The 56,007-nt window shown below is 71.3% G+C and carries 52 protein-coding genes and 7 tRNA genes (1 of these 59 only partly in view); 41 read left to right on the plus strand and 18 right to left on the minus strand.

The window, feature by feature from the left end:
• The first annotated feature begins 249 nt into the window (after positions 1 to 249).
• The 5 genes from cobA to ACFYY7_RS36170 all read left to right on the plus strand — a co-directional run bounded on the left by cobA (position 250) and on the right by ACFYY7_RS36170 (position 5,745).
• Positions 250 to 1,506, plus strand: a complete 1,257-nt coding sequence (cobA, locus tag ACFYY7_RS36150; RefSeq protein WP_388667996.1) for a uroporphyrinogen-III C-methyltransferase — start codon at positions 250 to 252, stop codon at positions 1,504 to 1,506.
• Between the two features lie 100 nt (positions 1,507 to 1,606).
• Positions 1,607 to 2,443, plus strand: coding sequence for a TrmH family RNA methyltransferase (locus ACFYY7_RS36155; protein ID WP_388667997.1), 837 nt, complete (start codon positions 1,607 to 1,609; stop codon positions 2,441 to 2,443).
• A 260-nt stretch (positions 2,444 to 2,703) separates the two neighbouring features.
• The gene (locus ACFYY7_RS36160) at positions 2,704 to 3,258 is read left to right on the plus strand and encodes a heme-binding protein (protein ID WP_388667998.1); all 555 of its coding nucleotides are present in this window, start codon (positions 2,704 to 2,706) and stop codon (positions 3,256 to 3,258) included.
• A gap of 334 nt (positions 3,259 to 3,592) precedes the next feature.
• A complete protein-coding gene (locus tag ACFYY7_RS36165; RefSeq protein ID WP_388667999.1) occupies positions 3,593 to 5,074 on the plus strand; it encodes an MFS transporter in 1,482 nt (493 codons plus the stop codon).
• On the plus strand, positions 5,071 to 5,745 hold the full coding sequence (locus ACFYY7_RS36170; RefSeq protein ID WP_388668000.1) for an aspartate/glutamate racemase family protein: 675 nt from the start codon (positions 5,071 to 5,073) through the stop codon (positions 5,743 to 5,745). Before ACFYY7_RS36165 ends, ACFYY7_RS36170 begins: the two co-directional genes overlap by 4 nt.
• Before the next feature lie 140 nt (positions 5,746 to 5,885).
• Here ACFYY7_RS36170 and ACFYY7_RS36175 read toward each other — a convergent pair whose 3' ends face one another.
• Complete coding sequence (locus ACFYY7_RS36175) at positions 5,886 to 7,205, minus strand: serine/threonine-protein kinase (RefSeq protein ID WP_388668001.1); 1,320 nt, start codon at positions 7,203 to 7,205, stop codon at positions 5,886 to 5,888.
• A 617-nt stretch (positions 7,206 to 7,822) separates the two neighbouring features.
• Here ACFYY7_RS36175 and ACFYY7_RS36180 point away from each other — a divergent pair.
• From ACFYY7_RS36180 to ACFYY7_RS36190, 3 genes are all read left to right on the plus strand, one after another.
• The gene (locus ACFYY7_RS36180; protein WP_266735954.1) at positions 7,823 to 8,029 is read left to right on the plus strand and encodes a hypothetical protein; all 207 of its coding nucleotides are present in this window, start codon (positions 7,823 to 7,825) and stop codon (positions 8,027 to 8,029) included.
• A gap of 254 nt (positions 8,030 to 8,283) precedes the next feature.
• Positions 8,284 to 9,255 carry a phosphotransferase family protein gene (locus ACFYY7_RS36185; protein WP_388668002.1) on the plus strand — a complete coding sequence of 324 codons (972 nt, stop codon included), beginning with the start codon at positions 8,284 to 8,286 and terminating at the stop codon, positions 9,253 to 9,255.
• A gap of 68 nt (positions 9,256 to 9,323) precedes the next feature.
• The gene (locus ACFYY7_RS36190; protein ID WP_388668003.1) at positions 9,324 to 9,596 is read left to right on the plus strand and encodes a zf-TFIIB domain-containing protein; all 273 of its coding nucleotides are present in this window, start codon (positions 9,324 to 9,326) and stop codon (positions 9,594 to 9,596) included.
• Positions 9,597 to 9,727: 131 nt separating this feature from the next.
• On the opposite strand, the gene ACFYY7_RS36195 is transcribed toward ACFYY7_RS36190, so the two are convergent.
• The 5 genes from ACFYY7_RS36195 to ACFYY7_RS36215 all read right to left on the minus strand — a co-directional run bounded on the left by ACFYY7_RS36195 (position 9,728) and on the right by ACFYY7_RS36215 (position 10,173).
• A tRNA-Val gene (locus ACFYY7_RS36195) sits at positions 9,728 to 9,802 on the minus strand.
• Positions 9,803 to 9,825: 23 nt separating this feature from the next.
• Positions 9,826 to 9,897: transfer RNA gene (locus ACFYY7_RS36200), tRNA-Val, on the minus strand.
• Positions 9,898 to 9,916: 19 nt separating this feature from the next.
• Positions 9,917 to 9,988, minus strand: a tRNA-Val gene (locus ACFYY7_RS36205).
• A gap of 1 nt (position 9,989) precedes the next feature.
• Positions 9,990 to 10,063, minus strand: a tRNA-Cys gene (locus ACFYY7_RS36210).
• Between the two features lie 37 nt (positions 10,064 to 10,100).
• Positions 10,101 to 10,173 (minus strand) — tRNA-Gly (locus ACFYY7_RS36215).
• Positions 10,174 to 10,318: 145 nt separating this feature from the next.
• On the opposite strand from ACFYY7_RS36215, the gene ACFYY7_RS36220 reads away from it, so the two are divergent.
• The 3 genes from ACFYY7_RS36220 to ACFYY7_RS36230 all read left to right on the plus strand — a co-directional run bounded on the left by ACFYY7_RS36220 (position 10,319) and on the right by ACFYY7_RS36230 (position 13,094).
• Positions 10,319 to 11,371, plus strand: coding sequence for a chorismate-binding protein (locus ACFYY7_RS36220; RefSeq protein WP_388668004.1), 1,053 nt, complete (start codon positions 10,319 to 10,321; stop codon positions 11,369 to 11,371).
• Positions 11,371 to 12,192, plus strand: a complete 822-nt coding sequence (locus tag ACFYY7_RS36225; protein WP_388668005.1) for an aminotransferase class IV — start codon at positions 11,371 to 11,373, stop codon at positions 12,190 to 12,192. Before ACFYY7_RS36220 ends, ACFYY7_RS36225 begins: the two co-directional genes overlap by 1 nt.
• A gap of 65 nt (positions 12,193 to 12,257) precedes the next feature.
• Positions 12,258 to 13,094, plus strand: coding sequence for a GNAT family N-acetyltransferase (locus ACFYY7_RS36230; protein WP_388668006.1), 837 nt, complete (start codon positions 12,258 to 12,260; stop codon positions 13,092 to 13,094).
• 21 nt (positions 13,095 to 13,115) lie between these two features.
• Here the strand turns inward: ACFYY7_RS36230 and ACFYY7_RS36235 are convergent, their stop codons facing one another.
• Positions 13,116 to 13,631, minus strand: coding sequence for a DsbA family protein (locus ACFYY7_RS36235; RefSeq protein ID WP_388668007.1), 516 nt, complete (start codon positions 13,629 to 13,631; stop codon positions 13,116 to 13,118).
• A 203-nt stretch (positions 13,632 to 13,834) separates the two neighbouring features.
• On the opposite strand from ACFYY7_RS36235, the gene ACFYY7_RS36240 reads away from it, so the two are divergent.
• From ACFYY7_RS36240 to ACFYY7_RS36250, 3 genes are all read left to right on the plus strand, one after another.
• On the plus strand, positions 13,835 to 14,290 hold the full coding sequence (locus ACFYY7_RS36240) for a hypothetical protein (protein ID WP_388668008.1): 456 nt from the start codon (positions 13,835 to 13,837) through the stop codon (positions 14,288 to 14,290).
• Between the two features lie 106 nt (positions 14,291 to 14,396).
• Positions 14,397 to 15,416 carry a LacI family DNA-binding transcriptional regulator gene (locus ACFYY7_RS36245; protein ID WP_388668009.1) on the plus strand — a complete coding sequence of 340 codons (1,020 nt, stop codon included), beginning with the start codon at positions 14,397 to 14,399 and terminating at the stop codon, positions 15,414 to 15,416.
• A gap of 276 nt (positions 15,417 to 15,692) precedes the next feature.
• Positions 15,693 to 15,848, plus strand: coding sequence for a hypothetical protein (locus ACFYY7_RS36250; protein WP_266735940.1), 156 nt, complete (start codon positions 15,693 to 15,695; stop codon positions 15,846 to 15,848).
• A 4-nt stretch (positions 15,849 to 15,852) separates the two neighbouring features.
• Here ACFYY7_RS36250 and ACFYY7_RS36255 read toward each other — a convergent pair whose 3' ends face one another.
• A complete protein-coding gene (locus ACFYY7_RS36255; protein WP_388668010.1) occupies positions 15,853 to 16,440 on the minus strand; it encodes a CGNR zinc finger domain-containing protein in 588 nt (195 codons plus the stop codon).
• Between the two features lie 312 nt (positions 16,441 to 16,752).
• On the minus strand, positions 16,753 to 17,166 hold the full coding sequence (locus tag ACFYY7_RS36260) for an SsgA family sporulation/cell division regulator (RefSeq protein ID WP_003959770.1): 414 nt from the start codon (positions 17,164 to 17,166) through the stop codon (positions 16,753 to 16,755).
• Positions 17,167 to 17,356: 190 nt separating this feature from the next.
• Between ACFYY7_RS36260 and ACFYY7_RS36265 the strand changes: the two genes are divergently transcribed.
• Entirely contained in the window at positions 17,357 to 17,845 is a 489-nt protein-coding gene (locus ACFYY7_RS36265; RefSeq protein ID WP_388668011.1) for a TIGR02611 family protein, read from the plus strand.
• A 54-nt stretch (positions 17,846 to 17,899) separates the two neighbouring features.
• A tRNA-Val gene (locus tag ACFYY7_RS36270) sits at positions 17,900 to 17,971 on the plus strand.
• A 365-nt stretch (positions 17,972 to 18,336) separates the two neighbouring features.
• Here ACFYY7_RS36270 and ACFYY7_RS36275 read toward each other — a convergent pair.
• Positions 18,337 to 20,892 carry an SCO7613 C-terminal domain-containing membrane protein gene (locus ACFYY7_RS36275; RefSeq protein WP_388668012.1) on the minus strand — a complete coding sequence of 852 codons (2,556 nt, stop codon included), beginning with the start codon at positions 20,890 to 20,892 and terminating at the stop codon, positions 18,337 to 18,339.
• 83 nt (positions 20,893 to 20,975) lie between these two features.
• Here ACFYY7_RS36275 and ACFYY7_RS36280 point away from each other — a divergent pair, with 83 nt between their 5' ends.
• Together ACFYY7_RS36280 and ACFYY7_RS36285 are read left to right on the plus strand one after the other, a co-directional pair.
• A complete protein-coding gene (locus tag ACFYY7_RS36280) occupies positions 20,976 to 21,422 on the plus strand; it encodes an SRPBCC family protein (protein WP_383713974.1) in 447 nt (148 codons plus the stop codon).
• Positions 21,423 to 21,461: 39 nt separating this feature from the next.
• A tRNA-Val gene (locus tag ACFYY7_RS36285) sits at positions 21,462 to 21,533 on the plus strand.
• Between the two features lie 76 nt (positions 21,534 to 21,609).
• Here the strand turns inward: ACFYY7_RS36285 and ACFYY7_RS36290 are convergent.
• Positions 21,610 to 22,335 carry a 3'-5' exonuclease gene (locus tag ACFYY7_RS36290; protein WP_356081278.1) on the minus strand — a complete coding sequence of 242 codons (726 nt, stop codon included), beginning with the start codon at positions 22,333 to 22,335 and terminating at the stop codon, positions 21,610 to 21,612.
• 190 nt (positions 22,336 to 22,525) lie between these two features.
• Here ACFYY7_RS36290 and ACFYY7_RS36295 point away from each other — a divergent pair, with 190 nt between their 5' ends.
• The 3 genes from ACFYY7_RS36295 (at position 22,526) to thrS (ending at position 26,491) form a co-directional block, all read left to right on the plus strand.
• The gene (locus ACFYY7_RS36295; RefSeq protein WP_266735933.1) at positions 22,526 to 23,092 is read left to right on the plus strand and encodes a DUF4365 domain-containing protein; all 567 of its coding nucleotides are present in this window, start codon (positions 22,526 to 22,528) and stop codon (positions 23,090 to 23,092) included.
• The gene (locus tag ACFYY7_RS36300) at positions 23,092 to 24,375 is read left to right on the plus strand and encodes a hypothetical protein (protein WP_388668013.1); all 1,284 of its coding nucleotides are present in this window, start codon (positions 23,092 to 23,094) and stop codon (positions 24,373 to 24,375) included. The genes ACFYY7_RS36295 and ACFYY7_RS36300 overlap by 1 nt, the downstream gene beginning before the upstream one ends.
• A 139-nt stretch (positions 24,376 to 24,514) precedes the next feature.
• On the plus strand, positions 24,515 to 26,491 hold the full coding sequence (gene thrS / locus ACFYY7_RS36305; protein WP_266735929.1) for a threonine--tRNA ligase: 1,977 nt from the start codon (positions 24,515 to 24,517) through the stop codon (positions 26,489 to 26,491).
• A gap of 33 nt (positions 26,492 to 26,524) precedes the next feature.
• Here the strand turns inward: thrS and ACFYY7_RS36310 are convergent, their stop codons facing one another.
• The gene (locus ACFYY7_RS36310; protein ID WP_388668014.1) at positions 26,525 to 27,202 is read right to left on the minus strand and encodes a potassium channel family protein; all 678 of its coding nucleotides are present in this window, start codon (positions 27,200 to 27,202) and stop codon (positions 26,525 to 26,527) included.
• A 66-nt stretch (positions 27,203 to 27,268) separates the two neighbouring features.
• On the opposite strand from ACFYY7_RS36310, the gene ACFYY7_RS36315 reads away from it, so the two are divergent.
• On the plus strand, positions 27,269 to 27,829 hold the full coding sequence (locus ACFYY7_RS36315) for an HIT domain-containing protein (protein WP_266735925.1): 561 nt from the start codon (positions 27,269 to 27,271) through the stop codon (positions 27,827 to 27,829).
• A gap of 150 nt (positions 27,830 to 27,979) precedes the next feature.
• Here ACFYY7_RS36315 and ACFYY7_RS36320 read toward each other — a convergent pair whose 3' ends face one another.
• Together ACFYY7_RS36320 and ACFYY7_RS36325 are read right to left on the minus strand one after the other, a co-directional pair.
• Positions 27,980 to 29,650: a hypothetical protein gene (locus ACFYY7_RS36320; RefSeq protein ID WP_388668015.1), complete on the minus strand. Its 1,671-nt coding sequence runs from the start codon at positions 29,648 to 29,650 to the stop codon at positions 27,980 to 27,982.
• Between the two features lie 147 nt (positions 29,651 to 29,797).
• Positions 29,798 to 32,023, minus strand: a complete 2,226-nt coding sequence (locus ACFYY7_RS36325; protein ID WP_388668016.1) for an elongation factor G-like protein EF-G2 — start codon at positions 32,021 to 32,023, stop codon at positions 29,798 to 29,800.
• A 273-nt stretch (positions 32,024 to 32,296) separates the two neighbouring features.
• On the opposite strand from ACFYY7_RS36325, the gene pgsA reads away from it, so the two are divergent.
• From pgsA to ACFYY7_RS36400, 15 genes are all read left to right on the plus strand, one after another.
• Positions 32,297 to 32,971: a phosphatidylinositol phosphate synthase gene (gene pgsA / locus ACFYY7_RS36330; protein ID WP_388668017.1), complete on the plus strand. Its 675-nt coding sequence runs from the start codon at positions 32,297 to 32,299 to the stop codon at positions 32,969 to 32,971.
• Positions 32,968 to 33,903, plus strand: a complete 936-nt coding sequence (locus ACFYY7_RS36335; protein ID WP_388668018.1) for a phosphatidylinositol mannoside acyltransferase — start codon at positions 32,968 to 32,970, stop codon at positions 33,901 to 33,903. The genes pgsA and ACFYY7_RS36335 overlap by 4 nt, the downstream gene beginning before the upstream one ends.
• Positions 33,900 to 35,060, plus strand: a complete 1,161-nt coding sequence (locus tag ACFYY7_RS36340; protein WP_388668019.1) for a glycosyltransferase family 4 protein — start codon at positions 33,900 to 33,902, stop codon at positions 35,058 to 35,060. The genes ACFYY7_RS36335 and ACFYY7_RS36340 overlap by 4 nt, the downstream gene beginning before the upstream one ends.
• 75 nt (positions 35,061 to 35,135) lie before the next feature.
• On the plus strand, positions 35,136 to 35,681 hold the full coding sequence (locus ACFYY7_RS36345; RefSeq protein WP_388668020.1) for a hypothetical protein: 546 nt from the start codon (positions 35,136 to 35,138) through the stop codon (positions 35,679 to 35,681).
• 169 nt (positions 35,682 to 35,850) lie between these two features.
• Entirely contained in the window at positions 35,851 to 36,771 is a 921-nt protein-coding gene (pdxS, locus tag ACFYY7_RS36350) for a pyridoxal 5'-phosphate synthase lyase subunit PdxS (protein ID WP_266735913.1), read from the plus strand.
• Positions 36,772 to 36,777: 6 nt separating this feature from the next.
• Positions 36,778 to 37,371 (plus strand): pyridoxal 5'-phosphate synthase glutaminase subunit PdxT, encoded by a 594-nt coding sequence (gene pdxT / locus ACFYY7_RS36355; protein WP_360919940.1) that lies wholly within the window; start codon positions 36,778 to 36,780, stop codon positions 37,369 to 37,371.
• A 61-nt stretch (positions 37,372 to 37,432) separates the two neighbouring features.
• Positions 37,433 to 38,185, plus strand: a complete 753-nt coding sequence (locus tag ACFYY7_RS36360) for a YebC/PmpR family DNA-binding transcriptional regulator (protein WP_072484508.1) — start codon at positions 37,433 to 37,435, stop codon at positions 38,183 to 38,185.
• A 124-nt stretch (positions 38,186 to 38,309) separates the two neighbouring features.
• Complete coding sequence (gene ruvC, locus ACFYY7_RS36365) at positions 38,310 to 38,879, plus strand: crossover junction endodeoxyribonuclease RuvC (RefSeq protein ID WP_388668021.1); 570 nt, start codon at positions 38,310 to 38,312, stop codon at positions 38,877 to 38,879.
• The gene (gene ruvA / locus ACFYY7_RS36370) at positions 38,876 to 39,502 is read left to right on the plus strand and encodes a Holliday junction branch migration protein RuvA (protein WP_388668022.1); all 627 of its coding nucleotides are present in this window, start codon (positions 38,876 to 38,878) and stop codon (positions 39,500 to 39,502) included. Before ruvC ends, ruvA begins: the two co-directional genes overlap by 4 nt.
• 84 nt (positions 39,503 to 39,586) lie before the next feature.
• Positions 39,587 to 40,660, plus strand: a complete 1,074-nt coding sequence (ruvB, locus tag ACFYY7_RS36375) for a Holliday junction branch migration DNA helicase RuvB (RefSeq protein ID WP_388668023.1) — start codon at positions 39,587 to 39,589, stop codon at positions 40,658 to 40,660.
• Between the two features lie 165 nt (positions 40,661 to 40,825).
• A complete protein-coding gene (gene yajC / locus ACFYY7_RS36380; RefSeq protein WP_388668024.1) occupies positions 40,826 to 41,305 on the plus strand; it encodes a preprotein translocase subunit YajC in 480 nt (159 codons plus the stop codon).
• A gap of 145 nt (positions 41,306 to 41,450) precedes the next feature.
• On the plus strand, positions 41,451 to 43,256 hold the full coding sequence (gene secD / locus ACFYY7_RS36385; RefSeq protein ID WP_388668025.1) for a protein translocase subunit SecD: 1,806 nt from the start codon (positions 41,451 to 41,453) through the stop codon (positions 43,254 to 43,256).
• 1 nt (position 43,257) lies between these two features.
• Positions 43,258 to 44,361 carry a protein translocase subunit SecF gene (secF, locus tag ACFYY7_RS36390; RefSeq protein WP_383713936.1) on the plus strand — a complete coding sequence of 368 codons (1,104 nt, stop codon included), beginning with the start codon at positions 43,258 to 43,260 and terminating at the stop codon, positions 44,359 to 44,361.
• Positions 44,358 to 44,909, plus strand: a complete 552-nt coding sequence (locus ACFYY7_RS36395) for an adenine phosphoribosyltransferase (RefSeq protein ID WP_388668026.1) — start codon at positions 44,358 to 44,360, stop codon at positions 44,907 to 44,909. Before secF ends, ACFYY7_RS36395 begins: the two co-directional genes overlap by 4 nt.
• Positions 44,910 to 45,078: 169 nt before the next feature.
• Positions 45,079 to 47,658, plus strand: coding sequence for a RelA/SpoT family protein (locus ACFYY7_RS36400; protein ID WP_388668027.1), 2,580 nt, complete (start codon positions 45,079 to 45,081; stop codon positions 47,656 to 47,658).
• 63 nt (positions 47,659 to 47,721) lie between these two features.
• Here the strand turns inward: ACFYY7_RS36400 and ACFYY7_RS36405 are convergent, their stop codons facing one another.
• The 3 genes from ACFYY7_RS36405 to ACFYY7_RS36415 all read right to left on the minus strand — a co-directional run bounded on the left by ACFYY7_RS36405 (position 47,722) and on the right by ACFYY7_RS36415 (position 50,822).
• Complete coding sequence (locus ACFYY7_RS36405; RefSeq protein WP_388668028.1) at positions 47,722 to 48,327, minus strand: ALF repeat-containing protein; 606 nt, start codon at positions 48,325 to 48,327, stop codon at positions 47,722 to 47,724.
• A gap of 277 nt (positions 48,328 to 48,604) precedes the next feature.
• A complete protein-coding gene (locus tag ACFYY7_RS36410; protein ID WP_266735896.1) occupies positions 48,605 to 49,834 on the minus strand; it encodes a DUF349 domain-containing protein in 1,230 nt (409 codons plus the stop codon).
• A 196-nt stretch (positions 49,835 to 50,030) separates the two neighbouring features.
• A complete protein-coding gene (locus tag ACFYY7_RS36415; protein ID WP_351252375.1) occupies positions 50,031 to 50,822 on the minus strand; it encodes a peptidylprolyl isomerase in 792 nt (263 codons plus the stop codon).
• 148 nt (positions 50,823 to 50,970) lie between these two features.
• Here ACFYY7_RS36415 and ACFYY7_RS36420 point away from each other — a divergent pair, with 148 nt between their 5' ends.
• The 4 genes from ACFYY7_RS36420 (at position 50,971) to ACFYY7_RS36435 (ending at position 55,549) form a co-directional block, all read left to right on the plus strand.
• A complete protein-coding gene (locus ACFYY7_RS36420) occupies positions 50,971 to 51,657 on the plus strand; it encodes an MBL fold metallo-hydrolase (protein WP_388668029.1) in 687 nt (228 codons plus the stop codon).
• A gap of 13 nt (positions 51,658 to 51,670) precedes the next feature.
• Positions 51,671 to 52,933: a histidine--tRNA ligase gene (gene hisS / locus ACFYY7_RS36425; RefSeq protein ID WP_388668030.1), complete on the plus strand. Its 1,263-nt coding sequence runs from the start codon at positions 51,671 to 51,673 to the stop codon at positions 52,931 to 52,933.
• A gap of 534 nt (positions 52,934 to 53,467) precedes the next feature.
• Positions 53,468 to 54,103: a vitamin K epoxide reductase family protein gene (locus tag ACFYY7_RS36430; RefSeq protein WP_388668031.1), complete on the plus strand. Its 636-nt coding sequence runs from the start codon at positions 53,468 to 53,470 to the stop codon at positions 54,101 to 54,103.
• 66 nt (positions 54,104 to 54,169) lie between these two features.
• The gene (locus tag ACFYY7_RS36435) at positions 54,170 to 55,549 is read left to right on the plus strand and encodes a replication-associated recombination protein A (protein WP_388668032.1); all 1,380 of its coding nucleotides are present in this window, start codon (positions 54,170 to 54,172) and stop codon (positions 55,547 to 55,549) included.
• A gap of 25 nt (positions 55,550 to 55,574) precedes the next feature.
• On the opposite strand, the gene ACFYY7_RS36440 is transcribed toward ACFYY7_RS36435, so the two are convergent.
• On the minus strand, positions 55,575 to 56,007 hold the 3' portion of the coding sequence (locus tag ACFYY7_RS36440) for a DUF2470 domain-containing protein (protein ID WP_388668033.1). 269 nt of this gene lie beyond the right edge of the window; the window shows 433 of its 702 coding nt (coding positions 270-702); its start codon lies beyond the right edge, outside the window — the gene reads right to left on this strand; it ends in the stop codon at positions 55,575 to 55,577.

A 56,007-nucleotide genomic window follows, 5' to 3' on the forward strand; every position in this document is an offset into this window, starting at 1 on the left:
CGCCGGCCCCGCCCCCCCCGGCGCGCCCCCCCCCCGCCCCCCGCCCCGCCGCCCCCCCCCCCCCCACCCCCCCCCCCCCCGCCCCGGGGCGCGCGCCCCCCCCCCCCCCCCACCCCCGATCCTCGATCGGCCGAGGGGCTGAGGGCCCCAACCCCGTATCGTGGACCCACCCCCACGAAACCGCACGTCACAGCCGCTCCACCGTCGCAGCGGCCCGCACCCCGCACCGCACGAGGAGTCCGCACCGCCATGGCCGAGCACGCCGATCACCCCGCGTACCCCGTCGGACTGCGCCTGAGCGGGCGCCGCGTCGTCGTCGTAGGCGGCGGCCAGGTCGCGCAGCGCCGCCTCCCCACGCTCATCGCGGCCGGCGCCGACATCACCCTCGTGTCGCCGTCCGCGACCCCGGCCGTCGAGGCGATGGCCGACGCCGGTGAGATCCGCTGGGAGCGCCGCCGGTACGAGGACGGGGACCTGGCCGACACCTGGTACGCGCTGATCGCCTCCGACGACGACGCCGCGAACGACGCCGCGTCCGCCGAGGCCGAGCGCACCCGCACCTGGTGCGTACGGAGCGACAACGCCGATGTGGCGACCGCCTGGACCCCGGCCACCGGCCGCAGCGAGGGCGTGACCGTCGCCGTCCTGTCCACCGACGCCCAGGGCCGCGACCCGCGCCACTCCGCCGCCGTCCGCGACGCCATCGTCGAGGGACTGCGCGACGGCACGCTCGCCGCCCCGCACCACCGGACCCGGCCCACCCCCGGCGTCTCCCTGGTCGGCGGCGGCCCCGGCGACCCCGACCTGATCACCGTGCGCGGCCGGCGCCTCCTCGCCGAGGCCGACGTGGTCATCGCCGACCGGCTCGGCCCGCGCGACCTGCTCGACGAACTGCCGCCGCACGTCGAGGTGATCGACGCGGCGAAGATCCCGTACGGCCGCTTCATGGCGCAGGAGGCGATCAACCAGGCGCTCATCGAGCACGCCAAGGCCGGCAAGGCCGTCGTACGGCTCAAGGGCGGCGACCCGTTCGTCTTCGGCCGGGGCATGGAGGAGGCCCAGGCGCTCGCCGCCGAAGGCATCCCGTGCACCGTCGTCCCCGGAATCTCCAGCTCGATCTCCGTACCCGGCGCGGCCGGAATCCCCGTCACCCACCGCGGGGTCGCCCATGAGTTCACCGTCGTCAGCGGCCATGTCGCCCCCGACGACGAGCGCTCGCTGGTCGACTGGGCGGCGCTCGCCCGGCTGCGCGGCACTCTCGTACTGCTGATGGCCGTCGACAAGATCGGCGCCATCGCCAAGGCCCTCGTCGCCCACGGCAAGTCCCCGGACACCCCGGTCGCCCTGGTCCAGGAGGGCACCACGGCGTCCCAGCGCCGCGTCGACGCCACCCTGGCGACCGTCGCCGAACGGGCCGCCGCCGAGGACGTACGTCCCCCCGCGGTCATCGTCATCGGCGACGTCGTCGCGGTCGGCACTGGCATCGTGCCGCTCCCCGCCGAGTAGCCTTCCCGGACACCGCCCGCACCCGCACCGAGTAACCAGCGGTAACGGATCTTCTCCCGATCCGTTGGCACCACACACCGGACAAGGCAGTATCAAACCCGTGGCTGATCTCATCACCGTCGACGACCCCGACGACCCCCGACTGCGCGACTACACCGGACTGACCGATGTCGAACTCCGGCGCAGGCGGGAGCCCGCCGAGGGCCTCTTCATCGCCGAGGGCGAGAAGGTCATCAGGCGTGCCAGACACGCCGGGTACGAGATGCGCTCGATGCTGCTCTCGGCGAAGTGGGTCGACCTGATGCGGGACGTCATCGACGAGGTCCCGGCCCCGGTGTACGCCGTGAGCCCCGAACTCGCCGAGCGCGTCACCGGCTACCACGTGCACCGGGGCGCCCTCGCCTCGATGCAGCGCAAGCCGCTGCCGACGGCCGACGAACTGCTGGCGACGACCTTCGGCGCGGCGGTCACGGGGGCACGCCGCATCGCCGTGTTCGAGGACATCGTCGACCACGCCAACCTGGGTGCCGCCTTCAGGAACGCAGCCGCCCTCGGCATCGACGCGGTCCTCCTCACCCCTCGCTGCGCCGACCCCTTCTACCGGAGGTCCGTGAAGGTCTCGATGGGGGGAGTCTTCCAGGTGCCGTGGACCCGGCTGGAGTCCTGGCCGAAGGACGTAGAGGTCCTGCGTTCCGCGGGGTTCACGCTCGCCGCCCTCTGCCTGAGCGAACGAGCGATCACCCTCGACGAACTCGCTGCGCGCAAGGACGAGAAGCTCGCGCTGGTCTTCGGTACGGAAGGAGCCGGCCTCGCCCCCGGTACCCTCGCCGCGGTCGACGAGCACGTCCGCATCCCGATGGACGCCGGTGTCGACTCCCTCAACGTGGCAGCCGCCTCGGCCGTCGCCTTCTACGCGACCCGGCCGGGAGCGGCCTGACTCCGGCGCGCCTCCCGCCCGGCTGCCCGAAGCCGCCCTTCCTCCGTCCTCCAGCCCGTCCGCCTGCCCGGGGTCAACCGATCGGATGACCCCGGTGTCAGCCTTCCCGCTCGGCACATGAAGCCGGTACGTCGACGGACCGGGCGGGCGTCCGGCCGCAACCTTGATCAGAACGGGACGGCAGCAGCCGGCGGGCCCGAACGCCGGAATTCCCCGAGCGGACGGAGCCGCATCCCGCACCCATCACAGGAGTGACCGGAATGAAGCACGCCAGGAAGACCACGAAGCGTATGCGCATCGTCATCGGCGGTACGTTGGTCGGCGCCGCCGCTCTCGGTACGTTCGCCGTGGTCTCGGCCAGTGCGGGGTCGTCCCCGAGCACCGCCCCCCGGTCGGCTGCGGGCAAGAACCTGGCCCGGTCCACGCACCTGAGCGCCGACGCGGCCGGCCGGGCCGCACAGGCCGTTCTCGACGCCGCCGCGAAGGAGAACCAGCGGGTCTCCGTCGCCGTCGTCGACCGCAACGGCAACACCATCGTCACCCTGCGCGGCGACGGAGCGGGCCCCCAGGCGTACGAGGCGGCCCAGAAGAAGGCGTTCACCGCCGTCTCCTGGAACGCCCCGACCTCCGAGCTGGTCGAGCGCCTGGAGAACGCCCCGACGCTGAAGGACATCCCCGGCACCCTCTTCCTCGGTGGCGGAGTGCCGGTCGACGCGAAGGGTGCGCCGATCGCGGGCATCGGTGTCGCAGGAGCCCCGTCCGGTGACCTGGACGAGAAGTTCGCCCGGGCCGGCGCCGCGGCCCTGGGCAAGTAGTACGGAGCAGAGCCTCCGCGATACCGGCCGAGGCCGTTGCCCCGCGTTCACGGACGCGGGGCAACGGCCTCGGTGCTTTCCGCACCGGCCCGGCCGGTCACGTACGTCGCGGGCCGCCCCGGGCGCCGACGCCCGCCGGCGTCCGGCTCCGTCGCGAGCCGTACGAGCGGTCCCGCCGCCCTGAAACCGCGCGGTCGGTATCCCAAGTGTCCCTCGCCCGCCATCCGGGATTCCGTGCCGAACCTCTTGACGCTGTGCCGATCCCCGGATGAAACTTCCGCGAGCCGAAAATGGTATTCCATTTTCGGGTCCTGCTCCGTTCGGAAGGATCCCCATGGAAGCTCCCCCGCTCAAGACCACCGCGGACGCGAGTCCGCGGCATCGTCAGTTGGAGGACACGCTCGACCGGATAGGCGTCACCGGCGCGCACCGGCAGATCGGCGCGATGGTGCTGCTCGGCGTCTTCTTCGACGCGCTGGAACAGAACGCGGTCGGCCTGGTCGGCCCCGTCCTGCAGGAGTCGTGGGGCACCACGGCCGCCGAGCTCGGATTCCTGAACACCATCACCTTCACCGCGGCAGCGCTCGGCAGGCTCACCACCGGCGTCATCGGCGACAAGATGGGCCGCCGGACCATGCTCACGGTCAATCTGCTGCTGTTCTCGCTCGGCGCGCTGATCTGCGCCTTCGCCCCCGTGTACGCGGTCGTGGCGGTCGGCAGGTTCATCGTCGGCTTCGGCCTCGGCGGCGAGATCGCCATCGCGGTCACGATGATGTCCGAGTTCTTCGCGGCCAGGCACCGAGGCACCGCCGTCGGCATCATCAACGTGACGGCCGGCGGTCTCGGCAACATGCTCGCCCCCGGCTTCGGCGTCCTGGTCTTCACCTTCTTCTCCGGGCCCGACCGCTGGCGCTGGCTGTTCGGCATGCTCGCCGTGCCCGCCCTGTTGGTCCTGTTCTACCGCCGGTACGTCCCCGAAACACCGCGCTACCTGCTCTCCCGCGGCAAGGTCGACGAGGCCAACCTCGTCCTCAACAAGCTCGCTTCCGGCCGGCTCCGCGGCCGCCCGGAGAAGCCGGAGCAGTTCATCACGGCGGTCGAGAGCGGCGAGAAGGTCGTGGCCGAACGCAACCGTCTGCGCGACGTCTTCATGGGAACCCTGCGCCGCCGCACCCTCTCCCTCGGCGTGGCCGTCTGCATGTCGTACGGCGCGCAGATATCCATCCTGTCGCTGATGCCCACCATCCTCGTGGCCCAAGGGCACAGCATCACCAAGTCGTTGCTCTTCACCCTGGTCATGCAGGCGGGCTCGCTGGTCGGCGCACTGGTCGCCTCCACCGCGGCGCGCTACGTCCCGCGCAAGGCCGTCCTCACGGTGGCCGCCGGACTCGGCTGCGCGGCGGCCTTCTGCTTCGGATTCCTGGCCAACGGCGTCGCCCTGATCCTCATCCTCGGCGCGGCCGTCAACTGCTGCATCATCACGCTGAACACCACGATCTGGATCTTCGCGCCCGAGCAGTTCCCCACCCGGGTGCGGGCGTTCGGCACGTCGATCATCCTGGCCCTCGGCTCCCTGGCGGGCGGACTGACGCCGATGCTCGCGGGTGCTGCCTTCGACGCGTACGGCATGGCAGGGATGTTCACCCTGATCGGCGTACTCTTCGTGGGCCTTGCCGTGTCCGTCCAGTTCCCGCCGGAGACCTTCGGCCGGTCCATGGAGGAGACGGCGGAGGAGTCCGCGACACAACCGGCGGAGGAGTCCGTGACGCAAGCGGCGGGGCAGCCCGCGGACGACACGACGGGGAGCACCCGATGACCTTCGTGGCCCTGATCAATCCCAACACCTCGGTGGCCACCACCGAGATGATGGCCGCCATCGCCGGCCGGACCCTGCGCCCCGACGACGGCTACCGGGTCCGCGGAGTCACCGTGGCCGAAGGCCCCACGATGCTGGTGGACGAGGACGTACTGCGGGCCGCCGGACCGCAGGTCCTGGCCGCGGCGCGGTCCACCCTCGCCGGGCCGGACGGCGCGCGCGTCAAGGCCCTGGTGGTGAGCGCGTTCGGTGATCCCGGCGTCGACGAACTGCGCGCATGGACCGATGTCCCCGTCGTGGGCATCGCCGAGGCCGCCATGGCGGAGGCCGCGGCGGACGGCCGTCGGTTCGGCATCGCCACGACCACGCCGGGCCTGGCCGCCGCCATCGCCGCGCGGGTCGACCGCCTGGGCCGGTCCTCCCAGTACACCGGCATCCGCCTCACGCCGGGCGACCCCCTGGAGCTGGCCGCCACCCCCGAGGTGATGCGGGAGCGGCTGGCCGACGCGGTCGGTGCCTGCATCGCCGAGGACGGGGCCGAGGCCGTGATCATCGGCGGAGGCCCGCTGGGGGAGGCGGCCGAAGCCCTGCAAGGGCGCTTCCCGGTGCCGGTCATCGGGCCGATCCCGGCCGCCTGCCGGGAGGTACGGCGGGTGCTCGAACGGAAGTGAGCCGGGGCCGTTCCCGACGGGGAACGCGCCCAAGGGAGTACGAGGCCGTGACGGCCGGGGACCGCCCCCGCCCGTCACGGACCGGCCGCCCGCGAGCCCGTCCGGCGGATCAGGGCCGGACAGGCCCTGACCCCGGCGGGCTACCGGCTCTGGCTCTGGCTCTGACTCTGCGTCCGGCCGTCGCCCTGATCGGCACCCAGGCCGCGGGCCGGCCCCTGGCAGCCCTGGGCCGCCGCGATGCCGAGCGCCACCAGCAGCGTCACCACGACGAAGACGACGAGCCGCTGCCGCAGCAGCCGCGGATTGGCGGGACGCAGCCCCGACGAAGTCGGACGGGCCCCGGGCCGCGTTCCCGGCCGGCCGTTCGCCCCGTTCGTACCCTGCGGGCGCCGCCCGGACCGGGTCGTGTTGCGCGGCGGCTGGTGCTGCTGGGGGCGCGAACCACCGGTCCGGGGCGAGCCGGCCCGCGACGACGAGGACGGCCGGGTGCCCTGCGGTTGCTTCTGCTTCTGCTGACGGGTCGCGGGCGGAGCCGCACGCCGCGTCTGCTGCTCGGTGTACGGACCGTCGAGACGGCCCGTCGGCCGGTCCAGTTCCTGCGCCGAACGCTGCACGGGCGGCCGGCTCTCGTGCAGCCCCTGCGCCTCCCGCGCCGCGATCTCCTTGAGCCGCATGGAGAGTTGGAGCGTGCTGGGCCGCTCCTCGGGGTCCTTCGCCAGGCATGCGCTCACCAGCGGCGCGAGCGCGTCGTGCACATCGTGCAGCTGAGCCTCCTCGTGCACCACGCGGTACAGCATCACCTCGGAACTGCCGTGCCCGAAGGGCGAGTCGGCCATGGCCGCGTACGCCAGCGTGGCACCGAGCGAGAACACATCGGTCGCAGGCGTCACGGCCGCGCCGCGCACCTGCTCGGGTGCGAGGAACCCCGGCGAGCCCACCGCCGTACCGACATGGGTGAGGGTGGAGGCTCCGGTCGCCCAGGCGATCCCGAAGTCGATGATCCGGGGACCCTTGGGGGAGAGAAGGATGTTCGACGGCTTGAGGTCGCGGTGGACGACCCCGGCCTCGTGCACCGCGACGAGGCCCTCGGAGAGCGCGGCCCCGATCGAGGCCACCTCGGCCGCCGACAGCGGGCCCTCCTCGGCCACCTTGTCGTGCAGCGAGGGCCCCGGAACGTACTGCGTGGCGAACCACGGACGGTCCGCCTCCAGATCGGCGGCCACCAGGCGGGCCGTGCAGCCGCCGCGGATCCGCCGTGCGGCGGACACCTCGCGCGCGAAGCGGGAGCGGAACTCCTGGTCCTCCGCCAGATCCGGGCGGATCACCTTCAGCGCCACCCGCTGGCCCCGCCGGTCCGAACCCAGGTAGACGACACCCATGCCGCCCGCCCCGAGCCGCCGGTGCAGTCTGAACGAGCCGACGACACGCGGGTCCTCGCGCCGGAGCCGCATCATCGCCATGTCTGCCCATCCCCGCTGCCTGGTCCGCCTGACGAGGCACAGCTTACGTACCCGGCGCCCGGGGCGCTCAGAGGCCGCGCCCTCACCGGTCGATCGATTGTCCGTGCGCGGCATGCCCCCTGACGGGGCATGGGGCCGGGGGCGCGTCTTGTACCGGACGGACCCGGGCCTCAAGACGGGGGAGGGCAAGGGCGGTTGGAGCGGTGCCGGACATCCGCGGTACGGCGCCGGCCTCGGCCCGGACGGGTGCGCGCAGCCCCCCTCCGGCGCGGGCGGACCGGCTGCCGGGAACCGGGACGGGCAAGGGTGAGTGAAGTCACGGCGGCCGTCGCCGTGCGTACCGGTGGGTCCCCGTCCAACGACTCCGGCGCCGCGCGAAGTTCGCCGCCCGCGCGGACGCCCCCTCCGGGATGTCCCCAGGGCCGGGCACACCCGGTCTCCACCCAGGGGAGTACAACGACGGTCCGGGGCTCATCCTCCGGGAGGCCCGGCAATCGGTACGCGGGCATGACGACCGCAGCGCCGCACGTCCCTAATGTTGAGGTCAAGCGGCGGGCGCAATACTCGTCCCCCGAGGTCACACGCCCGCCGCCCCACATCGAGTCAGGAGAGGAACCATGGCGGACACGGCAACGCGGACCATGATCCGCGCAGGACGCAGGGCCCATGCCTCGTTCGGCAGCCGCCCGTCCTCCGGCACGCGCCACCCACTCGTGGCGACGGCGATGGTTCTTCCCCTGGCGGCCCTGCTCGTGGTCGTCTTCGGCGGCTGGGACGCAGTGGTCACACAGGCGTCGTCCGTGGGCGTGATGCTGGGGCGCTGAGCGGCGCCCCGGGTCCGGAAGAGCGGTCCGGACCGGGACATCCGGCCAACAACCCCGTGGGGACGGGGGTGCGGCGGACGGCAGCGTTTGTCCGGTCAGCTGGGGAGCTGACCGGACATCGCGCTTTCCGGGGGCGTTCGCGGTGCGGCGGGGGTCGCCGCCCGCCCGCGACTCCTCCCGGCGCGCGTACGCTCGTCGGCGGACCCGGTGCGGACCGGGCCCACACCCGTACCAACCCGCCACCGGGGGAGACCGTGACCACCGCAGTCGTACGCGCGCTGGGCGATCTCGCCCATCGGGCCGCCCACGAACACCCCGGGGACCCCTGCGCCTGCCCGCCCCCTGCGGTGCTCGCGGACCGTGAGGACGGCACGGTGGTCCGCAGCGGGGCCGTCGTCGCCAAGGCCCACGCCGCCGGCACGGACACCTCCGGCCTGCTCACCCGCCTCACCCTCGCGAACGACCCGCGCCTCACCGGCATCCTGCTCGCCCCGCTGATCCCCGGCCCCTGTGCACCGGCCGCCACTCTCCATGACCGCCCCGTCACGCTCTGGCCCCGCGGCCGGCCCGTCGACCCCGGCGACCCCGACGCCGCCCCCTGGGAGGACGCCGCCGTTCTGCTGGCCGGGCTGCACCGGACCCCGGCCCCGCCCGCCCTGGCGCTCCCGCCCATGCGGGGCCCCGCGAAGGCCGCGCTCGCCGTCGCCCGGATGCGCGCCGCCCGGCCGGGCGACCCGGCCACCGCCCCCGTACTCGAAGCCTGGCACCGCCTGCCGGCCTGGGCCCGCGACGAGGCAGCCGCGCCCCCGCACCGCTCGCACTACCTCTGCCACGGCGATCTGCATCTCGGACAGCTCGTCCGACACCCGGCCCCGCACGGCCCCTGGCTGCTCATCGACGTCGACGACGCGGGTCTCGGTGATCCTGCCTGGGACCTTGCCCGCCCCGCCGCCTGGTACGCGGCCGGGATCCTGCCCCCCGAGGTCTGGCTCCGCTTCCTGGACGCCTACCGGGCGGCGGGCGGCCCCGCCGTCCGCGCCGAGGGCGATCCCTGGCCGGACCTGGATGTCCCGGCCCGAGCCCTGACCGTGCAGGCCGCCGCGCTGGCATTCGCCAAGTCCGCGGAGGAAGGCCGGACTCCGGATGAGGTGGAACGGACAATGATCGAAACCTGTGCCCGAATCGCATCTCTCCCGCCCGAGTTGGGCGCCGAACACTCGTCGTAGGCTGAACCGACCGTCGACGGGCAGGAATTCCGGCGACGGCGACCCGAAGGCGAGGAGTGAGCCGAACCATGCAGTGTCCCAAGTGCCACGCACAGATGAACACGTACAACCGCAACGGCATACAGATCGAGCAGTGCAGCGGCTGCCGGGGAATCTTCCTCGACTACGGCGAGCTGGAGTCCCTCACCCGCATCGAGGCTCAGTGGACGCAGCAGGCCCCGCCCGCACCGCCGGCCCCGCAGGCGTACCCGGCCGCCCCGGCGCCCGCCTGGGGCGCCCCGCAGCACCACGGCGGTCACTACCGGCACAAGAGCTTCGGCCGCATGCTCTTCTCGTCCTGAACGGACGACCGCCGCTGAGTGCCTGACCGCGGGCCCGGACGCGTTCCGTCCGGGCCCGCGGTGCGTCCGCACCAACATGCGTACGGCGGAAACGAGGAAGCCCCGGTCGTCGAGACGACCGGGGCTTCCGCTGGTGCGCGATACTGGGATTGAACCAGTGACCTCTTCCGTGTCAGGGAAGCGCTCTCCCGCTGAGCTAATCGCGCAGGGTGAACCTGCGTGTACTGCGTGCGCGATACTGGGATTGAACCAGTGACCTCTTCCGTGTCAGGGAAGCGCTCTCCCGCTGAGCTAATCGCGCGGGGATCCTAGCGGATCAGTGGACGATACTGGGATTGAACCAGTGACCTCTTCCGTGTCAGGGAAGCGCTCTCCCGCTGAGCTAATCGTCCTTGGAGGTGGAGACGGGATTTGAACCCGTGTAGACGGCTTTGCAGGCCGTTGCCTCGCCTCTCGGCCACTCCACCACGAGTGGGGGTTCGGGAAGATCCCCCACCTTGTGCGAGCGGACGACCAGGTTCGAACTGGCGACCTCAACCTTGGCAAGGTTGCGCTCTACCAACTGAGCTACGTCCGCTTGTCTTTCCCGGTCCGCTTGCGCGTCCCGGCGACGTGTTGAACTCTAGCGGATTCCCGGGCCAGTACAAAAACGCGTTTGTGCAGCGTGCTGAGGTGCGCTCGCCCCGGGGCAGGTCACCGCGCGCCGTCCTAGACTCGACGACGTGCACGACCTCGCTCCAATAGCCCGCTTCAGCGGGCTCCTCGCGTCCGATCTGCAGGACGTGACCAGTGATCCCGCAGCCCTCGAATCATCCGGCTTCTGGGCCGTATCCGCCGATTTCGAGGGCCGTCTCGTCTGCGCCCGCTTCGGCTCCGTACGTACCCGCGCGGTGCCCGCACCCGTGCCGGGCGCCTGGCACGGGCCCGCGGCCGGTGACTGGACCTCGTCCCTGGACCGCGCCGCGTACATCGCGGGCGTGCGGCGGATCCGCGAGTACATCGCGGCGGGCGAGGTGTACCAGGCCAACCTCTGCCGGGTGCTGACCGCGCCGCTGCCCGATCCGGGCGCCGCGGACGTGGACGGGCTGACCGTGCTGCTGGCCCGCGGCAATCCCGCCCCGTACGCGGGGACGATCCGGCTGCCCGCGCACGGCGTGGAGATCGCCACCGCGTCCCCCGAGCTCTTCCTGAAGCGGGACGGCCGGACCGTCGAATCGGGGCCGATCAAGGGCACCGGACGGACCGAGGACGATCTGCTGGAGAAGGACCACGCCGAGAACGTGATGATCGTCGACCTGGTCCGCAACGACCTGGGCCGGGTCTGCGCCACCGGATCGGTCACCGTTCCCGACCTCTGCGTGGTCGAGAAGCATCCCGGCCTGGTCCACCTCGTCTCGACCGTGCGCGGGGAGCTCGCCGAGGACGCCGGCTGGCCCGAGCTCCTCGCCGCCGCGTTCCCGCCCGGCTCCGTCACCGGTGCGCCCAAGTCCAGCGCCCTGCGGATCATCGAGGAGCTGGAGACCGCACCGCGCGGGCCCTACTGCGGAGGCATCGGCTGGGTCGACGCCGACCGCCGCACCGCCTCGCTGGCCGTCGGCATACGCACCTTCTGGATCGACCGGACCGGTCCCGCCCCGGTCCTCCGCTTCGGCACCGGGGCCGGCATCACCTGGGGCTCCGACCCGGAACGCGAGTGGGACGAGACCGAGCTCAAGGCGTCCCGGCTGCTCGCTGTAGCGTCGGGCGCTCACGACACAACCGGAAGGACCGCGTGATGAGGATTTGGGTCAACGGCGAACTGCGCGACGCCGAGGACGCCAGGGTGTCCGTGCTCGACCACGGGCTCACCGTGGGGGACGGCATATTCGAGACGGTCAAGACCGTCGACGGCAGGCCCTTCGCCCTCACCCGCCACCTCGACCGGCTGACCCGCTCGGCCCGTGGCCTCGGACTCCCCGACCCCGACCTCGACGAGGTACGGCGCGCCTGCGCCGAAGTGATCGACGCCAACCCGATGGCCCTCGGCAGGCTCCGCATCACCTACACCGGAGGGCTCTCCCCGCTCGGCTCCGACCGCGGCGACGCCGGACCCGGCCTCGTCGTCGCCCTCGGCGAGGCGGTCCGCCGCCCCGACACCACCGCCGTGATCACCGTCCCCTGGACCCGCAACGAGCGCGGTGCGCTCACCGGCCTCAAGACCACGTCGTACGCCGAGAACGTCGTCGCCCTCGCCCGCGCCCACGAGCACGGCGCCACGGAGGCGCTCTTCGCCAACACCGCCGGTCAGCTCTGCGAAGGCACCGGGTCCAACGTCTTCGTCGTCCTCGACGGGCAGCTGCACACCCCGCCGGTCGCCTCCGGCTGCCTGGCCGGGATCACCCGCGCGCTGGCCGTGGAGTGGACGGGCGCGCAGGAGACCGAGCTGCCGTTCGACATCCTGGAGCGGGCCGAGGAGATCTTCCTCACCTCCACCCTGCGCGATGTGCAGGCCGTGCACCGGGTGGACGGCCGGGAGCTGCCCGGCGGCCCCGGACCGGTGACCGTCAAGGCCATGCGGATCTTCGACGAGCGGGCCGGGAACGACCTCGACCCGTAGAACCGGGTCACGTCCGAACCGGAAATCGGGTGACGGGCCGGGCCGAAGTGGATAGAACATCTCCGATGACCACCACCCTCCGGCCGACCGGGCCGATCCAGCAAGGCGCCGATGGTGCGCAGTTCCGCGCGTACGACGTGTGCGACAACGGACGGCCCGTCGGCGCCGTCGAGATCGGCACCGATCCGGGATTCGGCGCGAAGGCGGGCGTGCTGCGCTCGCTGCGCATCGACGAGTCCCGCCGCAGGCGTGGCCGCGGCACCATTGCGGCGCTGGCCGCCGAAGAGGTGCTGCGCGGCTGGGGCTGCACCCGGATGGAGCTGTCGGTCCCGGCGGACGACACGGCGGGGCAGGGGCTGGCCACCGCGCTGGGCTACACCGAGCGCAGCAGGAACATGGTCAAGGAATTGGCGCCGACCCCGCCCGTCCTGCCCGGCGCCGTCACCGCCCGGCCGATGACGGACGAGGAGTTCGCGCAGTGGGAGCGCCACGCGATCACCGACTACGCGCAGACCTGGATCGAACGCGGGGTCCCCGAGGACCAGGCCATGAGGAAGGCCGAGACCAGCCACGCCCAGAACCTGCCGCACGGCCTCGCCACCGAGGGAACGCATCTGCACGTCCTCACGCACGAGGACGAAGCCGTGGGGCACGTCTGGGTGGCGCGGCACGAGATGCATCCGGGGATGCTGGTGGGCTACGTGTTCGACGTGGAGGTGCGCGCGGAGTTCCGGGGGCGGGGGTACGGCCGGGCGCTGATGCTCCAGGCGGAACGCATCGCGCTCGACGCGGGCGACGGCAGGCTGGGCCTGCATGTGCTCACGTCCAACACGCCCGCCCTGCGGCTGTACGAGTCGCTCGGGTACCGGACGACTCAGTACAACCTGGGCAAGAACCTCTGAGGGCGGGCCTGCTCAGCCCGCTCAGCCTCGCTCGGCGAGCAGCCGGTCGGCGATCTCCTCGATCCGTTCGCGCAGCCCGTCCTGGCTCTTGCCGCCGTCCAGCCGCTCGTCGCCGATCACATACGTCGGGGTGCCGGTGACCCCGATCGCCTTGCCCTCGGCCTGGTCGGCGTCGACGATCAGCATGTGGCGTCCGTCGATCAGAGCGGTGTCCATCTCCTCTGCGTCCAGGCCGAGTTCCCGTGCCACCTCGACGAGCAGTGGTTCGCCGGCACGGGCGAGATCGGCGGTACGGGCGAGCACTGCCTCGATGTACGGCCAGTCCTTGCCCTGGGCCACAGCCTCCTCGGCGGCCTGCGCGGCGGCGTAGGCGTGCTTGTGCTTCTCCAGTGGGAAGTGCCGCAGCCGTACCTCCAGCCGGTCGCCGTACTTGGCCCGCAGGGCGTGCACATCGGTGAGGGCCTGGTGACAGTCGGGGCACTGGAGCTCGCACCAGACGTCGAGGACGACGGGGGCCGCAGAGGTGGAATCGCTCATGCGGCCAGTCTCCCAGGGCTCGCGCGAGCCTCCCAACCGGCACCCGGTCCCGCCGGGGCTCCGTACGCCCGGCACGCCGCCGATCGGCACCTGGGGAGGATCCCGGCCCTGAAATGTCCCTGATGCGGTCCCGGATCGTGGCCCCCGGGCCGGTCACCGGTGCAGGATGGAAGGGACGTTTCCCCGTGCGCCTGGAGGCACCGATGCTTGCCGAGACCATCTGCTCCGCGGTGTCCGCTGCGGGCCTGGGCATCGCCGCCGTCACCGCCTGGCGAAAGCGCTTCCTCGCCGCGACCCGGATCGCCGCCTACTCCCTGGTCCCGATCGCCCTGGTCCTGACCGGGATCGTGGACTGGGTCGCCGGGATCGCCTTCAAGCCGAGCGTCTGGCTCGGTTTCGGGCTGCTCGCGGTGGCCTGGATGCTGTTCATGACGACCCGGGCGGTCGAGCGCCGCGGCGGCGGCACCCGCAAGGAGCGCCGGGCCGCCGCGCGGGCGGCGCAGGGCGAAGCGGTCGCCCCCGCGGCCTCGGCCCCGTCCCTGGGGGCGGGGCTCCAGGGGCCCCGCGCGCAGCCGAAGACGAAGTCCCGGCAGCAGTCCGCCTCGCCGGGCGAGGACTTCAGCGACATCGAGGCCATCCTGAAGAAGCACGGCATCTGACCCCGGCCCCCCGCCCCCGGCCCGGAGGGCCGTCCCCGGGCGCCGTCCGTACGATGGGGACACGCCGCGGCCCGGCGCGGCCGAAGGCATCAGTGGGGCAGGACAAGTGGCGCGTGTGGCAGGGATCAAGGATGTGGCCCGGCGGGCCGGCGTCTCCGTGGGCACCGTGTCCAACGTGATCAACCGGCCCGAGGCCGTGCTGCCGCAGACCCGTGCCCGGGTGCTCGCCGCCATCGAGGAACTCGGCTACGTACGCAGCGAGTCGGCGCGCCAGCTCAGGGCGGGCCGCAGCCGGATCATGGCTCTGCTCGTCCTCGACATGGGCAACCCGTTCTTCGTGGACGTGGCCCGCGGTGCCGAGCGCGCCGCCCGGGAGGCCGGTCTAGGCGTCATGGTGTGCAACAGCGACCAGAGCCCGGCGGAGGAGGCCGAGTACCTCGGGCTCTTCGCCGAACAGCGGGTCTGCGGCGTCCTTGTCACCCCGGCGGACGCGACCGGCCGGAACCTGGAGGCGTTCGGCCGGCACCGGATCCCCTACGTGCTGGTGGACCGGGTGGCGTCCTCCACGGGCACCTGCGCGGTCTCCGTCGACGACGTCCGCGGCGGCGCCCTCGCCGTCGGCCATCTGGTCTCGGCCGGTCACCGCTCGGTGGCGTACGTCAGCGGCCCCGGCGACCTCCATCAGATCCGGGACCGGCGCGAAGGCGCCCTCGCGGCCCTCGCGGATGCCGGGCTGCCGCCCGAGGCGCTCGTCGAGATCCCTTCCGGCCGGCTGGACGTGGCGGCGGGCCGCGACGCCGGGGCCCGGCTGCTCGGCCTGGTGCCCCGGCCGACCGCGGTGTTCTGCGCCAACGACCTGCTCGCCCTGGGGGTGCTCCAGGCGCTGTACGCGGCGCGCGTCAGGGTGCCGCAGGACATCGCCATGGTCGGCTACGACGACATCGAGTTCGCCGCCGCCGCTGCCGTACCGCTCACCTCGGTCCGCCAGCCCGCGGTCGTGATGGGCCGGATGGCAGCGGAGCTCCTGCTGGAGGAGTCGGACGACGAGGACGGCACCCACGAACACCGCAGTGTGGTGCTCCAGCCGGAGCTCGTGGTGCGGGCCTCCAGCTCGATGCCGGGCTGAGACCGCGGAACGCGGACCGCTGGGGCATGCGCGGTCGCATCACGAATTCACCGGGTACGAGGCGGTGTTGACCGGACGGGCCTGGCCGCCCGCCGGTGTCCTGGGGTTCCGTTCGGGGGAGTTGGGGAACGGGGCGCTCGGGGCGCAGCACCGAATGTGTGGCGGGGGATCGGACGCCGGAGCGAATCCATGCCGCTTCGGGGGTGGGTGAACTCCCGGTACGAAAAGGCGTGTTGATCGCCAACGGGGGCCGGTCTGAGTCATGATCGTCCTGCGATGGTCGACACCTCCCGGGGCGATGTCCCCGCAAGTCCTGCCGAAGAGCCGCGCGGCTGCCTCTTCGCGCTTTCCCAGCCCCCTTTGATGATCTTCCTCGCGGTGGTCGGCAGTCTGTTGCTGATGGCCGCGGTGCACGATCTCTTCATGCTGTGAACGGTCAGCCGGCCGCTTCCTTGCGGCGCGCCCGGTACGCGGCCACATGCAGACGGTTGCCGCAGGTGCGGCTGGAGCAGTAGCGGCGGGAACGGTTGCGGGACAGGTCGACGAAGGCGTGCCGGCAGTCCGGCGCCTCGCACCGCCGCAGCCGTTCCTGCTCGCCCGCCACCACGATGAAGGCCAGTGCCATGCCGCAGTCGGCCGCGAGATGGTCGGCGATCGACGCGTCCGGGGCGAAGTAGTGCACATGCCAGTCGTAGCCGTCGTGATTGCTGAGCTGCGGCGTGGTGCCGGCCGCGGCGACGAGCGCGTTGACGAGCGAGGCGGCGGTCTGTGCGTCGTCCGTCGCGAAGATCTCGGCGAAGCGCGCCCGTACGTCCCGTACGGCCCGCAGGTCCTTCTCGTGGAGCTCGCCCACGCCGCTGATGCGATGGCGCCGCGCGAAGTCGTAGAGCGCCGCGACGTCGGCGAGGCCGTCGCCCGGCTCGTCCTCCGGCTGCCCGCTCCCCGGCGGTTCGCTCTCCGGTGCGGTGTTCATCAGTTCGATCACCGTGTCGAGGGCGATCCGGGTGTCGTGTGGGATCAGCACGCTTTCGCTCCCTGCCTCCGGCGGGCGGGTGTCCGCCGATGCGGGCTGACTCTACTGGCTCGGCCGCGGCGCACAGCGGCCCGAGAGGGCCCGTGGGAGGTCCGGAGAGCGGATACCGGCCATGGGCGGGTATCCATGGCCGGTGTGTGTCCGTCCGGGGCGTGAGGAGGGCACCACGAGTCCTCGGGCGCGCGCACCGGCGCCGTCACCACGGTGGATTCCGTGATGACGGCGCCGGTGTCATCCGTATGAGGTTTTCCGCGCGGCGCCGTCTCCCCGAGTCGGACGGCGCCGTGCAGCTCTCGGCCTGGCTCAGCTCTCGGCCAGGATGTGTGAGAGCTCCGTATCGAGGTCGAAGTGACGATGCTCGGTGCCTGGCGGAACCGCGGCGTCGGTCCGCTTAAGGAACGACTCCAGGGCTCTCGCCGGGGCTTCGAGCAGGGCTTCGCCCTCTGGGGAGCTCAGCGCGATGCAGACGACGCCCTGGCCGTGACTACGGGATGGCCAGACGCGGACGTCTCCGGTGCCGGTGGGCCGGTGCAGCCCCTCAGCAAGGAGGTCGCGGGCGAATACCCATTCGACCGTCTCCTCCGCTCCGGTATGGAAGGTGGCGTGCACGGCATACGGATCGGCCGTGTCATACCGCAGGCCCGCGGGTACAGGCAGTGAGGACTCGCTCGACACAACGAGGCGCAGGTGCAGCTCGCAGCTGACCGTGGTGTTCATAAGCGCCAGGGCCTTTCGCTCAGTGTGCGCTCGGGGATTCGCACGTCGGCGAAATCGACATGCCACCTACGGTGGCGTTGTAAACCCCTCTGACCTTTTTGTGTTCCTTCAGGTAGCTCGTACGGCGGTGTGTAACTTTCGGTTATGCGGCCATTCCGGTGACGAGAGCCGTTCCGGTAGGTTGGCTGTCATGAATGCGGAGCGTGACGTGCGGAACGGGGACGCCGCATCGGCGACGCCGATGTCCGGCGCGGGGGACAGGGCGGACGGCGTGACGGGTGAGGTCGCCGAGGGTGTGACCAAGGAACGGGAGCTCGGTTCCCGGGCGCCCGGGTTCATCAAGGCGTCCAGGACGCTGCACCTGAGCTGGCAGGTCGGCGTCTTCATCGTCGGCTTCGCCGTGGTCGTGGCGGGCATCATCATGCTTCCGCTGCCCGGCCCCGGCTGGCTGGTGATCTTCGGCGGCATGGCGATCTGGGCGACCGAGTTCGTCTGGGCGCAGCTGGTGCTCCGCTGGACCAGGCGGAAGGTGACCGAGGCCGCCCAGCGGGCGCTCGACCCCAAGGTCCGGCGGCGCAACATCATCCTCACGTCGATCGGCCTGGTGATCATCGCGGTGCTGGTGGGGATCTACGTCTGGAAGTTCGGCATCACCATGCCGTGGAAGATCCACGAGTGACCCGGGGGTGGTCATGGGGCGCCGCTGACATGGGGTAATGTTTGGCCTGCGCCCGGGCGATTAGCTCAGTGGGAGAGCGCTTCGTTCACACCGAAGAGGTCACTGGTTCGAACCCAGTATCGCCCACCCCGGACAGAGGGCCCGTGAGACCGCAGAGTCTCACGGGCCCTCTGCGTTTTCCGTTCCCGGCCGGCCCGCCGGGTCGTTGCCGGTGCCTTCGCAACGATTCACAAGCGCTTTCGTGAACGATTCAATCCATGCGGTGGCGGACGGTCCGGGTCCGCAAATCGAGGAGTGGTATCCGGATATCGCGGTCGGCACGATCGGGCGGCCACGGGAATTCCCGGAAAGAGTTCGGTCCCCGGCGTCCGTGAGCAATGCCACGGACGATTCGAGAACTCCGCCGGGAATTCCCGCACCGGCGACGGCGGGGCGCGAACTGCTCGATTTCACGGGCGAGTTCGCGCGACCGCCTGCCATACGACGTACCGTCAGCGCATCCGGCCCACGGTCTCCTTCAGCCGCCGTGCATCGCGCAGCCGCTGCTCGTACGTCGCACCGACCACCAGCAACAGCAGCCCGGCCAGGGCGGGCGGCAGCCAGCGCGGCAGCGCGCCGACCACCTGGACCACGTACGGCGCCAGTTCGTGCACGGCGTCCAGGGCCAGCACCGCGCCACCGACCAGGAGCAGTGCCTGGAGCCGCAGCCGGGCGCCCGCCAGGGTGATCACCAGGGCCGCCACCCCGAGCAGCAGAGGCCGCAGCCAGTGCGGATCGACCCAGGCCGCGAAGAGGCTCGGGACCAGCGTCGCCGAGAGACCCGCCCCGTACGCCGTCCACGACGACGCCTCCGGGTCGCGACGCCGGCGCAGCACACCGACCGCCAGGGCGGGCACCGTCACCGGCAGCGTGTACGCCTCCGGGGCCGACACCCCCGAGGCCGTCAGCCGCACCCAGGTCGCCAGGACGAACAGCGCCACCGCCAGGTACCCGGCCACCGGCCGACGCTCGGCCCGTACGGCCGTGCCCGCCGCCAGCACCCCGCTCAGCGCCAGCACCAGAGCCAGGAACGGCCCGTCCGGCACCGCCATGATCATCGCCACCACGGCCGACAGGGCCCCGGTCAGCTCGACGGGAAGAGCCGGCGGGCGGTTCCGCAGCCGGGCCCCGAGCAGCACCGTCACCACGGGGACGGCCAGCATCAGCGGCGCCGCCCGGTATCCGGCGAGTTCCAGTGACGCCCCGGCCGCACGGGCGAGCACCATCGCGCACAGCACGGCCCCGCACGCCGGCACCGCCTGCGCGATCCGCAGCGCCCCTGCCGCACGCTCCGCCCGGGCGTCCGACAGCTCCCGCTCCGGCATCGCGGCACCGTCGAGCAGCACCGCGGCGGCCCCGAGCACCAGCAGCAGCACCGCGAACACCGCGTACGTCGCGGCCTGGGCCGCGAGCGAGAGGAGCCCCGCGCTCACCGCGCCGACCAGGCCGCACACCAGCGCGGTCGTTCCCACGGGGCCCGTCCCGCGGCGCAGAGCCCGTACCGCCACCGCGAACACCCCGGCGACCAGCACCGACTGCACCGACACGGCCGCCGCGTACGAGAGCCCCAGCACCGCGGGCAGCGCGGTGAGCCCCGCCCAGCAGAGCGCCGTCGCCGCGGCCCCCGCCGCACTCCGCCAGGCCGGACCCGGCGAGACCACCGCCCCGGCCACCCGCACCAGCCGGGGCCAGCACCGGTGCGCCAGCCCGAGCAGACCGGCCACCACCAGCAACACCACCGGGGCCGCGGCCGACCGGGACCACGCCAGGTCCTCCATGCCCAGCGCACCCCGGACACCGCCGTCGGGAGCGCCGGTCCACACGCGGGCCAGCTGCGACGCCGTACCCAGCAGCGACATGCCGACCGGCGGCACCGCGGCCAGCACCGCCGCCGCGGTCACCGCCGACGAGGCCCACACCAGACCCTGGCCGACCGGACGGGGCAGCGGTGCGCGCACGGCCGCCAACAGCACCACACCGCACAGCAGATACACCGGCACCGACCAGTCCCAGTCCACTCCGGCGCGCAGCACACCACCCACCGCCGCCACCCCGGACAGCCCGGCCAGCACACCGCCGGCCACCGCGAGACCTCGGGGCGCGCGCCACGCCCCGAACAGCGCGAGCGCCGCGCCCGCGAGCAGCAGCGCGGCCGGCGCCACCGCACCCGACGCCGCCTCGGCGGACACCGACTGCCCCAGGGCCACCAGCAGTCCCAGCAGGCCCGTCGTCCAGCAGCCGACACAGGCCGTCACCCGGACCGCGATACCCGGCCCCCACAGCGCGATCGCGCAGTCCAGCGCCGCCGTCAGCAGCAGTGCCCAGCCGAACACCGAGGCACCCGCGCCGGCCGACCAGGCCCACAGCAGCAGCGGCAGCTGAGCACTCACCACCGCCAGGGGCAGCGGCAGCCGCAGCCGGCCGAGCAGCAGCCCGTACCCGCCCCAGAGCACCGCCAGCACCGCCGAGGCGGCCGCGGCGTAACCGGGCCCGTCGGCCTCCGGCACCGCCACCCGGTGCAGCGCGTAGGCGTCGAGGATCATCAGCACGGAAGCCAGAGCACCCAGCGACTCGGCCGTCGCGGACAGCCCGCGACGCAGCAGCACGGCGGGAGCGGCGAGCGCCGCGAGCGTCACCACGGCGAGCACCGCCGAACGGCCGGCGATCCCCATGTGGCCCCAGCTGACCAGGGTGAACGCGATCGCCGCGATCGTCAGCAGCAGACCGCCCAGGGTGAGCAGCACGTTCTGCGCGCTGCGCGGTCCGGCCTGCGGGGCAGGACGCCCGAACGGAGCCGCGAACGGAGCCGCGGGCCGGGCCGTCGCGGGCGGACCGAACGGAGCGGCGAGCTGTGGGGCCGACGGCGCGCCGGGAGGCCCGGCGGGTGGCGTCAGCACGCTCAGCAGCCAGGCACGGCGAACCAGCAACTGGGACCGGCGGGCGTCCAGCCGGGCCAGTTCGCGATCGAGGAGCGCCAATTCCTCGGCGGGTGGCGGCACATGTTCCATGGACGCGAGTGTGGCGCGAGCCACAGGTTCGGACATGCGCTCGGATACTCAGTTCCCCGGCTGAGTACGCGCAGACTGGATCCATGGACTGGAGCCACTACCGATTCGTGAGTATCTGGGACCTTCCCGCCCCGCCCGACGCCGTGTACGAGATCCTCGAACGCGCCGATGACTACCCGCGCTGGTGGCCGCAGGTCCGCGAGGTCACCCCGGTCGACGGCATCACCGGCACCACCCGTATCCGCTCGCTCCTCCCGTACGACCTCGTCATGACCGTCCGCGAGCGCCGCCGCGACCCCCGGGCCGGGGTCATCGAGGCGACGCTCAGCGGCGATCTGGACGGCTGGGTCCGCTGGACGGTCACCCCGCACGGCGGTGGCAGCCGGGCCGTCTACGAGCAGGAGGTCGAGGTGCACCGGCGGCTGATGAGGCTGCTGGCGGTGCCCGGACGCCCGGTGTTCCGGGCCAATCACGCCCTGATGATGCGTGCCGGGCGGCGGGGTCTCACGGCCAGGCTGGAAGCAGTTTGAACCGGACCGCGGGAGCCCTGTATGGTTCAACCCGTTCCCGGGCGATTAGCTCAGTGGGAGAGCGCTTCGTTCACACCGAAGAGGTCACTGGTTCGAACCCAGTATCGCCCACCCGGAAGAAGCCGGTCCGTCAGCAGAATCGACGGACCGGCTTCTGCGTGTGCGGAAGCGGGGGCCGGGAACTCTCTCATGCCGCGGCAGGCAGCTCCGGGCGCAGCGGCCAGGCCGGATCCACCGCCTCCGTCGTGCCGTTCTTCGCGAACCACGCCTGCAGCCCACGCGCCTGCGCCGCATGCCACACGGCCTGCAGGGTGTGCAGCTCCGGCGGGGTCAGCCGCTCCAGCCGGGACGAGAACCGCCGCCCCACTGCACGCACCAGCTCCAGCGAGGCCGCCGCGTCGGCCGCCGCGTCATGGGCGCCGTCGAGCACCACTCCGTACAGCTCGCACAGATCGGTGAGGGTCCGCCGCCCCTTGCGGTAGCGGTCCAGATGCTTGTCGAGCACGCGCGGATCCAGCACGCACAGCGGGGAGTTCTGCAGATACGCCCCGAGCGACGAGGCGCGGTGGCGCTTCAGCTCGCGGTCCAGCAGCGTCAGGTCGAACGGCGCGTTCATCACGACCAGCGGGCGTCCGGCCGCGCACTGCTCGGCCAGCGCGCGGGCTATCTCCTCCACCACCGGCGCCGGCCAGCGGCCGTTGCGCTGAAGGTGATCGTCGGTCAGACCATGGATCTCGGTCGCCCCCACGGGCACCGGTATCCCCGGATTCACCAGCCAGCGGGTGACGCGCATCCGCCCGCCCGCCGCGTCCTGGACGACCAGGGCGGCCGAGACGATCCGGTCCCCCTCGACGTCGACTCCTGTTGTCTCGGTGTCAAAAGCGGCCAGTGGCCCCTCGTACCAGTGAGTCATCCCCGAACTCCTCGTGCCCGAACGGCAGATGTGTGATTCCTCTGCCCGGTCCGGTGATACCCGCGCCCTTTGCCTCGTACGCCGTTTGCGGGCCGTCCCGTGCGGTGACAACACAGGTGAGGGGAACGGAAGTTGTCCGCTGCCCCCGACCGGAGAACCGATCGGCACAGCCCGGAAGGCACACGCAGCCATGGCGCTCGCGAAGCCCGAACCGAGCGGGCTGCTGTCACAGCGGACCGAACCGCTGCGCGGCACACTCGCAACCACCGCCTGCATGGAGACGCTCCAGGTGGGCTATCTGCACGCGGTCGCGGCCGCGGCGGGGTGCTCCCTGTCGCAGCCCTTCCCCGACAACGGCATCGACTGGCACGTCAGCCACGGCGCGCCGGGCCATGCCGTGGACGACGAAGTGACCATAAAGGTCCAGCTCAAATGCACGTACCAGATCCCGCCGAACCCGCCGGGACCGACATTCGCCTTCACGCTCGACAACGCCCACCTCGTCAAGCTCGCCCGGACACCGGTGTCGGTGCACAAGATCCTCGTGGTGATGATCGTGCCGCGCAGCCAGGACGACTGGCTGCGCGCCGGGCACGACCGGCTCGACCTGCGGCACTGCTGCTACTGGACCAACCTGGCCGGCCACGCGGTGACGGGCCGGCACCGGACCACCGTGCGGATCCCCACCTCGCGCATCTTCGACGACCGGGCGCTCTGCGAGATCATGACCCGCGTAGGGGCGGGAGGGAGACCTTGATGCACCGGCCGATGGGCACATACGACGACTACGGTGACTGCGCTGACGGAACGATCCCGTCAGCCACCCGCCCGCACCCCGCCGAGTCCGCGGGGCCGTGGCCCGATGCTCCCGGGCTCCCGGGAGGCGTCCCGGACCCGGCCCGGGTCGACCCCGCCGTCCTCGGCGCCCTGCTCGGCCGGCACGGCTGGCGGCGCCGGGGCGGGGCTGCCGGGCGCTACAGCCGGTGGACCCCGCCGGGCCCACCCGCCCCGCCGGGCGGCGCGACGAGCCTCCTGGTCCCCGACACCACCGCCTTCCCCGACAGCGAGGACCTCCTCGCCGAGGCGCTGACCGCGCTCGCCCGCAGCGCCGCGCCCTCCGCCCGCGAGGTACTGGTCTCGCTCGCCGTGCCCAGCGACGAGATCCGCTGGTGGCGCGAGGTCCCCGAGACGGTCGCGGGCGCGGCGGCCTGGGCCGGGGCCGAGCGGCTGCACACCGCCGCCCGGCAGATACTGCTCGCCGGAGCCCTCGCCGTACGCGCGAACACCGGCTACCACGGCGCACGCCACCGCCGCAGGGCCAGGGCCGCGCTCGACGGCATCCTCGTCGGGCCCGCGCCCGGCGGCCGGGAGCTCGCCGCGTTCCTGCCGGTCGAACCGGGCCGTGCCGTCGCCGTACGACTCCACCAGGCGCTGCACGCCGCCCGGGAGGCCGTGGACTACCAGCGGGCCACCGGCGGCTACGAAGCCTTCGAAACCGCCGTCGAGGCGGGCGTCAGCCGGGAGCTGACCGAGGCCGTCGTCGCACTCGTCCAGGGCTCGGAAGGGGCCGGGATCGCCCTGGAGTGGGCGCCCGCCGCCGGTACCCCCGAGGGCTGCCCGGCCCGGCCCGAGCCGGTGGAGTTCTCCCCCGGCGATCTGCCGGCCCTGCGCCGGGCGGGCGCCCGCTACCTCCACGACGAGCCCGCCGTGACGGTACGGATCACCGGTGCCGTCGTCCGGATGCGCCGCTCGGCACCGCGCGGCCCCGGGATCGTGCGGCTACGGGTGCTGGCGGGCGCCGAGGTGCCGCACGTACGGCTGGAGCTGGACGAGGAGGCGTACCGGATCGCCGGCCACGCCCATCTGGTGGGGCTGCCGATCCGGGTGGAGGGCAGGCTGGAGAGCCGCGGCGGCTTCCGGCGGCTGTCGAGGACCTCGCACGTCGTGCCCGTGCAGGTCGACGAGGCGGAGCGGGACCGGCTGATGAAGTCGCTCCAGGAGAACGTCGACCTTTTCGAGGAGGCGTGCACCGGCGAATAGGGCGCTGGGGGAGGGCCCTGCGGGGGAGCGGTGGGGCCGGCTGCCCGAACCGTTTCGCAGAGGGGGCCCGCTCCTCGGTACGATTCGTATCGCACGCGCACTACGCATGCGTGCGTTCCCCCTGAGTCAGGAGAGACCGGTGTCAGACGTCCGTGTGATCATCCAACGCGATTCCGAGCGGGAAGAGCGCGTGGTGACGACGGGCACTACGGCAGCCGAGCTCTTTCCCGGCGAGCGCACCGTCGTCGCCGCCCGGGTCGCCGGTGAGCTGAAGGACCTCGCGTACGCCGTCGCCGACGGCGAGGTCGTCGAGCCCGTCGAGATCTCCTCCGAGGACGGCCTGAACATCCTGCGGCACTCCACCGCGCACGTCATGGCGCAGGCCGTGCAGCAGCTCTTCCCCGAGGCCAAGCTCGGCATCGGTCCGCCGGTCAAGGACGGCTTCTACTACGACTTCGACGTCGAGAAGCCCTTCACTCCCGAGGACCTCAAGGCCATCGAGAAGAAGATGCAGGAGATCCAGAAGCGGGGCCAGAAGTTCTCCCGCCGGGTCGTGACGGACGAGGCCGCCCGCGAGGAGCTGGCCGACGAGCCGTACAAGCTGGAGCTCATCGGAATCAAGGGCTCCGCGTCCTCGGACGACGGCGCGGACGTCGAGGTGGGCGGCGGCGAGCTGACCATCTACGACAACCTCGACCCGAAGACCGGCGACCTGTGCTGGAAGGACCTCTGCCGGGGCCCGCACCTGCCGACCACCCGGTTCATCCCGGCGTTCAAGCTGATGCGCAACGCCGCGGCGTACTGGCGGGGCAGCGAGAAGAACCCGATGCTCCAGCGCATCTACGGCACCGCGTGGCCCACCAAGGACGAGCTCAAGGCCCACCTGGAGTTCCTGGAGGAGGCCGCCAAGCGCGACCACCGCAAGCTCGGCAACGAGCTGGACCTCTTCTCCTTCCCGGACGAGATCGGCCCCGGTCTCGCGGTCTTCCACCCCAAGGGCGGCATCATCCGCCGCGCCATGGAGGACTACTCGCGCCGCCGGCACGAGGAGGAGGGCTACGAGTTCGTCTACTCCCCGCACGCCACCAAGGGCAAGCTCTTCGAGAAGTCCGGCCACCTGGACTGGTACGCCGACGGCATGTACCCACCCATGCAGCTCGACGACGGGGTGGACTACTACCTCAAGCCGATGAACTGCCCGATGCACAACCTGATCTTCGACGCGCGCGGGCGCTCCTACCGTGAACTGCCGCTGCGCCTCTTCGAGTTCGGCACGGTGTACCGGTACGAGAAGTCCGGCGTGGTGCACGGTCTGACCCGCTCGCGAGGCTTCACGCAGGACGACGCGCACATCTACTGCACCAAGGAGCAGATGGCCGAGGAGCTCGACCGGACGCTCACCTTCGTCCTGAACCTGCTCCGCGACTACGGTCTGACCGACTTCTACCTGGAGCTCTCCACCAAGGACCCGGAGAAGTTCGTCGGCTCTGACGAGATCTGGGAAGAGGCCACCGAGACGCTGCGCCAGGTCGCCGAGAAGCAGGGCCTGCCGCTGGTCCCGGACCCGGGCGGCGCCGCGTTCTACGGCCCGAAGATCTCGGTGCAGTGCAAGGACGCCATCGGCCGTACCTGGCAGATGTCGACCGTGCAGCTCGACTTCAACCTCCCGGAGCGCTTCGACCTGGAGTACACCGGCCCGGACGGCACCAAGCAGCGCCCGGTCATGATCCACCGCGCTCTGTTCGGTTCCATCGAGCGCTTCTTCGCGGTGCTCCTGGAGCACTACGCGGGTGCGTTCCCGGTGTGGCTGGCCCCGGTCCAGGCGGTCGGCATCCCGATCGGCGACGCGCACATCCCGTACCTCCAGGAGTTCGCGGCCAAGGCCCGGAAGAAGGGGCTGCGGGTCGACGTGGACGCCTCCTCCGACCGGATGCAGAAGAAGATCCGCAACCAGCAGAAGGCCAAGGTGCCCTTCATGATCATCGCGGGCGACGAGGACATGGCCAACGGCGCCGTCTCCTTCCGCTACCGCGACGGATCGCAGGAGAACGGCATCCCGGTCGAGGACGCCATCGCCAAGATCCAGAAGGCCGTCGAGGACCGCGTACAGGTCTGACGGGCACATCGCGGGTGAGAGGCCCCCGGAGAGCTACCAGCTCTCCGGGGGCCTCTTCTCGTCCTCCCGCCGGAAGACCTGGAGCAGCCACGACGAGAACGACCCCGTCACCGCCCCCAGCAGCGCCAGCCCGCAGACCATCAGGCCCGCGGCGACGACCCGGCCGCCCGGAGTGACGGGCACCGCGTCCCCGTACCCCACCGTCGTGAGCGTCTCGCACGCCCACCACACCGCGTCGCCGAAGGTATGGATCGTGGAATCCGGGACCTTGTGCTCCTGGTGGTAGACCGCGAGCGACGCGGAGAAACCGAGCAGCAGGGAGGACGCGCCGGCGTAGCTGATCACGCGGGCGTACAGGCTCAGCCGCGGCTGCTCCCGGCGCTGCTGGACCGCGGTGTAGACCCGGATCAGGCGCAGCGGCCGCAGCAGCGGAAGCAGCAGCACCAGCGTGTCCAGCCAGTGGACCCGGAAGAAGCGGTGGCGAAGGCCGCTGAGCCGGAACCGTACGACGTAGTCCGCCACGAAGACGAGCCAGGTGGCGCCGACCAGGACCAGGGCGAGGTCCCGCCAGGGCTCGGTGTCCTCGGGGACGAGGACGCGGACCGCGTAGCCGAGCAGGAAGAGCAGGGAGAAGCCGAGGAGCGGCACCTCGGTGCGCTGCTCCCAGTGCCGTAGGCGTTCAGGGGTGGAGTCGGCGGACCGGTCGCTCATCGCCTCAGCATCTCCGTACGCCGACGGGTGTGGCCCCGGCGACACGCACCCCGGGAGTGAAGCAATATGCTGATCGCCATGACGAGTGAGCCGGAGCAGCAGATCGGAGTGGGAACGCCCGATGCGTTCCAGCGCCTGTGGACGCCCCACCGGATGGCGTACATCCAGGGCGAGAACAAGCCGACCGGCCCGGAGGCCGGCGACGGCTGTCCGTTCTGCGGGATCCCGTCGAGTTCGGACGAGGACGGGCTCGTCGTCGCCCGCGGCAAGCACGTGTACGCCGTGCTGAACCTGTATCCGTACAACGGCGGCCATCTGATGGTGGTGCCTTACCGGCATGTCGCGGACTACACGGAGCTGGACGGTCCGGAGACCATGGAGCTGGCCGATTTCACCAAGCGGGCGATGGTGGCCCTGCGGACGGCCTCGGGGGCGCACGGATTCAACATCGGCATGAACCAGGGTTCGGTGGCGGGTGCCGGCATCGCGGCCCATCTGCACCAGCATCTGGTGCCGCGCTGGGGTGGTGACACCAACTTCATGCCGGTGGTCGGCCACACGAAGGTACTGCCGCAGCTGCTCGCCGACACCCGCAAGATGCTGGCCGACGCCTGGCCGGAGGGCTGATCCCGGCAGTGGTTCGCGCGAGGGCCGCCCGGCCGATTTCCGGCCGGGGCGGCCCTCTCGCCTGTCCGGCCCTGGTCAGGGCAGGCCCCGTCGCGTCGGGGTGCCCGGTCCTGGTCCGCCGGGCAGGCCCTGTCGCGTCGGGGCGACCGGCTACGCGTCGTACAGATCGGCCTTGCGCGGGGTCGGGTCTTGTACCGCGCCGCTCAGTATCATCGAGCGGTTGTCGAAGCGCTCGGTGTCGACGCCGTTCTCGTCGAGGACGCGCAGGGCGGCGCTGTGGACGGCGCGCAGTACCGGCGTCGCGGCCCGCATCGCGTCGTCCGCCATGAAGCGGTGGCGCCACGGCTTCTCGGCCCAGGCGTGGCGCAGACCGAACGGCTCGGGCAGGGCGATCTTACCGCCCAGGTAGTCCAGCAGCGGCGGGTACCAGGTGAACGGGGCGCGCAGGGCGAGCCGGACGACCTCGCTGGATTCGACCAGTGGGAGCGTGATGTCGCGGGTCTCCCAGAACCGGACGGTCTTGTTGACCGTCTTGGTCTTGGCCGCGGGCTTGCTGGTGAAGAGCGAGTGGACCGGGCCCAGCGCATGCCCGGTGACCTCGATGCGCAGCGTTTCGTAGAGCACCGTGACCGTGATCATCATCGTGATGACCAACTGGCCGTCCCAGAGGGTGAACTGGACCCCCAGATAGTGCCGGTCACCGCCGCCGAACTGCTGGTGGTTGCAGATCCGCTGTATCTCGTGCGGCTTGACCTGGAAGGTGGCGACGTCCTCGCCGGCGGGGCGGGAGACCGAGTCGGCGTTCTCCCCGACGGGGGACACGATCCAGTGGGTGACCGACGGAGTGGGGAACCCGCCGGTGTTCAGCGGGCCGCGCTCCAGCACCTTGAGCTGGTCGTGGATGGCCCGGATCAGGTCCCAGCTGCGGAACTGGTGGAATTCCTTGCCGGGTTCCTTGGAGACCAGCTCCTCGGCCAGCTGCCAGCTGCCCCAGCGCGTGCCCATGCCGAGGATTCCCTTGGGGCCCGCGTAGAAGACCGAGTTGGACTGCTGCTCGGCGGTGAGCTTCTCCAGGCCCTGGCGGAGCGCCTCGCGGGAGGTCTCGTTGGGGTTCTTCGGCACGGCCTCGGGGATCTTGGCGCTGACGCCGCCGCCGGAGAGCAGCCCTTCCCAACGGGCGCGCATGTCCTTGGCGGAGGACTCGGCGATCCGTTTGGCGATGAACCAGCCGATGGCGGGGGCCACGATCATCAGGCGGACGTAGAGCGCCAGGAACCCGGTGAGCGGCAGGCCCACCAGGAAGACCAGCGCCACGATGCCGATGATCGGGAGCAGCGCGCCGCCCAGGGCGGAGAGCGCCTTGTCCTTGGTGTTGCCCAGGTAGTCGCGCAGACGGAACGCGAGTACCCACAGGATCATGCCGGGCAGGAAGAGGAAGCCGAACAGGGCGGTGACGGCGGTGAGTTTGGTGTCGCGGCTCTTGCGGAGGCGGGTCGCGGAGAGACAGTGCTCGACGACGGTCTGCGGGTCCGTCCCGAAGGACTGGATGAGGGCCTTTCGGGCCCCGCCCAGCATGCGTTCCTGAACGGCGCGGGAGAACGCCTCACCGAGATTGGGCTTGAAATAGTCGGACTTGAAGAGCTTGGAACGGCCCACCTTGACTTCGGACTTGTGCCACTCGCTGTTGGCTTCAAGGATCTTCTCCACCGGGCTGTCACGGTACGCGGCGGAGGCGAGGGCGTTCGTCGCCACCGCCTGTCCGCCCGAACCCTGGAGCGGGATCTGCGCTCCGGGAGAGAAATCGAATCCGTCGCTGGCCACTGTCGCCCCCACTCGCCGCCGAGGAACTGCTCCTGCGGCTGTTTCCCAACTGCCGTGCCTGGCACACCTTCTGAGCTGGGACCAAAGCGTATCGTCCGGATCGCTGCGCCGCCCGCCCCTGTGGACAAAGACGGGCGGCATGGCCGGTCACGAGTCGATCGGGTTGTTCTCCTGCTGTCCCCGGAGGCGTTCGGCGAGCTGTGGGGGCATCGCTTCGTGCCGGGCGTACGCCCGGTCGAACCGGCCGGCGCCATGGGAGAGGGAGCGCAGGTCGACCGCGTACCTGCCGATCTCCAGCTCGGGCACCTCGGCCCGTACGAGGGTGCGGCCGGCGCCGGACTGCTCGGTTCCGATCACTCTGCCGCGCCGCCCGGACAGATCGCTCATCACCGGCCCGACATAGTCGTCGGGGACCAGGACCCGGACCTCGGCGACAGGTTCGAGGAGCTGGATGCGGGTGTCCGCGGCGGCCTCGCGCAGGGCCAGCGCGCCCGCGGTCTGGAACGCCGCGTCGGAGGAGTCCACCGAATGCGACTTGCCGTCCCGCAGCGTGACGCGTACGTCGACGAGCGGATGGCCGGCCGCGACACCTCGGGCGGCCTGGGCGCGCACGCCCTTCTCGACGGACGGGATGAACTGACGGGGCACCGCTCCGCCGACCACCTTGTCGACGAATTCGATGCCCGACCCCGCGGGCAGCGGCTCCACGTCGATCTCGCAGATGGCGTACTGGCCGTGGCCGCCGGACTGCTTCACATGCCGGCCGCGCCCGGTCGACGGGGCGGCGAAGGTCTCGCGGAGCGACACCTTGTGCGGTACGGCGTCGACCTGGACGCCGTAACGGCTGCGCAGCCGGTCCAGCGCCACGTCCTGGTGGACCTCGCCCAGGCACCACAGCACCACCTGGTGGGTGTCCTGGTTCTGTTCCAGGCGCATGGTCGGATCCTCGGCGACCAGCCGGGCGAGCCCTTGGGAGAGCTTGTCCTCGTCCGCCTTGCTGTGCGCCTCGATGGCGAGCGGCAGCAGCGGGTCCGGCGTGGTCCAGGGCTCCAGCAGCAGCGGCAGCTCCGGGGCGGAGAGGGTGTCCCCGGTCTCGGCGCCGCCCAGCTTGGCGACGCTGACCAGATCCCCCGCGCCGCACGCGGTGACCGGGCGCTGCTGCTTGCCGAACGGGGAGGAGAGCGCGCCGACGCGGACCTCGGCCTCGTGGAAGGGGCGGGGCTCGCGGCCGGGGTCGGTGAGGCCGTGGCCGAAGACGTGGACGGTCTCGTCGGGACGCAGGGTGCCGGAGAAGACGCGTACCAGCGAGACCCGGCCGACGTACGGGTCGGAGGCCGTCTTGACGACTTCGGCGACGAGCGGGCCGTCCGGGTCGCAGGTCAGGTCCGGCCGTGACGCCCCGTGCAGGGAGGTGACGTCGGGGAGGGGGTGCTCCATCGGGGTCGGGAAACCGCCGGTGATCAGGTCCAGCAGCTCGACGGTGCCGACGCCCTGGCGGGCACCCGGGGCGGCGGGGGCCGCGGTGAGGACCGGATGGAAGGAGCCCCGGGCCACGGCGCGCTCCAGATCGTCGACGAGCGTCCTGATGTCGACCTCGGCCCCGTCGAGGTAGCGGTCCATCAGGGTCTCGTCCTCGCTCTCGGCGATGATCCCCTCGACCAGCCGGTTGCGGGCCTCCTGGAGCGCCGGCCGCTGGTCGTCGGCGGGCGGGTTCTCCCACCGCTCGCCCGAGGAGTAGTCGAAGATCCGCTGGGTGAGGAGTCCGGTGAGCCCGGTGAGCGGGGCGTGGCCGTCGGCGCCCTCGGCGCCGTGGACGGGCAGATAGAGCGGGAGCACCGCGTCGGGGTCGTCGCCGCCGAACATCTCGCCGCAGATCCGGGTCATCTCGTCGAACGAGGTGCGTGCCGTGTCCAGGTGGGTGACGACGATGGCGCGCGGCATGCCGACGGCCGCGCACTCCTCCCAGACGGCCCGGGTGGCGCCCGCCACCGCGTCGGCCTCCTGGGCGGCGGACACGATGAAAAGGGCCGCGTCCGCCGCCCGCAGACCGGCCCTGAGTTCCCCGACGAAATCGGCGTAGCCGGGGGTGTCCAGAAGATTGATCCGGTACCCGCCCCAGTCGACGGGGACCACGGAGAGCTGTACGGAGCGCTGCTGGCGGTGTTCGATCTCGTCGTAGTCGGAGACGGTGGCGCCGTCCTCGACCCGGCCGGCCCGGTTGACCGCGCCCGCGGTCAGCGCGAGGGCCTCGACGAGGGTGGTCTTTCCGGAGCCGCTGTGGCCGACCAGCACCACATTCCGTACGGATGAGGGCCGGCCGGCCGTCGCTGCCCTGCCGGCGGCCCCGGTGTGTGCGTGTGCCTTGTCGCCCATGATGCGTGCCTCCCAGGTAGTGGTGCGAAGCGGAGGGAATACCGACGCGATGCGGGGAGAGGGGAGAGCTGTACGGGCACTGGGGAGCCGCCGCGGCGGCTGCGCGCGACGCCCGCGGTAATTCGAGCTTTCCACTCGGGCCGGGCCGCGTCCATACATGGCACTCCGCCGCACGACGCCGGGTGCCCGGACGGTGGACTCCGGCGGGCGTGACTACGATGGGCCAGCCGGTGGCCGTAGGGGCCGCTCGGCCCACCGACCCTCGGGAAGGCCATGCTGAACAAGTACGCGCGTGCATTTTTTACGCGTGTCCTCACACCGTTCGCCGCACTGCTGCTCCGTCTCGGCGTGAGCCCTGACGCGGTCACTCTGATCGGTACGGCCGGGGTGATGGCAGGTGCGCTGGTCTTCTTCCCGATGGGGGAGTTCTTCTGGGGCACGATCGTCATCACGATCTTCGTCTTCTCCGACCTCGTCGACGGCAACATGGCCCGGCAGGCCGGTATCTCCAGCCGCTGGGGCGCGTTCCTGGACTCGACCCTGGACCGGGTCGCCGACGGGGCGATCTTCGGCGGATTCGCGCTCTGGTACGCGGGCAGCGGCGACGACAACGTGCTCTGCGCGGTCGCGATCTTCTGCCTGGCCAGCGGCCAGGTGGTCTCGTACACGAAGGCGCGCGGCGAGTCGATCGGACTGCCGGTGGCGGTCAACGGTCTCGTGGAGCGCGCCGAGCGGCTGGTGATCTCGCTGGTCGCGGCCGGGCTCGCGGGCCTGCACGAGTTCGGCGTCCCCGGGGTCGAGGTCCTGCTGCCGATCGCGCTGTGGATCGTCGCCGTGGGCAGCCTGGTGACGCTGGTGCAGCGGGTCGTGACCGTGCGCCGCGAGTCCGCCGAGGCCGATGCGGCCGAGGCCGCCGCCGCGGGGCCGGGGAGCGGGACCGACCGGTGAGCGACGACCGGGCACAGCCGCGCGAGGGCCTGCGGGACCGGCTGACCGACAGGCTGTACGGGCTCGGCTGGAGCGCCGTCAAGAAGCTCCCCGAGCCGGTCGCCCGGACACTCTTCCGCACCATCGCCGACCAGGTGTGGAAGCGGCGCGGCAAGAGCGTGCTGCGGCTGGAGTCGAATCTGGCACGGGTCGTGCCCGGGGCGTCACCGGCCCGGCTGGCCGAGCTCTCCAAGGCCGGGATGCGCTCGTACATGCGCTACTGGATGGAGTCGTTCCGGCTGCCCACCTGGAGTCCGGCGCGGATCAAGGCGTCGATAGACGTGACAGACGCGCACCGGCTGACCGACGGCCTCGACGCTGGCCGCGGCGTCATCCTCGCCCTGCCGCACCTGGGGAACTGGGACCTGGCGGGAGCCTGGGTCACCACCGATCTCAAGGTGCCCTTCACCACGGTCGCCGAGCGCCTCAAGCCCGAGACCCTGTACGACCGGTTCGTGGCCTATCGCGAGGGGCTCGGCATGGAGGTCCTGCCGCACAGCGGCGGGGCGGCCTTCGGCACCCTGGCGAGGCGGCTGCGCGCGGGCGGGCTGGTCTGCCTGGTCGCCGACCGCGATCTGTCCGCCTCCGGCGTCGAGGTGACGTTCTTCGGCGACACCGCGAGGATGCCAGCCGGTCCCGCGCTGCTGGCCCAGCAGACCGGGGCGCTGCTGCTGCCGGTGACGCTGAGCTACGACGACACGCCCGTGATGAAGGCGCGGATCCATCCGCCGGTCGAACTGCCGGAGTCAGGTGACCGCACGGAGAAGACGTCCTCGATGACACAGGCGCTGGCCGATGCCTTCGCCGTCGGAATCGCCGATCATCCGGAGGACTGGCACATGCTGCAACGGCTCTGGCTCGCCGATCTGGAGCCCCGGGAGGACCGGACGTGAAGATCGGCATCGTCTGCCCGTACTCCTGGGACGTACCGGGCGGTGTGCAGTTCCACATCCGGGACCTGGCCGAGCACCTGATCCGGCTGGGCCACCAGGTGTCCGTACTGGCGCCCGCCGACGACGAGACGCCGCTGCCGCCGTACGTGGTGTCGGCGGGCCGGGCCGTGCCCGTCCCGTACAACGGCTCCGTCGCCCGGCTGAACTTCGGCTTCCTCTCGGCCGCCCGGGTGCGCCGCTGGCTGCACGACGGCACCTTCGACGTGATCCACATCCACGAGCCGACCTCGCCGTCGCTGGGGCTGCTCGCCTGCTGGGCCGCGCAGGGGCCGATCGTCGCCACGTTCCACACGTCCAACCCGCGCTCCCGGGCCATGATCGCGGCGTACCCGATCCTCCAGCCGGCCCTGGAGAAGATCAGCGCGCGCATCGCGGTGAGCGAGTACGCGCGCCGCACCCTGGTCGAGCACCTGGGCGGCGACGCGGTCGTCATCCCGAACGGGGTCGATGTCGGCTTCTTCGCCGCCGCCGAGCCCAAGGCCGAGTGGCAGGGCGGGACGATCGGCTTCATCGGGCGCATCGATGAGCCCCGCAAGGGCCTGCCGGTCCTGATGCGGGCACTGCCCGCGATCCTGGAGGCCCGCCCTGACACCCGGCTGCTGGTGGCCGGCCGGGGCGACGAGGAGGAGGCCGTCGCCTCGCTGCCCGGGGCGATGCGCGAGCGGGTCGAATTCCTCGGCATGGTGAGCGACGAGGACAAGGCGCGGCTGCTGCGCAGCGTCGATGTGTACGTGGCGCCCAACACCGGGGGCGAGAGCTTCGGGATCATCCTGGTCGAGGCCATGTCGGCCGGCGCGCCGGTCCTCGCCAGCGACCTGGACGCGTTCGCGCAGGTGCTGGACCTGGGCGCGGCCGGCGAACTCTTCGCCAACGAGGACGCGGACGCGCTGGCCGCGGCGGCGATCCGGCTGCTCGGGGACCCGGAGCGGCGTGCGGAGCTGCGCGAGCGGGGCACCGTGCATGTGCGCCGGTTCGACTGGTCGACGGTCGGGGCGGACATCCTCGCGGTGTACGAGACGGTGACGGACGGCGCGGCCTCGGTGGCGGCCGACGAACGCACGGGGCTGCGCGCACGGTTCGGTCTGGCGCGGGAGTAGCGGACCGGGGGCCGCGGTCCCGGCCCGTACCCGGACCGCCACGCCGTCCGTGCCCCACCGGTAGCCTTGCCGCCCGTGATCGAAACCCTCATCTGGATCGCCGTCGCGATCGTCGCGATCGGTATGTACCTCAGCTGGACCGCCGGACGGCTGGACCGGCTGCACACCCGCATCGACGCCGCACGGGCCGCGCTCGACGCGCAACTCCTGCGCCGTGCGTCGGTCACCCAGGAACTGGCCACCTCCGGTGTCCTCGATCCGGCCGCCTCCATCGTCCTGTACGAGGCCGCGCACGCCGCCCGCCAGGCGGAGGAGGAGCACCGCGAGGTCGCGGAGAGCGAACTGAGCGCCGCGCTGCGGGCGGTCTTCGGCGAGACGGCGCAGGTGGAGACCGTGAAGGAGATCCCCGGCGGTGAGGAGGCGGCGCTCGAACTCGCCGCCGCCGTGCGCCGTGTCCCGATGGCCCGGCGGTTCCACAACGACGCGGTGCGCGCGGCGCGCGCGCTGCGCCGGCACCGCAAGGTGCGGTGGTTCCGGCTGGCCGGACACGCCCCCTTCCCGCTGGCCTTCGAGATGGACGACGAACCCCCGGTGGCCCTGGCGGACCGCCCCGTCAGCTGACCGGACCGCCGTATTCGCGCGTGACGGGGGCCACATGTCATCCCGTACGCGCTCAAAACGATCCACCGGCCTGCCATTGGCCCTTGCAGTGGACTGTTCGCGGAGAGTTTGCTCAGCACAGCGCCAAGCAGCGCTTCTCAGCAACTTTTTCTCCGAGTGAGGTCGACCCATGTCCACGCTTCCCACCACCCCGCAGTCCGCAGACTCCCCGGCCACCGGCACCGCGCGCGTCAAGCGCGGCATGGCCGAGCAGCTCAAGGGCGGCGTGATCATGGACGTCGTCAACGCCGAGCAGGCGAAGATCGCCGAGGACGCGGGCGCCGTGGCCGTCATGGCCCTGGAGCGGGTTCCGGCCGACATCCGCAAGGACGGCGGCGTGGCCCGGATGTCGGACCCGAACATGATCGAGGAGATCATCGAGGCCGTCTCCATCCCGGTGATGGCGAAGTCGCGCATCGGCCACTTCGTCGAGGCCCAGGTCCTTCAGTCCCTCGGCGTCGACTACATCGACGAGTCCGAGGTCCTGACCCCGGCCGACGAGGTCAACCACAGCGACAAGTTCGCCTTCACCACCCCGTTCGTCTGCGGCGCCACCAACCTGGGCGAGGCGCTGCGCCGGATCGCCGAGGGTGCGGCCATGATCCGCTCGAAGGGTGAGGCCGGCACCGGCAACGTCGTCGAGGCCGTCCGCCACCTGCGCCAGATCAAGAACGAGATCGCCCGCCTGCGCGGCTACGACAACAACGAGCTGTACGCCGCCGCCAAGGAGCTCCGCGCCCCGTACGAGCTGGTCAAGGAGGTCTCGGAGCTCGGCAAGCTGCCCGTGGTGCTGTTCTCCGCGGGCGGTGTCGCCACCCCCGCCGACGCCGCGCTGATGCGCCAGCTCGGCGCCGAGGGCGTCTTCGTCGGCTCCGGCATCTTCAAGTCCGGCGACCCGGCCAAGCGCGCCGCCGCGATCGTGAAGGCCACCACCTTCTACGACGACCCGAAGATCATCGCGGACGCCTCCCGGAACCTGGGCGAGGCCATGGTCGGCATCAACTGCGACACCCTGCCCGAGGCCGAGCGCTACGCCAACCGCGGCTGGTAGTCACTGATGAGCGACACCCCTGTGATCGGAGTCCTGGCTCTCCAGGGCGACGTACGGGAACACCTGATCGCCCTGGCCTCGGCTGACGCCCTGGCCAGGCCGGTCCGGCGTCCCGAGGAACTCGCCGAGGTCGACGGCCTGGTCATCCCCGGTGGCGAGTCCACCACGATGTCCAAGCTGGCGTCCCTGTTCGGCATGCTGGAACCGCTGCGCGAGCGGGTACGGGCCGGAATGCCGGTCTACGGCACCTGCGCCGGAATGATTCTGCTCGCCGACAAGATCCTCGACCCGCGTTCGGGCCAGGAGACGGTCGGCGGGATCGACATGATCGTGCGCCGCAACGCCTTCGGGCGGCAGAACGAGTCCTTCGAGGCGGCCGTCGAGGTCGCCGGCATCGAGGGCGGACCCGTGGAGGGCGTGTTCATCCGCGCCCCCTGGGTGGAGTCGGTCGGCGCTCAGGCCAAGGTGGTGGCGGAGCACGGCGGTCATATCGTCGCCGTACGTCAGGGAAACGCCCTGGCCACGTCTTTCCACCCGGAATTGACCGGAGACCATCGCGTTCACGCGCTGTTCGTGGACATGGTGCGCGCAGTCGGCTGACTCGATCCCGGTAGGATCTCTCGGGTTCGAATCGTTTTTGGTGACGCGAAGGAGAAGGCAGATGTCCGGCCACTCTAAATGGGCTACGACGAAGCACAAGAAGGCCGTGATTGACGCCAAGCGCGGCAAGCTCTTCGCGAAGCTGATCAAGAACATCGAGGTCGCGGCCCGCACCGGCGGTGTGGATCCCGAGGGAAACCCCACCCTCGTGGACGCGATCCAGAAGGCGAAGAAGAGCTCCGTACCGAACAAGAACATCGACTCCGCGGTCAAGCGCGGTGGCGGTCTCGAAGCGGGCGGCGTCGATTACCAGACGATCATGTACGAGGGTTACGGCCCGAACGGTGTCGCGGTGCTCATCGAGTGCCTCACCGACAACCGCAACCGTGCCGCCTCGGACGTGCGTGTGGCGATGACCCGCAACGGCGGCTCGATGGCCGACCCGGGTTCGGTCTCGTACCTCTTCAACCGCAAGGGCGTCGTCATCGTCCCCAAGGGCGAGCTGACCGAGGACGACGTCCTGGGTGCCGTGCTCGACGCGGGCGCCGAGGAGGTCAACGACCTCGGTGACACGTACGAGGTCGTCAGCGAGGCCACCGACATGGTCGCGGTCCGTACCGCGCTGCAGGAGGCCGGTATCGACTACGACTCCGCCGAGGCCAACTTCCTGCCCACCATGCAGGTCGAGCTGGACGAAGAGGGCGCGCGCAAGATCTTCAAGCTGATCGACGCGCTGGAGGACAGCGACGACGTGCAGAACGTCTTCGCCAACTTCGACGTCTCGGACGAGGTCATGGAGAAGGTCGACGCCTGAGCCGCGCTCTGCGCAGCCTTCAGCGACGGGCCGACGGGGACACACCCCGTCGGCCCGTCGCATTGTCAGTGCGAGCCGATAGCCTGCGGGAACAGTTGACCGATCGGTACGGAGGGGGCGTCCCATGCGGGTACTGGGTGTGGACCCGGGGCTGACCCGGTGCGGTGTCGGCGTCGTCGAAGGCGTCGCCGGCCGCCCCCTGACGATGCTCGGCGTCGGCGTCGTGCGCACCCCGGCCGACGCGGAGCTGGGCCACCGGCTGGTCGCCATCGAGCGCGGCATCGAGGAATGGCTCGACGAGCACCGGCCCGAATTCGTCGCCGTGGAGCGGGTGTTCAGCCAGCACAACGTCCGTACGGTCATGGGCACCGCCCAGGCCAGCGCCGTCGCCATGCTCTGCGCGTCGCGCCGCGGCATACCCGTCGCCCTGCACACCCCCAGCGAGGTCAAGGCGGCAGTCACGGGCAGCGGCCGCGCCGACAAGGCACAGGTCGGCGCGATGGTGACCCGGCTGCTGCGGCTCGACGCCCCGCCGAAGCCGGCCGACGCGGCCGACGCCCTGGCCCTCGCCATCTGCCACATCTGGCGCGCCCCCGCCGTCAACCGCCTCCAGCAGGCCCACGCGGCGGCCGCATCCCGCACCCCGCGCGTTCCCCGTACATCCGCAGTCCCCGTCCGGAAGGTCCCCCGATGATCGCCTTCGTCAGCGGCCCCGTCGCCGCACTCGCACCGACCACGGCCGTGATCGAGGTCGGCGGCATCGGCATGGCCGTCCAGTGCGCGCCCAACACCCTCGCCGCCCTCCGGGTCGGCAAGGTGGCCCGGCTCGCCACCTCCCTCGTCGTACGGGAGGACTCGCTCACCCTCTACGGCTTCGCCGACGACGACGAGCGGCAGGTCTTCGAACTGCTCCAGACCGCCAGCGGGGTCGGACCCCGGCTCGCCCAGGCCATGCTCGCCACCCACAGCCCGGACGCCTTGCGCACCGCGGTCGCCACCGGCGACGAGAAGGCGCTCACCGCCGTCTCCGGAATCGGCAAGAAGGGCGCGCAGAAACTCCTCCTCGAACTGAAGGACAGGCTCGGCGAGCCCGTCGGCGCCCACATCGGCCGCCAGGGCATCGGCACCGCCGTCACCTCCTCCTGGCGCGATCAGCTCCAGGCCGCCCTGATCGGCCTCGGCTACGCCACCCGCGAGGCCGACGAAGCGGTCACCGCCGTCGCCCCCCAGGCCGAGGCGGCCATCGCCGAGGGCGGACAGGCCCCCGTGCCGCAGCTGCTGCGTGCCGCCCTCCAGACCCTCAACCGCGCGCGCTGACCGGAGCGCCGCACCCCGGGGACCACCCCCGACGCCGGGCCGGGCACCGCACGGCACCGAAACACCCGAGGCGGGACAGACTGAATGAACTGGGACGAGACCGGACCCGACACCGACGAGCGGCTCGACGAGCGCCTCGTCCACGCCGACGCGGACGGTGAGGACACCGCGGTCGAAGCGGCCCTGCGACCGAAGGACCTGGACGAATTCGTCGGCCAGGAGAAGGTGCGCGAACAGCTCGACCTGGTCCTCAAGGCGGCCCTGGCCCGCGGCGCCACCGCCGACCACGTCCTGCTCTCCGGCGCCCCCGGCCTCGGCAAGACCACCCTCTCCATGATCATCGCGGCCGAGATGGGCGCCCCGATCCGGATCACCTCCGGCCCCGCCATCCAGCACGCGGGCGACCTCGCCGCGATCCTCTCCTCCCTCCAGGAGGGCGAGGTCCTCTTCCTCGACGAGATCCACCGCATGTCGCGGCCGGCCGAGGAGATGCTCTACATGGCGATGGAGGACTTCCGGGTCGACGTCATCGTCGGCAAGGGCCCCGGCGCCACCGCCATCCCGCTGGAACTGCCGCCCTTCACCCTGGTCGGCGCGACCACCCGGGCCGGACTGCTGCCGCCGCCGCTGCGCGACCGCTTCGGCTTCACCGGCCACATGGAGTTCTACGCACCCACCGAGCTGGAGCGCGTCATCCACCGCTCCGCCCGCCTCCTCGACGTGGAGATAGACGCGGACGGCGCCGCCGAGATCGCCGGCCGCTCCCGGGGCACCCCCCGCATCGCCAACCGGCTGCTGCGCCGCGTCCGGGACTACGCACAGGTCAAGGCCGACGGACGGATCGACCGCCCGGTCGCCGCCACCGCCCTCGGGGTGTACGAGGTCGATGCCCGGGGCCTGGACCGGCTCGATCGCGCGGTGCTCGGCGCCCTGCTGAAGCTCTTCGGCGGCGGACCCGTCGGGCTGTCCACCCTCGCGGTCGCCGTGGGGGAGGAGCGTGAGACCGTAGAGGAGGTCGCGGAGCCCTTCCTGGTCCGGGAAGGACTGCTGGCCAGGACGCCGCGGGGGCGGGTCGCTACGCCCGCCGCCTGGGCCCATCTGGGTATCGTGCCTCCGCAGCAAGGCGGAAAGGGACAACAGGGCCTGTTCGGGGCGTGATCTGTCACAGCTTGGCCGGAGCAGGAACCACCGGGCGAGTCCGGGCGTTGTTCCATCGATGCGGACTCGCTTAGACTCCGCCGATGCCGCCCTTACAGGTCGGTGTACCCACCCCCGTAGATACAGGCCGCCTTCCAACGCGGTCGTGCGAAGGAAACTCGTCCCGTGAATCCCGTGACTCTCCTCCCCTTCATCGTGCTCATCGGGGCCATGTTCCTGATGACGCGGTCCGCCAAGAAGAAGCAGGCGGCCGCCGCCCAGATGCGCAACGAGATGCAGCCCGGCACCGGCGTCCGGACGATCGGGGGCATGTACGCCACAGTCAAGGAGCTGCACGACGACACGGTCCTCCTTGAGATCGCGCCCGGCGTCCACGCCATCTACGCCAAGAACGCCGTCGGCGCCGTCCTCGACGACGCGGAGTACAACCGCATCGTCCACGGCGACGACGAGAGCGGTCTCGACCTCGACGGTGCCGTCGTCCCCGACGACGCCTCCTCGCTGACCGAGACCGACGCCGACAAGGACGTCCCGGACGACGCCCGGATCGACCTCGGCAAGAAGGCCGACGACGCCGAGCCGAAGGACGACGAGTCCGACAAGAAGTCCGAGGGCAAGGACGACGGCGAGGCCGACGCGAAGTAACCCACGCCCGGGGATGCCGTGAGCCCACCGGCATCCGGCATTCCCCGGACCGTGCGGTCTTCTGCGGGGGCGGGTCCCCACTACACTTCGTGGCCGCTCGGGCGCGTACCCGGCGCGGGGCGGTTGGACAGGGAGAAACGAGAAGGTGGCAGCACCGAAGAAGAGCCGAGGGGCGGCCGGCGGTCAGGGCAGGCCGGGGCGTTCCCTGGCCCTGATCCTGATCGTCATGGTCGCGCTCACCGGCGGGATGTTCCTGGCCGATCAGCCGACACCACGACTGGGCATCGACCTGGCGGGCGGCACCTCGATCACGCTTGAGGCGAAGAGCGAGCCGGGCCAGGAATCGGCGATCAACAAGACCAACATGGACACCGCGGTCCAGATCATGGAACGCCGTGTCAATGGTCTTGGCGTCTCCGAGGCCGAGGTCCAGACCCAAGGCGATCGCAACATCATCGTCAACATCCCCAAGGGCACGAACTCCGCCCAGGCCCGGGAGCAGGTCGGCACCACGGCCAAGCTCTACTTCCGGCCGGTGCTGACCGTCGCCCAGGGCACGCCCACCCCGACGCCCAGCGCCTCGTCGTCCGGCAAGCCCACCCCGTCCGGCAGCCCCAGCGCCCCCACCGCCGACAAGGGCAAGTCGTCGTCGACGCCGAGCGCGAGCGCCACCACCGCGGACAACGGGAAGGCCTCGTCGACGCCGAGCGCGAGCGCCACCACCCAGGGCCGCGCGGTCACCGGCGCCCTCAAGACCGACACCACGCCCACCCCCAAGGCGAGCACCACGCCGAAGGCCGACGCCACGCCGAAGGCCGACGCCACGCCGTCGGCATCCGCCGCCGACGAGGCCGCCGCCGCCAAGCTGCAGAAGCAGTTCGCGGAGCTCGACTGCTCCAACAAGGCGTCCCGCGCCGAGGCCGCACGGGGTGCCAAGCCCACCGACACGGTCGTCGCATGCAGCTCCGAGGGTGACGCGAAGTACGTCCTCGGCCCGTCCGAGGTGTCCGGCACCGAGGTCGACAACGCCAAGGCCGGCTTCGACCAGCAGCGCGGCATGTGGATCGTCAACATGGAGTTCACCAAGAAGGGCTCCAAGCAGTTCCAGACGATCACCAAGAAGCTCTCCGCGCAGCCGTCCCCGCAGAACCAGTTCGCCATCGCCCTGGACGGCGAGGTCGTCTCCGCGCCCCAGGTGAACACCACGCTCAGCGGCAGCGCCGAGATCTCCGGCAGCTTCACCCAGCAGTCCGCCGAGGACCTGGCCAACGTGCTCTCCTACGGTGCGCTCCCGCTTTCCTTCAACGAGGCGAGCGTCACCACCGTCACCGCCGCGCTCGGCGGTGAGCAGCTCCAGGCCGGTCTGATCGCCGGTGCCATCGGTCTGGCTCTGGTGGTCATCTACCTGGTGGCCTACTACCGGGGCCTCGCGTTCATCGCGCTCCTGAGCCTTCTGGTCTCCGGCATCCTGACCTACACGATCATGTCGCTGCTCGGCCCGGCCATCGGCTTCGCGCTGAACCTCCCGGCGGTCTGCGGCGCCATCGTGGCCATCGGTATCACCGCCGACTCCTTCATCGTGTACTTCGAACGGGTCCGCGACGAGATCCGCGAGGGCCGCACGCTCCGCCCGGCCGTCGAGCGGGCCTGGCCGCGCGCCCGGCGCACCATCCTGGTCTCCGACTTCGTGTCGTTCCTCGCCGCCGCGGTGCTCTTCGTCGTCACCGTCGGCAAGGTCCAGGGCTTCGCGTTCACGCTGGGTCTCACCACCCTGCTCGACGTGGTCGTGGTGTTCCTCTTCACCAAGCCCCTCATGACGCTGATGGCCCGTACGAAGTTCTTCGCCAGCGGTCACCCGTGGTCCGGCCTGGACCCGAAGCGGCTCGGCGCCAAGCCGCCGCTGCGCCGCTCGCGCCGTGTCAACGCCCCCACTGAACCGAAGGAGGCGTGAGATGTCGCGACTCGGCACTCTCGGCGCCCGTCTCTACCGAGGCGAGGTCGGCTACGACTTCATCGGCAAGCGCAAGATCTGGTACGGGATCTCGATCCTGATCACCATCACGGCCATCGTCGGCCTGGCGGTCAGCGGCCTGAACATGGGCATCGAGTTCAAGGGCGGCGCGGTCTTCACCACCCCGAAGACCAGCGTCACCGTCGCCAAGGCCGAGGACCTGGCCACGGAGGCCTCCGGCCACCAGGCGATCGTCCAGAAGCTCGGCAACGGCGGTCTGCGCATCCAGATCACCGAGGTCGACACCGCGAAGTCCGACGAGATCAAGAACAAGCTCTCCGAGGACCTCGACGTCCCGGCCGAGAAGATCGCCGCCGACCTGGTCGGCCCCAGCTGGGGTGAGCAGATCGCCAACAAGGCCTGGACCGGCCTCGGCATCTTCATGGTCCTCGTCGTGATCTACCTGGCCATCGCCTTCGAATGGCGCATGGCCATCGCGGCCCTGGTCGCGCTGATCCACGACATCACCATCACGGTCGGTGTCTACGCCCTGGTCGGCTTCGAGGTCACCCCGGGCACCGTGATCGGTCTGCTGACCATCCTCGGTTACTCCCTCTACGACACGGTCGTCGTCTTCGACAGCCTCAAGGAGGGCACCCACGGGATCACCAAGCAGACCCGGTGGACGTACAGCGAGATCGCCAACCGCTCCATCAACGGCACGCTGGTCCGCTCCATCAACACCACCGTGGTGGCCCTGCTGCCGGTCGCCGGTCTGCTCTTCATCGGTGGCGGCGTCCTCGGCGCCGGCATGCTGAACGACATCTCCCTGGCGCTCTTCGTCGGCCTCGCCGCCGGTGCGTACTCCTCGATCTTCATCGCCACGCCGCTCGTCGCCGACCTCAAGGAACGCGAGCCGCAGATGAAGGCCCTGAAGAAGCGGATCCTCGCCAAGCGCGCGGCGGCCGCCGCCAAGGGCGAGTCCGCCGAGGACGAGCAGTCGGACGGCGACCACCCGCAGGACGCCGCACCCGCCGCCGCGGTCGTCGGCCAGCGCCAGCAGCCCCCCAGGGGCCACGGCCGGACCCCGGGGAATCGTCGATGACCAGCACCACCGAGGGCACCCGCGAGCTCCTGCTCAGCCGGATCCGCGACGTCCAGGACTACCCGAAGCCGGGCGTGCTGTTCAAGGACATCACCCCGCTGCTCGCGGACCCGAAGGCGTTCTCGGCCCTCACCGACACCCTCGCGGAGCTGTGCGTACGGCACGGCGCCACGAAGGTCGTCGGCCTGGAGGCGCGCGGCTTCATCCTGGCCGCCCCGGTCGCGGTCCGGGCCGGGCTCGGCTTCGTGCCCGTCCGCAAGGCGGGGAAGCTGCCCGGAGCCACGCTCAGCCAGGCGTACGAGCTGGAGTACGGCACCGCCGAGATCGAGATCCACGCGGAGGACCTGTCCGCCGACGACCGGATCATGGTCATCGACGACGTCCTCGCCACGGGTGGCACCGCTGAGGCCTCGCTGGAGCTGATCCGGCGGGCCGGTGCCGAGGTCGCGGGCGTCGCGGTCCTCATGGAGCTCGGCTTCCTCCCCGGACGGGCCCGGCTGGAGCAGGGCCTGCGGGGCGCGCCGCTGGAGGTTCTGATCACGGTCTGAGCAGCACCGACCGTAAGCGGCGACGCATCGTGCGAGCAGAACGGGCACCCGGGAACAACCGGGTGCCCGTTCCGCGTTCTCAGGAGTCTCCACGGTCCCCGGGGGAGGACCGGCCACAGGGTGGATACGATGGCCTCTCCGGGTACCCGGATCCGCACGAGGAGCGCTCTTGCCAGACGAGGCCCAGCCAGTCGCCGCCCCGCAGCCCGACAAGCCCGCGGCGGCCTCAGCCACGCCCGGGAAGAAGCAGCCCGCGGACAAGCCGAAGCCCCCGGCCCCCGAGCCCGGTCAGGGCCCGGACCGGGCGAGCGCCCCGGCACCCGGGGCCGCGCCCGCTTCCCCCGCACAGCCGGCCGCACCCGTCTCCCCGGCCGCGTCCGCCCCGAAGCCCCCCGCGAAGCCCGCGGGCAGGCCGGTCCCGCCGAGCGCCCCCGCCACCCGCTCCGGTGGCTCGTCCAACCGGGTGCGGGCCAGGCTGGCCCGTCTCGGCGTGCAGCGCTCCAGCCCGTACAACCCGGTTCTCGAACCGCTGCTGCGCATCGTCCGGAGCAACGACACCAAGATCGAGACGGCCACGCTGCGCCAGATCGAGCGCGCCTACCAGGTCGCCGAGCGCTGGCACCGCGGCCAGAAGCGCAAGAGCGGCGATCCGTACATCACGCATCCGCTCGCCGTCACGACGATCCTTGCCGAGCTGGGCATGGACCCGGCGACGCTGATGGCCGGGCTGCTGCACGACACGGTCGAGGACACCGAGTACGGCCTGGACACCCTGCGCCGCGACTTCGGCGACCAGGTCGCCCTGCTCGTCGACGGTGTCACCAAGCTGGACAAGGTCAAGTTCGGCGAGGCCGCCCAGGCCGAGACCGTACGCAAGATGGTCGTCGCCATGGCCAAGGACCCCCGGGTCCTGGTCATCAAGCTCGCCGACCGGCTGCACAACATGCGCACCATGCGCTACCTCAAGCGCGAGAAGCAGGAGAAGAAGGCCCGCGAGACGCTTGAGATCTACGCCCCGCTGGCGCACCGCCTGGGCATGAACACCATCAAGTGGGAGCTGGAGGACCTCGCCTTCGCGATCCTCTACCCCAAGATGTACGACGAGATCGTCCGCCTCGTCGCCGAGCGGGCCCCCAAGCGCGACGAATACCTCGCCATAGTGACCGACGAGGTCCAGGCCGACCTGCGCGCCGCCCGGATCAAGGCCACCGTCACGGGGCGGCCGAAGCACTACTACAGCGTCTACCAGAAGATGATCGTGCGGGGCAGGGACTTCGCCGAGATCTACGACCTGGTGGGAATTCGGGTACTTGTCGACACGGTCCGCGACTGCTACGCGGCGCTCGGCACCGTCCACGCGCGATGGAATCCGGTCCCCGGCCGGTTCAAGGACTACATCGCGATGCCCAAGTTCAACATGTACCAGTCGCTGCACACCACGGTGATCGGTCCCAGCGGCAAGCCCGTCGAACTCCAGATCCGCACCTTCGACATGCACCGCCGCGCCGAGTACGGCATCGCCGCGCACTGGAAGTACAAGCAGGAGGCCGTCGCGGGCGCCTCCAAGGTCCGTACCGACGTCCCCAAGAACACGGGCGGCGGCCGGAGCCAGGACACCGTCAACGACATGGCGTGGCTGCGCCAGCTCCTGGACTGGCAGAAGGAGACCGAGGACCCCAGCGAGTTCCTGGAGTCGCTGCGCTTCGACCTCTCCCGCAACGAGGTCTTCGTCTTCACGCCCAAGGGCGACGTCATAGCGCTGCCCGCGGGTGCGACCCCGGTCGACTTCGCGTACGCGGTGCACACGGAGGTCGGCCACCGGACGATAGGAGCACGGGTCAACGGGCGGCTCGTACCGCTCGAGTCGACGCTCGACAACGGCGACCTGGTGGAGGTCTTCACCTCCAAGGCGGCCGGCGCCGGACCCTCCCGGGACTGGCTGGGCTTCGTCAAGTCGCCCCGCGCCCGCAACAAGATCCGGGCCTGGTTCTCCAAGGAGCGCCGCGACGAGGCGATCGAGCAGGGCAAGGACGCCATCGCGCGTGCCATGCGCAAGCAGAACCTGCCGATCCAGCGCATCCTGACCGGCGACTCCCTGGTCACCCTCGCCCACGAGATGCGCTACCCCGACATCTCGTCGCTGTACGCGGCGATCGGCGAGGGACATGTCGCGGCAGCCGGCGTCGTGCAGAAGCTGGTCCAGGCGCTCGGCGGCGAGGACGAGGCCAACGAGGACATCGCCGAGAGCTCGCCGCCCTCGCGCAGCCGCGGCAAGCGCCGCTCCAACGCCGATCCGGGCGTGGTCGTCAAGGGCGTCGAGGACGTCTGGGTCAAACTGGCCCGCTGCTGCACGCCCGTTCCCGGCGACCCGATCATCGGCTTCGTCACCCGGGGCAGCGGCGTCTCCGTGCACCGCGCCGACTGCGTCAACGTCGACTCGCTCTCGCAGCAGCCGGAACGGATCCTGGAGGTCGAGTGGGCGCCGACCCAGTCCTCGGTCTTCCTGGTCGCCATCCAGGTCGAGGCCCTGGACCGGTCCCGGCTGCTCTCGGACGTCACCCGCGTCCTGTCCGACCAGCACGTCAACATCCTGTCGGCGGCCGTGCAGACCTCCCGGGACCGGGTGGCCACCTCGCGCTTCACCTTCGAGATGGGCGACCCGAAGCACCTCGGCCACGTACTGAAGGCGGTACGGGGCGTGGAGGGCGTCTACGACGTCTACCGGGTGACCTCGGCCCGCAGGCCGTAGGACGGGCCCGGCCCCCGTCGGCGGCCGGGATCAGGCCCTGCGCCGCCGGCGGACGGTGCCCGGCTACGCGTCGACCTCGTACTGCCCGTACTCCAGGAAGTACCGCATCTCCTCCGGCGTGCCGTCGATCGCCTCGCCGACCGCCGCGCGCATCGCCTCGCTGATGTCCGGGCGGGCAAGGATGCGGAATAGGGCGACGCGGTCGTCCTCGGCCTGGGCGAGGCGGTAGCCGGTCTCCAGCCACTGCCGTATGTCCTGCGGGGTGCCGCTGTCGAGGAGCTGGTTGATTTCCTTGGTGACGCGCTTGCCCGAGTCCGGGTCGGCGAGGATGCGGAAGAGGGCGACCTGGTCGTCCTCGGCCTGGGCCAGGGGGTAGCCGGTCTCCGGGAAGTACCGCATGGCTTCCGTGGTGCCGATGTCCAGGGCTTCGTTGGCCTCCCGGACGACCCTCTTGCCGCTGTCCTCGTCCGCCAGGATGCGCAGGATCGCGATCCGGAGGTCGTCGTCGGACATCTCGTCCACCGGGGTGCCGGAGCCGTCGGGCGCCGGTGCCGTGGCCGCGGCGGTGGCCGGGGAGGCATCCCCGGCGGCGAAGGCCGGGCCGGTCAGCAACAGCGCCGGGGCCAGAGCGGTGGCCGCGACGGTCAGGGCGGCGCGGGTCATTCTCATCGGTGGACCTGCCTCAAGGACGTAGTGATCTCGGCGGATCCGGCAGCCGCACGAAGCGCGCCGGTGCGGAGATCATCGTTCCTGTCCCGGCCCCGGGTCACTGCCCGGTTCCGGCAGTCGTCACGACCCTTCGCTGCCGACTGCGCACAGCAGGTTGCCGCGGCAGCAGCACCGGACGACACCACGACGGGACGGCGAGCGCCTCGTACGGCCCGGCACGCGAGAGGGGCTTCCCCGCGCGAACGCGGAGAAGCCCCTCGGGCGAAGTCAGGAGGCGTCAGCCGCCGAACTCCTCCAGGCCCTTGAGCGCCTGGTCCAGCAGCGCCTGCCGGCCCTCCAGCTCCTTGGCGAGCTTGTCGGCGCGGGCGTTGTTGCCCGAGGCGCGGGCCGTGTCGATCTGCGAACGCAGCTTGTCCACGGCGGCCTGCAGCTGACCGGTCAGACCCGCGGCGCGCGCACGCGCCTCCGGGTTGGTCCGCCGCCACTCCGACTCCTCGGCCTCCTGGAGCGCCCGCTCCACCGCGTGCATCCGCCCCTCGACCTTCGGGCGGGCGTCACGCGGTACGTGGCCGATGGCCTCCCAGCGCTCGTTGATGGCCCGGAACGCGGCCCTGGCCGCCTTCAGGTCCTTCACCGGCACCAGCCGCTCGGCCTCGACCGCGAGCTCCTCCTTCAGCTTGAGGTTCTCGCCCTGCTCCGCGTCCCGCTCGGCGAAGACCTCGCTGCGGGCGGCGAAGAAGACGTCCTGAGCACCGCGGAAGCGGTTCCACAGCTCGTCCTCGGCCTCGCGCTGGGCGCGGCCCGCCGCCTTCCACTCCGTCATCAGGTCGCGGTAGCGGGCGGCCGTGGCCGCCCAGTCGGTGGAACCGGAGAGCGACTCCGCCTCGACGACCAGCTTCTCCTTGGCCTTGCGGGCCTCCTCGCGCTGGGCGTCCAGCGATGCGAAGTGGGCCTTGCGGCGCTTGGAGAACGCCGAGCGGGCATGCGAGAACCGGTGCCAGAGCTCGTCGTCGGACTTGCGGTCGAGCCGCGGCAGGCCCTTCCACGTGTCGACGAGCGCACGGAGCCGCTCGCCCGCGGAGCGCCACTGCTCGCTCTGCGCCAGCTCCTCGGCCTCGGCGACCAGGGCCTCCTTGGCCTGCTTCGCCTCGTCGGTCTGCTTCGCCTTCTGGGCCTTGCGCTCCTCGCGCCGCGAGTCGACCGTCGCGACGAGCGCGTCGAGCCGCTTGCGCAGCGCGTCGAGGTCACCGACGGCGTGATGCTCGTCCACCTGCAGACGCAGATGCTCGATGGCGGTCGTCGCGTCCTTCGCCGACAGGTCGGTGGTCTTCACCCGCCGTTCGAGGAGGCCGATCTCGACCACAATGCCCTCGTACTTGCGCTCGAAGTAGGCCAGAGCCTCCTCGGGGGAACCCGCCTGCCACGATCCGACGACCTGCTCGCCGTCGGCTGTCCGCACGTACACGGTGCCGGTCTCATCGACACGGCCCCACGGGTCGCTGCTCACAGCGCCTCCTCCACCTGATGCCCGCGAGGGGGTTCGCCCCCCTGGCATCGTCCACAGTTTCCTGGGGCGGGCAGCGCCCGCCCTGCACAACGCCAATCTAGGCGACCGGCCGCCCGGCTGTCCGCACTCAGCGCGGCCGAAAAAAATCCGTCCCGCGCCAGGACCTCTCAGGGCCGGGCCGGCCGCCCCGGGCCGGTCACGACTTGTCGACAGCGGCCTTCGTGATCTTCACGGCCTTCTTCGGCGCACCGTCGGGGGCACCGCCCTCCGCACCCGCCGCACCGATCTCCTTGACGACCTTCAGCGAGGCGTCGTCCATCGTGCCGAACGGGGTGTAGTTGGGCGGCAGCTTGCTGTCCTTGTACACCAGGAAGAACTGGCTGCCGCCGGTCTGGGGGCCGGCGTTGGCCATCGCCACCACACCCGCCGGGTAGGTCACCGTGCCGTCGGCGCCCGCCTTGCCCAGCCCCGTCAGGTTCTCGTCCGGGATCGTGTAGCCGGGGCCGCCGGTGCCGTCGCCCTTGGGGTCGCCGCACTGCAGGACGAAGATGTTCTGCGTGGTCAGCCGGTGGCACTTGGTGCCGTCGAAGAAGCCCTTGTCGGCCAGCGACTTGAAGGAGTTCGTGGTGTGCGGGGTCTTCGCCGCGTCCATCGTGAACTTGATGTCGCCCTGGCTCGTCTTGAGCGACATCGCGTACTCGGCCTTCTTGTCGATCTTCATCGCCGGCTCGGGCGCCTTGCTCTCGCTGGGCGAGGGCGACGCGTCGGCCGACGGGTCCGCGCTCGCGGCGGCGTCCGCCTTGTCCTTCTTGCCGTCGTCGTCGAGGGCGAGATAGGAGCCCACACCGATGACCGCCACCACGGCCACCGCGGACGCGATGACGGCCGTCAGCCGCCTCGTCCTGCGGCGGGCCTCCTCCCGGCGCTGCTGCTGCCGCTCGAACTTCTCCCTGGCGAGCTGCCGCCGCCGCTGATCGCTGCTGACCACCGGGTGATCTCCTTGTAGGTCGTGTGATGGGCCTTGGCTGCCCCGTACCGTATATGGGTTAGCTGTGGAATGAGGAGCGCCGGTAGGCTCTGAACTGCCGCGACCTTCTCAGTCGCAATCCGCCGTCGGACGACCATTAAGGACGATCGTGCTCATTGCCGGGTTCCCCGCAGGGGCCTGGGGGACCAACTGTTATCTGGTCGCCCCGGCCGCAGGCGAGGAGTGCGTGATCATCGACCCGGGCCACCAGGCCGCGGCCGGAGTCGAGGAAGCACTGAAGAAGCATCGGCTGAAGCCCGTCGCCGTCGTACTGACCCACGGCCACATCGACCATGTCGCCTCGGTCGTCCCCGTGTGCGGCGCGCACGACGTCCCCGCCTGGATCCACCCCGAGGACCGCTACATGATGAGTGACCCGGAGAAGGCCCTCGGCCGCTCCATCGGGATGCCTCTCATGGGCGAGCTGACGATCGGGGAGCCGGACGACGTCAAGGAGCTGAGCGACGGCGCTCTGATGAAGCTGGCCGGTCTGGAGTTCGGTGTCGCGCATGCGCCCGGCCATACCAAGGGGTCGGTGACGTTCAGGATGCCCGAGGCCGCGGATGTTCCGCAGATCCTCTTCTCGGGCGACCTGCTCTTCGCCGGCTCCGTCGGACGCACCGACCTTCCCGGCGGTGACCACGCCGAGCTGCTCGAGTCGCTGGCCCGTGTGTGCCTGCCGCTCGACGACTCGACCGTGGTGCTGTCCGGCCACGGACCCCAGACGACCATCGGCCGTGAGCGCGCCTCGAATCCGTTCCTGAACGGCATGGACGCGCCCCGACGAGGAATGTGACGAGAGAAATCCCGTGAGCACTTTCAAGGCCCCCAAGGGCACGTACGACCTGACCCCGCCGGACTCCGCCAAGTACCTCGCGGTGCGCGAGGCCATCGCCGCACCCCTGAAGAACTCCGGCTACGGCTACATCGAGACCCCCGGCTTCGAGGACGTCGCGCTCTTCTCACGCGGTGTCGGTGAGTCCACCGACATCGTGACCAAGGAGATGTACACCCTCACCACCAAGGGCGGCTCCCAGCTGGCGCTGCGCCCCGAGGGCACCGCTTCAGTGCTCCGTGCCGCGCTGGAGGCCAACCTCCACAAGCTCGGCAACCTGCCCGTGAAGCTCTGGTACTCCGGCTCGTACTACCGCTACGAGCGCCCGCAGAAGGGCCGCTACCGCCACTTCTCGCAGGTCGGTGCCGAGGCGATCGGCGCCGAGGACCCGGCGCTGGACGCCGAGCTGATCATCCTGGCCGACCAGGCGTACCGTGCGCTGGGCCTGCGGAACTTCCGCATCCTGCTCAACTCGCTGGGCGACAAGGAGTGCCGCCCCGTCTACCGGGACGCGCTCCAGGGCTTCCTGCGCGAGCTCGACCTGGACGAGGAGACCCGCCGCCGCATCGAGATCAACCCGCTCCGGGTCCTCGACGACAAGCGGCCCGAGGTGCAGAAGCAGCTGACCGGCGCCCCGGTGCTGCGCGACTACCTCTGCGACGCCTGCAAGGCGTACCACGAGGAGGTGCGCGACCTGCTCTCGGCGGCGGGCGTGGTGTACGAGGACGACGAGAAGCTCGTCCGCGGCCTCGACTACTACACCCGCACCACCTTCGAGTTCGTCCACGACGGGCTCGGATCGCAGTCCGCGGTGGGCGGCGGCGGCCGCTACGACGGCCTGTCCGAGATGATCGGCGGACCGGCGCTCCCGTCGGTCGGCTGGGCGCTCGGCGTGGACCGTACGGTGCTCGCGCTGGAGGCGGAGGGCATCGAGCTCGAACTGCCCGCCGCCACCAGCGTCTTCGCGGTGCCGCTCGGCGAGGAGGCCCGCCGGGTGCTGTTCGGCGCCGTCACGCAGCTGCGTCGCGAGGGAGTGGCGGCGGACTTCGCGTACGGGAACCGCGGCCTCAAGGGCGCGATGAAGAGCGCGAACCGGTCGGGGGCCCGCCTCACGATCGTCGCGGGCGAGCGCGACCTGGCCGAGGGCGTCGTCCAGCTCAAGGACATGGAGTCCGGCGAGCAGACGGCCGTGCCGCTGTCCGGCGTGGTCGAGGCGGTCCGCGAGCGCCTGGCCTGAAACGTCGTCGGGGTGGCCGACGGGATCTTCCCGGCGGCCATCCCGAAGTCATGTCCGGCCCCGGCCTTCTCCGGCAGCGGGCGGAGTGCGCCACCGCTTCCCGTACCGTCAACTCGACGCGTGCGGATTCATCCTGACAGGCGCGGCCGAACCGGGAGCGGCAACGGCGGCCGGCGCGGGCCGGATCGACGCCCGGCACCGTGACGGACCCTTCGGCACGGCCGTGACGACCCTGCGGGTTCTCCGAGCCCGTGCTCTTCCCGGCCCGTTCGGCCCGAGGGTCCCGAACACCTAGCCCCGCCGGATCCCCAGGTCCGGGCCGTACACGCAGGCCATTTCGCCGTGGTGCTTCCCCGGTACGCATACTGCCACCGAGAGCTCGGTGATGGCTCGGAGCCTCTCGCGGCCCTTGAGTTCCGCGCCGGTCGCGCGCAGACCTTCGGGTACACCTTTATGCCCATCGAACAGAAGAGCTGCGCCGTGGTACGGCACAATGACCGTGCCCAGCAGGCCACTCACTGATGGAACGGCGATATGACGACTGCAGCGGTTGACCATCCCTCCTCCGAACAGGACGAGGACGGCGGGAAGAGGACCATCGGCGGCAGTCGGGCGTTCGCACTGCTGCTGGTGATCACGGGTGCCGCCGGGCTCCTCGCCGCCTGGGTCATCACCATCGACAAGTTCAAGTTGCTGGAGGACCCCAACTTCACACCGGGCTGCAGCCTCAACCCGGTCGTCGCGTGCGGCAACATCATGAAGAGCGAGCAGGCGGCCGCCTTCGGCTTCCCGAACCCGATGCTCGGCATGGCCACCTACCCCGTGATCATCGGAATCGGGCTGGCACTGCTCGCGGGCGCCCGCTTCCGCAGCTGGTACTGGCTCGGGATGAACGCCGGCACGCTGTTCGGCGTCGGCTTCTGCACCTGGCTCCAGTACCAGTCGCTCTACAACATCAACTCGCTCTGCCTCTGGTGCTGCCTGGCCTGGGTCGCCACGATCTTCATGTTCTGCTACGTCACCACGCACAACATCAAGCACCGGATCATTCCCGCGCCGAGCTGGCTGCGCAACGGTCTGACGGAGTTCCACTGGGTGCCGCCGGTCCTGTGGGTCGGCGTCATCGGCATGCTGATCCTGACCCGCTGGTGGGACTTCTGGACCAGCTGACCGGCCCGTCCCTCCCGGGCGACCGGCCCGGCGGGGATGTCAGTGCCGTGGCATAGGCTTCAAAACGTGGAGCCCGACCTCTTTACCGCAGCAGCCGAAGACCGCCAGGAGAAGGACCCGTCCAGCAGCCCACTGGCTGTCCGGATGCGTCCCCGCACCCTCGACGAGGTCGTCGGCCAGCAGCATCTGCTCAAGCCGGGCTCGCCACTGCGCCGCCTGGTCGGCGAGGGCAACGGCGGGCCGGCGGGCCCGTCGTCGGTGATCCTCTGGGGCCCGCCCGGCATCGGGAAGACGACTCTGGCGTACGTGGTCAGCAAGGCCACCAACAAGCGCTTCGTCGAGCTCTCCGCGATCACCGCGGGCGTCAAGGAGGTGCGCGCCGTCATCGAGGGCGCCCGCCGCGCCACCGGTGGCTACGGCAAGGAGACCGTCCTCTTCCTCGACGAGATCCACCGCTTCTCCAAGGCTCAGCAGGACTCCCTGCTGCCGGCCGTGGAGAACCGCTGGGTGACGCTGATCGCGGCGACCACCGAGAATCCGTACTTCTCGATCATCTCGCCGCTGCTGTCCCGTTCGCTGCTGCTCACCCTGGAATCGCTCACCGACGACGATCTGCGCGGACTGCTCGGGCGCGCGCTCACCGACGAGCGGGGGCTCGGCGGCGCGGTGACGCTGCCGGAGGAGGCCGAGGCGCATCTGCTGCGGATCGCGGGCGGCGACGCCCGCCGGGCGCTGACCGCGCTGGAGGCCGCGGCCGGTGCCGCACTGGCCAAGCAGGAGAAGGAGATCAGCCTCCTGACCCTGGAGGAGACCGTCGACCGCGCGGCCGTCAAGTACGACCGGGACGGCGACCAGCACTACGACGTGGCGAGCGCGCTCATCAAGTCGATCCGCGGTTCCGACGTGGATGCCGCGCTGCACTACCTGGCCCGGATGATCGAGGCGGGGGAGGACCCCCGGTTCATCGCCCGGCGGCTGATGATCTCGGCCAGCGAGGACATCGGCCTCGCCGACCCCACGGCGCTGCCCACCGCCGTCGCGGCCGCCCAGGCGGTCGCGATGATCGGTTTCCCGGAGGCGGCGCTGACCCTGAGCCATGCCACGATCGCCCTGGCCCTCGCCCCCAAGTCCAACGCGGCGACCCTGGCGATCTTCGCCGCCCAGGAGGACGTACGGAAGGGGCTCGCGGGCCCCGTTCCCGCCCATCTGCGCGACGGCCACTACAAGGGCGCCGCCAAGCTGGGCCACGCCCAGGGCTATGTGTATCCGCACGACGTCCCCGGCGGCATCGCCGCCCAGCAGTACGCACCGGAAGCGGTGCGCGACAAGCACTACTACCAGCCCACGCGCTACGGCGCGGAGGCGCGCTACGCGGATGTGGTGGAGCGGGTCCGCGAGCGGCTCGGCCGCACGGCCGGCGACGGCACCGGCCCGTCCGCGGGCTGAGGCCGCGCGGGATTGCGCCACCCGTTCAGTGCGCCGCGGCCTCGAAGAGCGTGTACATGGCCTCGCGCAGTTCATTGACGTCCCGCACCGGAGCGGGGAACTCGAAGCGGGCGTCGTAGCTCCGCCCCCGGTCCTCGCACAGCCTCAGCCGCAGCCCGTACCGGTCCAGCGCGAGCGGCGCGACGGAAGGCAGGTGGGCCGGGCAGCGGCCCGCCGTCCGGTCGCCCAGCAGCCCGCACAGCGTCGCCAGCTGCTCGCCGTGCGCCGCGTGCATATGCTGCAGCAGCTCCGCCTCGTACTCGATCAGCGGATCGGGTGCCGCGTCCCGGAATGCCTCCGGCTCGACCTCCTCGGCGCCCCACAGATCGTCGACGTACGCCTCGCCCGTCTCCAGCCTGAGCGTCATCCGGCCGGGCCCCGACAGGCCGGGTACGGTGGTGAGCCAGCCCGAGACCCAC

Origin of the sequence: Streptomyces sp. NPDC001933 (genome assembly GCF_042890955.1) — a bacterium.
Lineage (GTDB): Bacteria > Actinomycetota > Actinomycetes > Streptomycetales > Streptomycetaceae > Streptomyces.

Bases quoted from the DNA above. Each gene is read 5' to 3' on its own strand.
- cobA (WP_388667996.1), top strand. From the start codon at position 250: ATGGCCGAGCACGCCGATCACCCCGCGTACCCCGTCGGACTGCGCCTG.
- ACFYY7_RS36160 (WP_388667998.1), top strand. From the start codon at position 2,704: ATGAAGCACGCCAGGAAGACCACGAAGCGTATGCGCATCGTCATCGGC.
- ACFYY7_RS36165 (WP_388667999.1), top strand. From the start codon at position 3,593: ATGGAAGCTCCCCCGCTCAAGACCACCGCGGACGCGAGTCCGCGGCAT.
- ACFYY7_RS36170 (WP_388668000.1), top strand. From the start codon at position 5,071: ATGACCTTCGTGGCCCTGATCAATCCCAACACCTCGGTGGCCACCACC.
- ACFYY7_RS36175 (WP_388668001.1), bottom strand. From the start codon at position 7,205: ATGGCGATGATGCGGCTCCGGCGCGAGGACCCGCGTGTCGTCGGCTCG.
- ACFYY7_RS36180 (WP_266735954.1), top strand. From the start codon at position 7,823: ATGGCGGACACGGCAACGCGGACCATGATCCGCGCAGGACGCAGGGCC.
- ACFYY7_RS36190 (WP_388668003.1), top strand. From the start codon at position 9,324: ATGCAGTGTCCCAAGTGCCACGCACAGATGAACACGTACAACCGCAAC.
- ACFYY7_RS36225 (WP_388668005.1), top strand. From the start codon at position 11,371: ATGAGGATTTGGGTCAACGGCGAACTGCGCGACGCCGAGGACGCCAGG.
- ACFYY7_RS36230 (WP_388668006.1), top strand. From the start codon at position 12,258: ATGACCACCACCCTCCGGCCGACCGGGCCGATCCAGCAAGGCGCCGAT.
- ACFYY7_RS36235 (WP_388668007.1), bottom strand. From the start codon at position 13,631: ATGAGCGATTCCACCTCTGCGGCCCCCGTCGTCCTCGACGTCTGGTGC.
- ACFYY7_RS36240 (WP_388668008.1), top strand. From the start codon at position 13,835: ATGCTTGCCGAGACCATCTGCTCCGCGGTGTCCGCTGCGGGCCTGGGC.
- ACFYY7_RS36250 (WP_266735940.1), top strand. From the start codon at position 15,693: ATGGTCGACACCTCCCGGGGCGATGTCCCCGCAAGTCCTGCCGAAGAG.
- ACFYY7_RS36260 (WP_003959770.1), bottom strand. From the start codon at position 17,166: ATGAACACCACGGTCAGCTGCGAGCTGCACCTGCGCCTCGTTGTGTCG.
- ACFYY7_RS36265 (WP_388668011.1), top strand. From the start codon at position 17,357: ATGAATGCGGAGCGTGACGTGCGGAACGGGGACGCCGCATCGGCGACG.
- ACFYY7_RS36275 (WP_388668012.1), bottom strand. From the start codon at position 20,892: ATGGAACATGTGCCGCCACCCGCCGAGGAATTGGCGCTCCTCGATCGC.
- ACFYY7_RS36280 (WP_383713974.1), top strand. From the start codon at position 20,976: ATGGACTGGAGCCACTACCGATTCGTGAGTATCTGGGACCTTCCCGCC.
- ACFYY7_RS36290 (WP_356081278.1), bottom strand. From the start codon at position 22,335: ATGACTCACTGGTACGAGGGGCCACTGGCCGCTTTTGACACCGAGACA.
- ACFYY7_RS36295 (WP_266735933.1), top strand. From the start codon at position 22,526: ATGGCGCTCGCGAAGCCCGAACCGAGCGGGCTGCTGTCACAGCGGACC.
- ACFYY7_RS36300 (WP_388668013.1), top strand. From the start codon at position 23,092: ATGCACCGGCCGATGGGCACATACGACGACTACGGTGACTGCGCTGAC.
- ACFYY7_RS36310 (WP_388668014.1), bottom strand. From the start codon at position 27,202: ATGAGCGACCGGTCCGCCGACTCCACCCCTGAACGCCTACGGCACTGG.
- ACFYY7_RS36315 (WP_266735925.1), top strand. From the start codon at position 27,269: ATGCTGATCGCCATGACGAGTGAGCCGGAGCAGCAGATCGGAGTGGGA.
- ACFYY7_RS36325 (WP_388668016.1), bottom strand. From the start codon at position 32,023: ATGGGCGACAAGGCACACGCACACACCGGGGCCGCCGGCAGGGCAGCG.
- pgsA (WP_388668017.1), top strand. From the start codon at position 32,297: ATGCTGAACAAGTACGCGCGTGCATTTTTTACGCGTGTCCTCACACCG.
- pdxS (WP_266735913.1), top strand. From the start codon at position 35,851: ATGTCCACGCTTCCCACCACCCCGCAGTCCGCAGACTCCCCGGCCACC.
- pdxT (WP_360919940.1), top strand. From the start codon at position 36,778: ATGAGCGACACCCCTGTGATCGGAGTCCTGGCTCTCCAGGGCGACGTA.
- ACFYY7_RS36360 (WP_072484508.1), top strand. From the start codon at position 37,433: ATGTCCGGCCACTCTAAATGGGCTACGACGAAGCACAAGAAGGCCGTG.
- ruvC (WP_388668021.1), top strand. From the start codon at position 38,310: ATGCGGGTACTGGGTGTGGACCCGGGGCTGACCCGGTGCGGTGTCGGC.
- ruvA (WP_388668022.1), top strand. From the start codon at position 38,876: ATGATCGCCTTCGTCAGCGGCCCCGTCGCCGCACTCGCACCGACCACG.
- ruvB (WP_388668023.1), top strand. From the start codon at position 39,587: ATGAACTGGGACGAGACCGGACCCGACACCGACGAGCGGCTCGACGAG.
- secF (WP_383713936.1), top strand. From the start codon at position 43,258: ATGTCGCGACTCGGCACTCTCGGCGCCCGTCTCTACCGAGGCGAGGTC.
- ACFYY7_RS36395 (WP_388668026.1), top strand. From the start codon at position 44,358: ATGACCAGCACCACCGAGGGCACCCGCGAGCTCCTGCTCAGCCGGATC.
- ACFYY7_RS36405 (WP_388668028.1), bottom strand. From the start codon at position 48,327: ATGAGAATGACCCGCGCCGCCCTGACCGTCGCGGCCACCGCTCTGGCC.
- ACFYY7_RS36430 (WP_388668031.1), top strand. From the start codon at position 53,468: ATGACGACTGCAGCGGTTGACCATCCCTCCTCCGAACAGGACGAGGAC.